This window comes from Aquirhabdus sp., assembly GCF_046462495.1.
Classification (GTDB): Bacteria; Pseudomonadota; Gammaproteobacteria; order Pseudomonadales; family Moraxellaceae; genus Aquirhabdus.
In genome coordinates this window covers 1-57,671 of the sequence record NZ_JBKGVE010000002.1, presented here as the reverse complement: position 1 = coordinate 57,671, position 57,671 = coordinate 1, and the positions used below count along the sequence as shown (strand labels likewise).

The 57,671-nt window shown below is 43.4% G+C and carries 54 protein-coding genes and 1 tRNA gene; 34 read left to right on the top strand and 21 right to left on the bottom strand.

Going from position 1 to position 57,671, the window contains the following annotated elements; all coding sequences use genetic code 11:
• Positions 1–15: 15 nt before the first annotated feature.
• Both ACLHG7_RS00455 and ACLHG7_RS00450 read right to left on the bottom strand, forming a co-directional pair.
• Positions 16–462: an acyl-CoA thioesterase gene (locus ACLHG7_RS00455; RefSeq protein WP_410209130.1), complete on the bottom strand. Its 447-nt coding sequence runs from the start codon at positions 460–462 to the stop codon at positions 16–18.
• Positions 459–1,649, bottom strand: a complete 1,191-nt coding sequence (locus ACLHG7_RS00450) for an iron-containing alcohol dehydrogenase (RefSeq protein WP_410209129.1) — start codon at positions 1,647–1,649, stop codon at positions 459–461. Before ACLHG7_RS00450 ends, ACLHG7_RS00455 begins: the two co-directional genes overlap by 4 nt.
• Before the next feature lie 249 nt (positions 1,650–1,898).
• Between ACLHG7_RS00450 and hpt the strand changes: the two genes are divergently transcribed.
• From hpt to ACLHG7_RS00420, 6 genes are all read left to right on the top strand, one after another.
• A complete protein-coding gene (gene hpt / locus ACLHG7_RS00445) occupies positions 1,899–2,543 on the top strand; it encodes a hypoxanthine phosphoribosyltransferase (protein ID WP_410209128.1) in 645 nt (214 codons plus the stop codon).
• 219 nt (positions 2,544–2,762) lie between these two features.
• The gene (locus tag ACLHG7_RS00440) at positions 2,763–3,263 is read left to right on the top strand and encodes a low molecular weight protein-tyrosine-phosphatase (RefSeq protein ID WP_410209127.1); all 501 of its coding nucleotides are present in this window, start codon (positions 2,763–2,765) and stop codon (positions 3,261–3,263) included.
• Positions 3,260–4,306, top strand: coding sequence for a UDP-N-acetylmuramate dehydrogenase (gene murB / locus ACLHG7_RS00435; protein WP_410209126.1), 1,047 nt, complete (start codon positions 3,260–3,262; stop codon positions 4,304–4,306). Before ACLHG7_RS00440 ends, murB begins: the two co-directional genes overlap by 4 nt.
• Complete coding sequence (locus ACLHG7_RS00430; protein ID WP_410209125.1) at positions 4,293–5,345, top strand: YdcF family protein; 1,053 nt, start codon at positions 4,293–4,295, stop codon at positions 5,343–5,345. Before murB ends, ACLHG7_RS00430 begins: the two co-directional genes overlap by 14 nt.
• 146 nt (positions 5,346–5,491) lie before the next feature.
• Positions 5,492–6,592 carry an alpha/beta hydrolase gene (locus ACLHG7_RS00425; RefSeq protein ID WP_410209124.1) on the top strand — a complete coding sequence of 367 codons (1,101 nt, stop codon included), beginning with the start codon at positions 5,492–5,494 and terminating at the stop codon, positions 6,590–6,592.
• Between the two features lie 69 nt (positions 6,593–6,661).
• The gene (locus tag ACLHG7_RS00420; protein WP_410209123.1) at positions 6,662–7,051 is read left to right on the top strand and encodes an acyl-CoA thioesterase; all 390 of its coding nucleotides are present in this window, start codon (positions 6,662–6,664) and stop codon (positions 7,049–7,051) included.
• A 75-nt stretch (positions 7,052–7,126) separates the two neighbouring features.
• On the opposite strand, the gene ACLHG7_RS00415 is transcribed toward ACLHG7_RS00420, so the two are convergent.
• The gene (locus ACLHG7_RS00415) at positions 7,127–8,833 is read right to left on the bottom strand and encodes a proline--tRNA ligase (RefSeq protein WP_410209122.1); all 1,707 of its coding nucleotides are present in this window, start codon (positions 8,831–8,833) and stop codon (positions 7,127–7,129) included.
• A 436-nt stretch (positions 8,834–9,269) separates the two neighbouring features.
• Between ACLHG7_RS00415 and ACLHG7_RS00410 the strand changes: the two genes are divergently transcribed.
• A complete protein-coding gene (locus ACLHG7_RS00410; protein WP_410209121.1) occupies positions 9,270–9,593 on the top strand; it encodes a hypothetical protein in 324 nt (107 codons plus the stop codon).
• Between the two features lie 22 nt (positions 9,594–9,615).
• Here the strand turns inward: ACLHG7_RS00410 and ACLHG7_RS00405 are convergent.
• From ACLHG7_RS00405 to alaS, 4 genes are all read right to left on the bottom strand, one after another.
• Positions 9,616–9,691 (bottom strand) — tRNA-Arg (locus ACLHG7_RS00405).
• A 223-nt stretch (positions 9,692–9,914) separates the two neighbouring features.
• The gene (csrA, locus tag ACLHG7_RS00400; protein WP_114898974.1) at positions 9,915–10,154 is read right to left on the bottom strand and encodes a carbon storage regulator CsrA; all 240 of its coding nucleotides are present in this window, start codon (positions 10,152–10,154) and stop codon (positions 9,915–9,917) included.
• A 230-nt stretch (positions 10,155–10,384) separates the two neighbouring features.
• Entirely contained in the window at positions 10,385–11,665 is a 1,281-nt protein-coding gene (locus tag ACLHG7_RS00395) for an aspartate kinase (protein ID WP_410209120.1), read from the bottom strand.
• Positions 11,666–11,768: 103 nt separating this feature from the next.
• Positions 11,769–14,432 (bottom strand): alanine--tRNA ligase, encoded by a 2,664-nt coding sequence (alaS, locus tag ACLHG7_RS00390; protein ID WP_410209119.1) that lies wholly within the window; start codon positions 14,430–14,432, stop codon positions 11,769–11,771.
• Positions 14,433–14,657: 225 nt separating this feature from the next.
• Here alaS and ACLHG7_RS00385 point away from each other — a divergent pair, with 225 nt between their 5' ends.
• On the top strand, positions 14,658–15,449 hold the full coding sequence (locus ACLHG7_RS00385; RefSeq protein ID WP_410209118.1) for a fatty acid desaturase CarF family protein: 792 nt from the start codon (positions 14,658–14,660) through the stop codon (positions 15,447–15,449).
• 60 nt (positions 15,450–15,509) lie between these two features.
• Here ACLHG7_RS00385 and ACLHG7_RS00380 read toward each other — a convergent pair whose 3' ends face one another.
• Positions 15,510–16,535, bottom strand: a complete 1,026-nt coding sequence (locus ACLHG7_RS00380) for a type II asparaginase (protein WP_410209343.1) — start codon at positions 16,533–16,535, stop codon at positions 15,510–15,512.
• Positions 16,536–16,818: 283 nt separating this feature from the next.
• Here ACLHG7_RS00380 and ACLHG7_RS00375 point away from each other — a divergent pair, with 283 nt between their 5' ends.
• The 6 genes from ACLHG7_RS00375 to ACLHG7_RS00350 all read left to right on the top strand — a co-directional run bounded on the left by ACLHG7_RS00375 (position 16,819) and on the right by ACLHG7_RS00350 (position 22,696).
• Complete coding sequence (locus tag ACLHG7_RS00375) at positions 16,819–17,064, top strand: hypothetical protein (RefSeq protein WP_410209117.1); 246 nt, start codon at positions 16,819–16,821, stop codon at positions 17,062–17,064.
• Between the two features lie 219 nt (positions 17,065–17,283).
• On the top strand, positions 17,284–18,303 hold the full coding sequence (gene prmB / locus ACLHG7_RS00370; protein ID WP_410209116.1) for a 50S ribosomal protein L3 N(5)-glutamine methyltransferase: 1,020 nt from the start codon (positions 17,284–17,286) through the stop codon (positions 18,301–18,303).
• A 77-nt stretch (positions 18,304–18,380) separates the two neighbouring features.
• On the top strand, positions 18,381–19,481 hold the full coding sequence (gene aroC, locus ACLHG7_RS00365; RefSeq protein WP_410209115.1) for a chorismate synthase: 1,101 nt from the start codon (positions 18,381–18,383) through the stop codon (positions 19,479–19,481).
• Positions 19,482–19,564: 83 nt separating this feature from the next.
• A complete protein-coding gene (locus ACLHG7_RS00360) occupies positions 19,565–20,770 on the top strand; it encodes an acyltransferase family protein (RefSeq protein ID WP_410209114.1) in 1,206 nt (401 codons plus the stop codon).
• Between the two features lie 43 nt (positions 20,771–20,813).
• Positions 20,814–21,977, top strand: coding sequence for an MFS transporter (locus ACLHG7_RS00355; protein ID WP_410209113.1), 1,164 nt, complete (start codon positions 20,814–20,816; stop codon positions 21,975–21,977).
• 125 nt (positions 21,978–22,102) lie between these two features.
• Complete coding sequence (locus ACLHG7_RS00350; protein ID WP_410209112.1) at positions 22,103–22,696, top strand: hypothetical protein; 594 nt, start codon at positions 22,103–22,105, stop codon at positions 22,694–22,696.
• Between the two features lie 32 nt (positions 22,697–22,728).
• On the opposite strand, the gene hemP is transcribed toward ACLHG7_RS00350, so the two are convergent.
• Positions 22,729–22,890, bottom strand: coding sequence for a hemin uptake protein HemP (hemP, locus tag ACLHG7_RS00345; protein ID WP_114898965.1), 162 nt, complete (start codon positions 22,888–22,890; stop codon positions 22,729–22,731).
• Positions 22,891–23,161: 271 nt separating this feature from the next.
• Positions 23,162–24,760, bottom strand: coding sequence for an acetyl-CoA C-acetyltransferase (locus ACLHG7_RS00340; RefSeq protein ID WP_410209111.1), 1,599 nt, complete (start codon positions 24,758–24,760; stop codon positions 23,162–23,164).
• Between the two features lie 524 nt (positions 24,761–25,284).
• On the opposite strand from ACLHG7_RS00340, the gene ACLHG7_RS00335 reads away from it, so the two are divergent.
• Together ACLHG7_RS00335 and ACLHG7_RS00330 are read left to right on the top strand one after the other, a co-directional pair.
• The gene (locus ACLHG7_RS00335) at positions 25,285–26,676 is read left to right on the top strand and encodes a 3-oxoacyl-ACP reductase (protein ID WP_410209110.1); all 1,392 of its coding nucleotides are present in this window, start codon (positions 25,285–25,287) and stop codon (positions 26,674–26,676) included.
• A gap of 183 nt (positions 26,677–26,859) precedes the next feature.
• A complete protein-coding gene (locus ACLHG7_RS00330; protein WP_410209109.1) occupies positions 26,860–27,720 on the top strand; it encodes a MaoC family dehydratase in 861 nt (286 codons plus the stop codon).
• Between the two features lie 81 nt (positions 27,721–27,801).
• On the opposite strand, the gene ACLHG7_RS00325 is transcribed toward ACLHG7_RS00330, so the two are convergent.
• Positions 27,802–28,284 (bottom strand): peptidylprolyl isomerase, encoded by a 483-nt coding sequence (locus tag ACLHG7_RS00325; RefSeq protein WP_410209108.1) that lies wholly within the window; start codon positions 28,282–28,284, stop codon positions 27,802–27,804.
• A gap of 214 nt (positions 28,285–28,498) precedes the next feature.
• Positions 28,499–30,034 (bottom strand): threonine ammonia-lyase, biosynthetic, encoded by a 1,536-nt coding sequence (gene ilvA, locus ACLHG7_RS00320; RefSeq protein WP_410209107.1) that lies wholly within the window; start codon positions 30,032–30,034, stop codon positions 28,499–28,501.
• A 100-nt stretch (positions 30,035–30,134) separates the two neighbouring features.
• Between ilvA and ACLHG7_RS00315 the strand changes: the two genes are divergently transcribed.
• Positions 30,135–30,728 (top strand): GNAT family N-acetyltransferase, encoded by a 594-nt coding sequence (locus ACLHG7_RS00315; RefSeq protein WP_410209106.1) that lies wholly within the window; start codon positions 30,135–30,137, stop codon positions 30,726–30,728.
• Between the two features lie 158 nt (positions 30,729–30,886).
• On the opposite strand, the gene ACLHG7_RS00310 is transcribed toward ACLHG7_RS00315, so the two are convergent.
• The 3 genes from ACLHG7_RS00310 to purM all read right to left on the bottom strand — a co-directional run bounded on the left by ACLHG7_RS00310 (position 30,887) and on the right by purM (position 34,477).
• Positions 30,887–32,602 (bottom strand): gamma-glutamyltransferase family protein, encoded by a 1,716-nt coding sequence (locus tag ACLHG7_RS00310; protein WP_410209105.1) that lies wholly within the window; start codon positions 32,600–32,602, stop codon positions 30,887–30,889.
• 142 nt (positions 32,603–32,744) lie between these two features.
• Positions 32,745–33,386 (bottom strand): phosphoribosylglycinamide formyltransferase, encoded by a 642-nt coding sequence (purN, locus tag ACLHG7_RS00305; RefSeq protein ID WP_410209104.1) that lies wholly within the window; start codon positions 33,384–33,386, stop codon positions 32,745–32,747.
• Positions 33,383–34,477, bottom strand: coding sequence for a phosphoribosylformylglycinamidine cyclo-ligase (purM, locus tag ACLHG7_RS00300; RefSeq protein WP_410209103.1), 1,095 nt, complete (start codon positions 34,475–34,477; stop codon positions 33,383–33,385). The genes purN and purM overlap by 4 nt, the downstream gene beginning before the upstream one ends.
• A 445-nt stretch (positions 34,478–34,922) precedes the next feature.
• On the opposite strand from purM, the gene ACLHG7_RS00295 reads away from it, so the two are divergent.
• The 12 genes from ACLHG7_RS00295 to ACLHG7_RS00240 all read left to right on the top strand — a co-directional run bounded on the left by ACLHG7_RS00295 (position 34,923) and on the right by ACLHG7_RS00240 (position 47,719).
• Positions 34,923–36,206, top strand: a complete 1,284-nt coding sequence (locus ACLHG7_RS00295) for an AI-2E family transporter (protein ID WP_410209102.1) — start codon at positions 34,923–34,925, stop codon at positions 36,204–36,206.
• Positions 36,207–36,926: a DnaA regulatory inactivator Hda gene (locus ACLHG7_RS00290; RefSeq protein ID WP_410209101.1), complete on the top strand. Its 720-nt coding sequence runs from the start codon at positions 36,207–36,209 to the stop codon at positions 36,924–36,926.
• Positions 36,927–37,143: 217 nt separating this feature from the next.
• Positions 37,144–39,009: a rhombotarget A gene (gene rbtA, locus ACLHG7_RS00285; RefSeq protein ID WP_410209100.1), complete on the top strand. Its 1,866-nt coding sequence runs from the start codon at positions 37,144–37,146 to the stop codon at positions 39,007–39,009.
• Positions 39,006–41,414: a CSLREA domain-containing protein gene (locus tag ACLHG7_RS00280; protein ID WP_410209099.1), complete on the top strand. Its 2,409-nt coding sequence runs from the start codon at positions 39,006–39,008 to the stop codon at positions 41,412–41,414. Before rbtA ends, ACLHG7_RS00280 begins: the two co-directional genes overlap by 4 nt.
• Before the next feature lie 106 nt (positions 41,415–41,520).
• Positions 41,521–42,156 carry a DUF2057 family protein gene (locus tag ACLHG7_RS00275; RefSeq protein WP_410209098.1) on the top strand — a complete coding sequence of 212 codons (636 nt, stop codon included), beginning with the start codon at positions 41,521–41,523 and terminating at the stop codon, positions 42,154–42,156.
• 237 nt (positions 42,157–42,393) lie between these two features.
• Positions 42,394–42,726: a YbaB/EbfC family nucleoid-associated protein gene (locus ACLHG7_RS00270; protein ID WP_114898949.1), complete on the top strand. Its 333-nt coding sequence runs from the start codon at positions 42,394–42,396 to the stop codon at positions 42,724–42,726.
• A 40-nt stretch (positions 42,727–42,766) separates the two neighbouring features.
• Positions 42,767–43,402: a recombination mediator RecR gene (gene recR, locus ACLHG7_RS00265; RefSeq protein WP_410209097.1), complete on the top strand. Its 636-nt coding sequence runs from the start codon at positions 42,767–42,769 to the stop codon at positions 43,400–43,402.
• A 126-nt stretch (positions 43,403–43,528) separates the two neighbouring features.
• Complete coding sequence (locus tag ACLHG7_RS00260) at positions 43,529–44,671, top strand: ribonuclease D (RefSeq protein ID WP_410209096.1); 1,143 nt, start codon at positions 43,529–43,531, stop codon at positions 44,669–44,671.
• A gap of 122 nt (positions 44,672–44,793) precedes the next feature.
• A complete protein-coding gene (locus tag ACLHG7_RS00255) occupies positions 44,794–45,114 on the top strand; it encodes a YcgL domain-containing protein (RefSeq protein ID WP_410209095.1) in 321 nt (106 codons plus the stop codon).
• Positions 45,115–45,142: 28 nt separating this feature from the next.
• The gene (locus ACLHG7_RS00250) at positions 45,143–45,481 is read left to right on the top strand and encodes a hypothetical protein (protein WP_410209094.1); all 339 of its coding nucleotides are present in this window, start codon (positions 45,143–45,145) and stop codon (positions 45,479–45,481) included.
• Positions 45,482–45,551: 70 nt separating this feature from the next.
• A complete protein-coding gene (locus ACLHG7_RS00245; protein ID WP_410209093.1) occupies positions 45,552–46,424 on the top strand; it encodes an AAA family ATPase in 873 nt (290 codons plus the stop codon).
• Positions 46,425–46,531: 107 nt separating this feature from the next.
• A complete protein-coding gene (locus ACLHG7_RS00240) occupies positions 46,532–47,719 on the top strand; it encodes a vWA domain-containing protein (protein ID WP_410209092.1) in 1,188 nt (395 codons plus the stop codon).
• A gap of 5 nt (positions 47,720–47,724) precedes the next feature.
• On the opposite strand, the gene ACLHG7_RS00235 is transcribed toward ACLHG7_RS00240, so the two are convergent.
• From ACLHG7_RS00235 to fabA, 6 genes are all read right to left on the bottom strand, one after another.
• Positions 47,725–48,072: a GFA family protein gene (locus ACLHG7_RS00235; RefSeq protein ID WP_410209091.1), complete on the bottom strand. Its 348-nt coding sequence runs from the start codon at positions 48,070–48,072 to the stop codon at positions 47,725–47,727.
• A gap of 104 nt (positions 48,073–48,176) precedes the next feature.
• A complete protein-coding gene (locus tag ACLHG7_RS00230; protein ID WP_410209090.1) occupies positions 48,177–49,058 on the bottom strand; it encodes a GyrI-like domain-containing protein in 882 nt (293 codons plus the stop codon).
• A gap of 99 nt (positions 49,059–49,157) precedes the next feature.
• On the bottom strand, positions 49,158–49,898 hold the full coding sequence (locus tag ACLHG7_RS00225; RefSeq protein ID WP_410209089.1) for a CPBP family intramembrane glutamic endopeptidase: 741 nt from the start codon (positions 49,896–49,898) through the stop codon (positions 49,158–49,160).
• Positions 49,899–49,911: 13 nt separating this feature from the next.
• Positions 49,912–50,343 carry a protoporphyrinogen oxidase HemJ gene (gene hemJ / locus ACLHG7_RS00220; RefSeq protein WP_410209088.1) on the bottom strand — a complete coding sequence of 144 codons (432 nt, stop codon included), beginning with the start codon at positions 50,341–50,343 and terminating at the stop codon, positions 49,912–49,914.
• A gap of 6 nt (positions 50,344–50,349) precedes the next feature.
• Complete coding sequence (gene fabB, locus ACLHG7_RS00215; RefSeq protein WP_410209087.1) at positions 50,350–51,576, bottom strand: beta-ketoacyl-ACP synthase I; 1,227 nt, start codon at positions 51,574–51,576, stop codon at positions 50,350–50,352.
• A 108-nt stretch (positions 51,577–51,684) separates the two neighbouring features.
• Entirely contained in the window at positions 51,685–52,197 is a 513-nt protein-coding gene (gene fabA / locus ACLHG7_RS00210; RefSeq protein ID WP_114898937.1) for a bifunctional 3-hydroxydecanoyl-ACP dehydratase/trans-2-decenoyl-ACP isomerase, read from the bottom strand.
• 405 nt (positions 52,198–52,602) lie between these two features.
• Here fabA and ACLHG7_RS00205 point away from each other — a divergent pair, with 405 nt between their 5' ends.
• The 5 genes from ACLHG7_RS00205 to ACLHG7_RS00185 form a co-directional block, all read left to right on the top strand.
• Positions 52,603–53,592 carry an EcsC family protein gene (locus ACLHG7_RS00205; protein WP_410209086.1) on the top strand — a complete coding sequence of 330 codons (990 nt, stop codon included), beginning with the start codon at positions 52,603–52,605 and terminating at the stop codon, positions 53,590–53,592.
• A 201-nt stretch (positions 53,593–53,793) separates the two neighbouring features.
• Complete coding sequence (gene rpsL, locus ACLHG7_RS00200) at positions 53,794–54,168, top strand: 30S ribosomal protein S12 (RefSeq protein ID WP_114898935.1); 375 nt, start codon at positions 53,794–53,796, stop codon at positions 54,166–54,168.
• Positions 54,169–54,367: 199 nt separating this feature from the next.
• On the top strand, positions 54,368–54,838 hold the full coding sequence (gene rpsG, locus ACLHG7_RS00195) for a 30S ribosomal protein S7 (RefSeq protein WP_114898934.1): 471 nt from the start codon (positions 54,368–54,370) through the stop codon (positions 54,836–54,838).
• Between the two features lie 377 nt (positions 54,839–55,215).
• Complete coding sequence (fusA, locus tag ACLHG7_RS00190; protein WP_410209085.1) at positions 55,216–57,354, top strand: elongation factor G; 2,139 nt, start codon at positions 55,216–55,218, stop codon at positions 57,352–57,354.
• A 176-nt stretch (positions 57,355–57,530) separates the two neighbouring features.
• The coding region (locus ACLHG7_RS00185) for a GTP-binding protein (protein WP_410209084.1) at positions 57,531–57,671 on the top strand (141 nt) is incomplete at its 3' end.

The following is a 57,671-nucleotide window of genomic DNA, read 5'->3' as shown; positions in this document are numbered from 1 at the left end:
CGGCATATCTTTAAATCACGCACTTTCCATTTTTAGAAGTAAAGCTAGCTTCTCACGTAAATCGGCTGGGATGGGCACAGGCTTACGCGACTCACGGTCAACAAAAACATGCACAAAGCGGCCTTGGGCTGTGGTTGCATCTGCACCTTCATGAAAGATGCCAATTTCATAATAAACTGATGAGTGTCCAAGATGTGCAACACGCAGGCCACCTTCCAGTCGATCTGGAAATGCCACAGGTGAAAAGTAGCTGCAGCCAGAGTCGACGACTAAACCAATGACATGACCGTGTTGGATATCAAGACCGCCAAGTTCAATCAGATAGCGATTAACAATGGTATCAAAGTAGCTGTAATACATGACATTATTGACGTGTCCATAGATATCATTATCTGCCCAGCGAGTCGGAATGTCGGTATACCAGATATAGTCTGCACGGATATGGGGAGTGGCACGGGTCATGAATAGGCTGCCTGATAGATCGCAAGGGCATCTGCTTCAACCAGCGGACGCGGATTATTGATGAGTAGTCTGGTTTGTTTCATGGCATCTGCAGCAAGTATGGGTAAGTGTTCAAGTGGAATTGTATGAATATCACCTTGAGCATCTTTAATTCGCATTTCACTTAAGTTCTTTGGCAATCCACTGTGTTTAATATGTTGTTCCAATCTTTGGATTAATTTCTCTGCAAGTTCATCGCTATTGCCAGTTACCGCAGGCTCAAGCGTGCGATAGAGCTCCGCATACAAATCTGTTGCATGTAACAAGTTGAATCTTAGCACAGGAATGAGGACTAATGCATTCGATAATCCATGCGGTATGTGATAGTGACCGCCTAATGGATAGGCTAATGCATGAACAGCAGCGACTGGTGAGTTTGCAAAAGCTTGTCCCGCCATCATTGCTCCCAGCAACATTTTTTCACGTGCATTGATGTCGTGACCATGATGAACTGCAGTTTGTAGATGTTGATCGAGGAGTTTCAACGCTTCACGCGCCAACATATCTGAATAGGGATTCTTTTTATGCTGACTGGTGAATGCTTCAATTGCATGAACCATGGCGTCTATACCCGTAGCAGCAGTTACCGCAGCAGGAAGGTCGAGTGTGAGCTCGGCATCAAGTATTGCTATATCCGCAAATAACGTGGGTGAAACCACCCCCATTTTTGTTGTTTCGCCTGTCGTCACAATTGCAACAGCAGTGACTTCTGATCCTGTGCCAGCTGTAGTCGGAATTTGAATGAGAGGGAGGCGTTGACCGTTGATGTTGTTAACACCATAAATATCAGATATATTTTGAGATTGTGCAGGGTTTGCAAGAAGCGCAATAAGTTTTGCAACATCCATTGAGCTACCACCGCCATAACCAATGACACCATCAATACCTTGCTTTTTAGCGGACTCCGTTGCATGGACAACGATATGTTCTGGAGGGTCAGCTTGGACATCGGCACAGATTGTGATCTTAAGGCCTGATTGCTCGAGACTTTTAAGCGCATCTAGATGTAGGTTAAATTTGATGATGCCGGGGTCAGTGACGAAAAGCACATGTTTCATGCCAAGCTCAAGACAGATCGCTCCCAGTGTATGCCTGCTACCTGCTGCACAAACGATCTTACGGACAGTATCGAAGCTAAATCCTTGCATTATATAATTCCTGCAACTGGTTATATTCAGAGTATTTTCTATTCATGACTGACTGAAAATTATTGGTCTAATGTGTTATTGATTTTACAATGAAATTTGATCACTTTTTGTTGTATATTCTCATCATCAACCTCTGCCCAAGTGATTTAATGATTTAAGCAGGGCTACTCCGTTCATCAAACCGAATCATGGTATGTAAAAATAAGAACAGTTTAAAGTTGGGCGGGTTGTCATGACAGGTTTAGCTGTTTGACTGATGGGTTCCAATCTAATAGTATTTCTTATTCTCCAAGCAAACCATTGCAAACTATGTCAAATCAATCCTCATCCTTGAACACATCTATCATTTCATCAGAGTTTACGAACCCTAATTTAGAAGTCTTATATACCGCCGAACAAATTAAGCAGCGTGTTGATCAACTGGGTCAACAAATTAGCCATGATTATGCTGGAAATAAGAATCTCGTATTAATTGGTATTTTAAAAGGTTCGTGTATCTTTATGGCAGACCTGATGAGAGCAGTTGACTTGGAGTTAATCATCGATTTCATGGCAGTATCCAGCTATAAAGATGGTACTGTGTCATCGGGTGATATTGAAATTCTTAAAGATTTAACCCATCCTATCCGTGGTAAAGATGTCATTATTTGTGAAGACATCGTTGATACTGGGTTGACGCTATTTCGTCTAACTGAAATTTTGGGTTCGCGCGGGGCTAATAGTATTCGTGTAGCCACCCTACTTGATAAGCCTGAAACGCGGAAAAAAGAAATCAAAATTGATTACTGCGGTTTTCAAGTCCCTAATAAATTTGTAGTGGGCTGTGGCTTAGATGCCGCAGGGCGTTATAGAAATCTCCCTTTCATTGGTGTGGTGAAGAACCCAAACGCATAAAATTATGTGCTTAATGAGTAGAATAACGATAAAGCACACAATTCAGGACAAGCCGAAGCAATATAGTCACCAAATTTAACGGGTCCTCGTTATAAGATGTATTGCGTTTATCTCGTCGTTGATGATCAAATCTTGCGAGTAAATTTTCTTATCGCTTGATGCTGTTATCCATTGTTTCAATTGCGTTCGTTTTAAACATTTTTGATAGGGTTGTAATGGATGACGGTCATTCCAAGTCGTGTGCTGTGTGTTTGTTTGGGAAATATCTGCCGTTCACCCACGGCCGAAGTGATTTTAAAAACGATAGCTGAACGGAGTGGGCTCCAATTAGCGGTGGATTCAGCGGGCACGAGTAATTATCACCCTAGTGTTGCACCTGACCGCCGTAGTCAACACCATGCTTTGCAACATGGTTATGATTTATCTGCATTGAAAGCTAGGCAAGTATGCGATCGGGATTTCATCGAGTTTGATTTGATTCTAGCCATGGATCATGCGAATTTGTCGGATCTTCAGAACTGGCTTTTACGGATTGCACCGCAAATCAATAAGGAACGCTCTATTGCAAAGTTAGCGCTGATGAGTGAGCATGATCCTGTGTATCCTTTGCAGTCAGTTCCTGATCCTTACTATGGTGAAGCATATGATTTTGAACGGGTAATTCATCAAATTGAAAGCAGTGCATCCGCTTGGGTCCGCCATTGGAAAAAACAAATATGATCCAACAGATACAGTTGAACGAGCACGCACCACTGGATCGTTTAAATACGTTGCGTTTACCCTGTAAGGCTCGTTTTGTCGCAGAAGTCTATAGTATCCGTGCTCTTTCTAATATTTTGCAATCCGTAACAGCTAAACGTTTACCACGTTTGATTCTGGGCGGTGGCAGTAATTTATTATTGCCAAATACATTGAATGCGTTGGTTATTCGTCCAATGCTTAAAGGAATTCGATTATTACGTACCGATGGTGACCGGGTCATTATTGAAGTTATGGCAGGCGAGCCATGGCATCAGTTGGTGATGGAAACGATTGCACAAGGTTGGTTTGGGCTTGAAAACTTAGCACTCATTCCAGGCACTGTAGGTGCGGCGCCAGTTCAAAATATTGGTGCATATGGTGTTGAGATCGTTGATCGATTGTATTCTGTTCAAGCGATGGATCGGAGTGGGCAGTTACATGATTTACGACCTGAAGAGTGTCAGTTTGCGTACCGAGATAGCTTGTTCAAGCAACAAGATGGTGAGTGGGTCATCGTTTCAGTACGTTTTGCACTCAGCAAGAAGCCTCAATTAGTGCTAGGGTATGGGGATGTCATTCAAGCTGCTGGCGAACACCCAACACCGTTGTCAGTTGCGAATGCAATTATTCATATCCGGAGTCAAAAACTTCCAGACCCCGCTAAGATCGCGAATGCAGGAAGTTTTTTTAAAAATCCATGCGTCTCAAAAAATCAATTCGAGTGTCTTAAAGCCGAATGGCCGCAAATTTCTGGTTATCCTCAGGCTGATGGGCAGGTTAAATTGGCCGCTGGCTGGCTTATTGATCAGGTGGGTTGGAAGGGACGGAGATTGGGTGGGATCACGGGTCGTGTAGGGATGTATGAAAAGCAAGCTCTGGTGCTTGTGAACTATGGTGGTGCCACATCTCAAGATGTATTGGCATTATCTGAGGCAGTACAGGCGGATGTTTGGTCGCGCTTTTCTGTCCGGCTTGAGCGTGAGCCGGTTGTACCTATCGGAGCATACGATGAGTCAGCCTGAAATTTCTAAACCTACAGAAGTTTCGTCAGTGCCCATTAAAAAACGGCATGGTCGATTATTTCTGCATGGATTTGGAAAAATGGTTGCATGGCTCATTGTACTGATAGTGATCCTGACTTTATTATCAACGACATCCTTCTTATCTGATTTTATTTTAAAAAATCTAAATAAAATTGATATTAAGGTCAATCCTATTGCTGCCGCAAGCCATCAAACCAGTGTTGCTACTTCAGATAATGCATCGGCCTCAGATGTAAATGAAACAAAAGATCAAGTTCAATCTAAAACACCGCAGGTCACATCAACGAAACAAAGCGCCAATCTTGCGAATTCTAAAGAGCAGTCTGCCGACAAAAAGCCTCAGTCTAAAGCAGATTTAGCTAAAGAGCTTAGTCACGCAAGAACATTAGATGAAAAACGTAAGATTCAGCAATTGGCTGATGAGTCGATACTTGAGAAGGGCTCAGATCATCCCGATGCAAAGGTTGATCTGATAAATTTGCCTCCTCAACCCGTTTTAGATGGTTCAAAAAGTACGGCCCAAGCAATCGTTGTGTTGGGCGGGGGGTTAACCCGTGATGATCAAGGCAATATCATTCCTAATATCTTTAGCCAACTCCGTTTATTGCAAGCCATCAGTCAGCATCGCGCAACCGAGTTGCCGATATTTCTAAGTGGTGTAGAAGCGCCTTACATGCAAGCGTGGCTTAAAAATAAGGGCGTCACAGCCCAATGGCTTGAGGCACGTAGCATGAATACCTGTGAAAATGCTCGATTTAGCGCATTGATGCTGCAAAAATTAGGGGGAGCCCCGCGTGTAGAGCTCGTCACTGATGAGTGGCATGTTCCCCGTGCACGTTGGCTGTTTGCCATGAATGGGATTGAAACTGTAGCGGTGCCTGCACCTTTGCCAGGTGATCCCACGCCATGGTGGCCTGATGCTAGGAACTTAACCCATACACGTCGGGCGCTTCATGAGCTTGTTGCATTTACCCGTGATCGTTGGTTTGGTGTTGTTGGGTGTCGAGAGGTGCCTTAGTGGATGTCGTACCGTACTTTCATGTATGCTAGGCTTGAAATGACGTGCAAAACTGGATGGATATCATGGCTGAGATCGCAAAATCAGTTAATCAAATAAATGAAGAAAAAGCTGCCTCCCTAAACCGCCCCACTACGAAAAATATCATGGATCGTTTACGTGGAACTGAATCTAAAACCAAGATTCAGAACATCAAGACCCCACGCATTAAATTATCAAAACTCAAAAAGACTAAAGCAAAGGTAGGAAGTACGGTTGTTTTGCCGGAAGCCTTTAGCGAGCGCAAATTACCTGCCCCAGACCGTATAAAAACCGCACGAGAATTACCACCATTATCGCTCGATATTAACGAAGTCTCGGATTCGCTACGTGGTTATCGTGCTTTATATGCATTAGACCAGCTTCTCGCTATTCATCATCAAGGTTATCTGCGTGCTGGTGATCATAGAATTCATGTTCAAATTTTTAAGCCGCTGGGCAAAGCAATCGGAACACTATGGTTACTGCATGGTTATTTAGAACATTCTGCACTTTATCAACCGATGATTGCAGAGTTGCTTTCGCTGAACTATGTCGTGCTGTTATTTGATCTTCCTGGACATGGACTGTCTTCTGGTGAGGAGACAGGGATTACTGATTTTTCAGTCTATCAATCCGTGTTAAAAGACATTCATCAATGGGTCACTGAGCAGGGCGATGATGAACTACCAAAACCTTGGTTAGGGGCTGGTCAGAGCACAGGCTGTGCGATTTGGATGGATCATGTCCTTAAGTCTTGTGCACGAAAGCAGCCTCCGATTATAGATCGGTTGTTGTTAATGTCCCCCTTAGTGCGTCCTGCAAAAAGTGCATGGTGGCATAATCCGGTTGGTTTATCGTTAATTCGCAAAGTGAAACGTAATATTCCACGTAGTTTTAGGCGCAATAACAGTAACCCAGAGTTTTTGCGTTTTGTACGGTTGCAGGATCCACTACAGCCTCGTGCAATGGCAATGAGCTGGATATTAGCATTGAGTCGCTGGATGCCGTATATGGAGCAGTTACCTGCCAGTCGTTTTCCTGTGTGGTTGGTTCAAGGTGCACGTGATCAGACTGTAGATTGGCGATATAATAATAAATATGTGCATCGGAAATTTCGGACTAAAGTGACGCTCTTAATTGAAGATGCCTCTCATCAACTCATTAATGAATGTGCGGAGATTCGTGCACCTTTGACTTCATTAATTCCCGTTTTTTTGAAAGGTTAGTTCAAGAAAGTAACATTTAGCATCGAATGGGTGCTGTTTTTGTTCGTTAATACTATATTAGGAATATTTATGTTTTATATGACGGTTCTGCCGCGCTTCTATGAAACAGATGCGTTTGGTCATATCAATAATACAGTGATTGCAGGGTGGTTTGAGGCGGCACGCGAGCCCATTTTTCGAATTTTTACCCCTGAGCTGGATATCAAGAAACTGACTTTGATTTTGGCTCGTATTGAAATTGATTTTGTTGCTCAAACACACTATGGGCAAGAGGTGATTTTAAAAACCGGGATTGAGCATGTGGGAAACTCCTCCTTTGTAGTCGTTCAAGAGGCGTGGCAAAGTAATCTGTTAGTCGCAAAAGGAAAGGCCGTACAGGTTTATTTTGATTTTGATACACAAAAATCTGATCGAATTCCTGATGTATATCGTCAGAAGTTAGAGGCTTTGATTTCTTAACGTTTAATTTATAAAGAGATAATGAGTTTTTAAAAATGCGAGGTCAGTGTTCACTAGCCCCGCATTTTTCACAAATTAACCTTGTAGCAAGGCGAATAACTCATCTTTCGTCAATTCACGGGCTTCGCTATCACGGCGTCCGCGGTATTCAAATGTACCAGCATCGAGCCCTCGCTCACCAATAACAATGCGATGCGGAATACCAACCAGCTCAAGATCTGCGAATTTGACGCCTGGACGTTCATTACGATCATCGAGTAGCACATCGAGCCCAAGAGCAGTAAGTTCAGCGTACAGTTCTTCACTGGCAGTAACTGCTCGAGGAGATTTTGCTGGATTCATAGCAACAATGGCTACAGTAAATGGCGCAATCGCTTGTGGCCATAAAATACCGCTATCATCGTAGTTTTGTTCTATTGCCGCAGCAACCACGCGTGTTACACCAATCCCATAGCAACCCATGGTAACGACCAAAGGCTTACCATCTTCACCTAAAACCTTGCAATTTAAGGCTTCAGAATACTTCTGTCCGAGTTGAAAAATATGACCGACTTCAATGCCGCGCTTAATCGTGAGCGTACCCTGACCATCAGGTGATGGATCGCCTTCGACGACATTACGAATATCAACAATACGCGTAATCTGCGCATCACGTTCCCAATTGACGCCTGTTGCATGCTGATTTGCCGTATTTGCACCCGTAACAAAATCTGCGAGCACGGCAGCTGCACGGTCAACAAAGAGTGGAACAGGTAAACCGTGTACACCGATATAACCAATCGTTAGCCCAAGTGCCGTAATTTCTTCATCACTTGCGAACGTTAGTGGAGAAGCAACCTCGTCAATTTTTTCGGCTTTAATGTCGTTGAGTGTGTGATCACCGCGTAGAGCCAAGGCAACGAAAGTATGCTTGCCCGTTTCATCTGCAATGCCATGGACGATGAGCGTTTTAACTGTTGTATCTTTAGACACATTTAAAAATTGGCTCACCTCATCGATGGTCTTTTGATTCGGCGTATCGACCAATATTAGTGCTTTGCTGGCTACTGGACGTTCACCAGTACTGATGGCCTCTGCTTTCTCGATGTTGGCTGCAAAGCTTGAGAGATTAGAAAAGACGATATCATCTTCACCACTATCAGCAAGGACATGAAACTCATGGGATGCAAAGCCACCAATAGAACCTGTATCGGCTTGGACTGCACGAAAGTTCAAACCTAATCTGGTAAAAATGCGGCTATAGGTGTCGTACATGACTTGATATGTTTCAGCCAAAGATTCACGTGTGGTATGGAACGAGTAGGCGTCTTTCATCAAAAATTCGCGAGAACGCATCACACCAAAGCGTGGACGAATTTCATCACGAAATTTGGTCTGAATTTGATAGAAATTAACAGGCAGTTGCTTATAGCTTTTTAGTGTTTCACGGGCAATATCCGTAATCACTTCCTCATGTGTAGGCCCAAGTACAAAAGGACGATCATGACGGTCTTTGAAACGTAAAAGCTCTGGGCCATAAGCTTGGTAGCGCCCAGATTCTTGCCATAGCTCAGCGGGTTGAGTAACGGGCATTTTCAACTCAAGTGCATGACTTGCGTTCATTTCCTCACGCACAATATTTTCTACTTTTTGCAATACACGTAAGCCGAGTGGCATCCACGTATATAAGCCAGACGCGAGTCTACGAATTAAGCCAGCACGGAGCATCAGTTGATGGCTAATGACTTCTGCATCACTTGGCGTATCGCGCAATGTGGAGAAAAAAAACTGACTGGCGCGCATAAAACAATCCTTCAAACCGATATCAATAGAGCATTTAAATTCAAGTGGCTATGTTAGGGGCAATCGAAAGCGAATAAAAGAGGATTTATGATTTTTAGGCAGTAAAGAAAATTCTTGAATGACTTAATGTGATAAAGATGAGTGAAGTTTAAAAATATTAGCAATAAAGTGTTAACTAGTTATCACTTTATTGCTAATATAGGTTTTAGCCGAATAAAGTTCTAATTCATTCAATCCATATTTTATTTATAGGACTGAGCGGTGTTGTCGCTTAGTGTGCAAACCAATCTTGGATCAAAAAAATATACGAGGGCTGGAAATTTATATATTTGATATTGAAGTGAAATAAGAAAGGGGAAGCTTAGTTTTTTAACTTTGAAAATTTAACAATTAATATTTCTATCGTGTACCTGCTCAGGAACAAAGTTTCTTTATCATGGATTTAATTTATAAAACATTCTCTTTTGTTCTAGGTGGAGAAACAGATTGTGTCATTATTTTTTATTCCCCTCACGATAAAAATTTTGAAGCCCGAATTTGTAAGACCGTAGAATTTCTAGTGAAAGGGTTGTACGGTGTTCGCGGATTCCCGAGCATAAACTGGTATGTAGCAGATGAAAGTCAAAAAGATTATGGATTAAAAGCAATCTCTCTGTTGCGTATGTCAGGTCGAAGTTTTCGTGTCGAATTTACAGGGTGGGCGAATGCGAGTGAAACCGAATATACGGAAATTCGTGCAAGAATCACTCATCAATCGTGACAGAAAATGAAGCAGGAAAAATTGGTACGCCCTGCGGGACTTGAACCCACGTCTTCCGCTTAGGAGGCAGGTGCTCTATCCAGTTGAGCTAAAGGCGTAGGGTGCGAATTAAATCATAAAATCATACGGTTTATACATTTTTTCTAATTTTAAGCCATAAAAAATTAAATACAATAAACAACTTTCGATAAAAAATAAGCCATGATGTTCATCAAAGCTTATTTTAAATTTGAGGAAAGGGTCTATCCAAAATAATACATGACGAGGATGAGCAATTTGATTTCATATCAATGCATATTTCATTCATTGATATGAAAAAGATCAACGATTAAATGGTTCATCATCAAATGAGGGTTGATAATCCTGCTCTAAATGCTGCAGGTGCTCATGCATCGCACGCTCATGTTGAATGCGTTGATAAATTTCTTCACGATGAACCGATACTTCTTTGGGTGCATTCACACCAATACGTACTTGATTACCCTTAACGCCTAATACGGTGACGCTGACTTCATCGCCAACCATTAACGTTTCGCCCACTCTACGAGTCAGAATCAGCATATTTACTCTCCTTGTTTCATTGTGTCAGCTTTGATGTGCATGCCATCAGTTGCAACTTTGCTGTATGCAGTATGGCGTAAAGCAATCCGCCTTAACAGACCCTAAGACCATTTTTATTAAAAAAATTGCAGTATAGTTCGCGTTTTAGCGTACTTTGTTACCGTAAGATACAATAAGTAGCATCCAGCAGTCTATTCCTAAGCTGCTGGATTTGAAGTTGTATCTTCTAATTACGCCTGAGCGCGACTTTCACCTGTTGCGCGGTCCAGTTCAAATGCGGTATGCAGTGCACGGACAGCCAGTTCCAAATATTTTTCATTGACCACGACAGAGATTTTAATTTCTGACGTTGAGATCATTTGGATGTTGATGCCTTCCGCACCTAATGTACGGAACATTTGACTAGCAACACCTGCGTGCGAACGCATACCAACGCCGACGATGGATACTTTAACAATCGTATCGTCGCCAGTGACTTCACGCGCGCCAACATCCCGACCAATTTGTTGCATCAGATCAAGAGTCTTCTTATAGTCAGAACGATTCACAGTAAACGTAAAGTCCGTTGTTCCGTCTGCAGCAACATTTTGTACGATCATATCAATTTCAATATTCGCATCACCCACAGGGGAGAGGATGCGTGAGGCAATACCAGGTTGATCTGGTACACCACGTACAATAAGTTTAGCTTCGTCACGGTTAAACGCGATACCAGAGATAATGGGTTGTTCCATAGTCGTTTCCGATTCAGTCGTAATTAATGTCCCGACGTTGCGTTTAAAGTCATCGTCGTATGCGCCATCGTTTTCATTGTCAAAACTTGAGAGAACACGAAGGGGCACTTGATATTTCCCTGCAAATTCAACAGAGCGAATTTGTAATACTTTTGAGCCCAAGCTCGCCATTTCAAGCATTTCTTCAAAAGTGATGCGATCCAGTTTCTTGGCTTTAGGGGCGACGCGAGGGTCAGTTGTATAGACCCCGTCTACATCGGTATAAATTTGGCATTCATCAGCTTTGAGTGCTGCTGCCATCGCAACGCCAGTCGTATCAGAGCCGCCGCGACCCAAGGTCGTGACATTGCCATCATCATCGATCCCTTGGAAGCCCGCAACGATAACCACTGAACCTGCATCAAGATCTTTGCGTACTGCAGATTCATCGATTGATTGAATGCGTGCTTTATTAAATGAACTATCAGTCCGGATAACGACTTGGCCACCCGTGTATGATTTTGCATTTAAGCCGATGCTTTTTAGAGACATGGCTAGCATTGCAATCGTAACTTGCTCACCTGTCGCAAGCATCTGATCAAGTTCACGTGGATCAGGTGTTTCGCTGATGGCTTTGGCAAGACCAATCAAGCGATTAGTTTCACCGCTCATAGCAGAAACGACGACAACAACCTGATGACCATGATCATGCCAGCGTTTGACACGACGTGAGACATTTAAAATGCGTTCAGGCGTACCCATTGAAGTGCCGCCGTATTTTTGGACGATAAGTGCCATGTGCTCCGTTATTCCTTTGTTCTTCAAAAATAGCCTAACTTATTTTAAAGTCATGCAATTGCTTAAAAATTGATAAACGTAAAACGATGAAACTGGGGTGCCATCAAGCCAATTTTGCTTCAATCCAAGCGGGCAAGTCTTGCATGACTTGGACAAATTCAGGAGTAAGCGGTGCACCGCCTTGAGCCAAATCGGGTTTTCCACCACCTTTACCACCCAACAATCCTGCTAGATGACTAATAATCTCACCAGCCTTGATTTTATGGGTATGCGAAGACGCAACAGAAGCAAGTAGACTGACTTTGTCACCATCCGTTGCGCCGAGTACGATGACACTTTCGGGTAAGCGTGATTTCACACTATCAAGCAGCGTACGGAGAGACTTACCATCAACTTGTTCAAGTGTAGAAACAAGAATTTTCACGTCCCCAACCCAGCGTGCAGCAGCGGCCAGTTCAACACTCTCAGCATTTGCTAGCTTTTGATTTAAGCGCTCAATCTGCTTTTCCAGATCACGATTACGATCAGCAAGCGCACTGACTTTCTCGAAGGTCTGACCACGGGTTGTTTTGGTTAAGCCAGCAATTTGTGACAGCTGACGCTCGCCAGTTTGCACAAAATTCAATGCATTTAAACCTGTCACCGCTTCGATACGACGAATACCTGCGGCGATACCCCCTTCACTGGTAATTTTTAATAAACCAATGTCTCCGGTGCGATCTACGTGGATGCCACCGCAAAGTTCAACAGAGAAATATTGATCATTGGCTTTATTGCCCATGGCCAATACGCGAACCTCATCGCCGTATTTTTCGCCAAAGAGCATCATTGCGCCTTTGGTCTTGGCTTCGGCCATACTCATTTCTTCAGTTTCAACGGCATAGTTACCAATGATTTCTTCAGCAACGAGACGTTCAACGGCAGCGATTTGTTCTGGCGTAACAGCCTGATCATTGGAGAAGTCGAAGCGCAGCAAGTCAGCACTGACCAACGAACCTTTCTGAGTTACATGCTCACCTAAAACGTGGCGCAACGCGGCGTGGAGGAGGTGAGTTGCTGAGTGATTACGTGAAATTGCTGCACGTAAGTCCTGTTTAACCTCAGCTTCAACAGTCTGGTTCGATTGGATTTTACCCATCGTAACCACGCCTTGATGCACAATCGCATTACCAGATTTTTTAGTATCCTGTACTTCAAAGATCCCATCCAAACCCGTTAATGTCCCCGTATCACCCACCTGACCGCCGGATTCTGCATAAAAAGGCGTTTGATTAAGGATGATGAAACCCTCATCACCTTCGCTGAGCGTATCAACGGGTTGATTGTCTTTATAAAGCGCAACGATTTGACCGGAGCCCGTGGTTGCGTTATAACCGTCGAATTGAGTCTGACTATCCACTTTAATAAAGCTATTGTAGTCAACAGTAAATTTTCCTGCTTCGCGTGCCCGACGACGCTGTTCGTTCATTGCGGCTTCAAAGCCTTCTTGATCGACAGTTAAGCCGCGTTCACGCGCAATATCTGCTGTCAAATCAACTGGGAAGCCATAGGTATCATAGAGTTTAAATGCAGTTTCGCCATCAATAACCATTCCTTTGAGGTTGGGCAATTCAGCTTCAAGCAGTTTTAGACCTTGTTCGAGTGTGCGAGCAAATTGTTCTTCTTCTTTGCGTAGAGCCGCTTCGATGATATCGCGACGAGAGATGAGTTCAGGATATGCTGCGCCCATCACATCAATTAAAGGTTGTACCATTTGATAGAAGAAAGCACCGGTTGCCCCGAGTTTGTTCCCATGACGAACCGCACGACGAATAATGCGACGAAGCACATAACCGCGGCCTTCATTGCTAGGAATTACACCATCGGCTATCAGAAAAGAACATGACCGTGCGTGATCTGCGACGACGCGTAAAGAGGGCTGCCCCGCATCTTCAATGCCAATAATCCTGCATGCGGATTGAATCAAATGCTGGAACAAATCAATTTCATAGTTGGCATGTACGTGTTGCATGACCGCACTGATACGCTCTAAACCCATACCCGTATCAACACTAGGGGCAGGTAGAGGTTGTAAGGTTCCATCTTTTTGGCGGTTAAACTGCATAAATACACAGTTCCAGATTTCAATAAAGCGATCGCCATCTTCTTCAGGTGTTCCGGGTAAACCGCCGGCGATATCAGCACCATGATCGTAGAAAATTTCTGTACAAGGACCACAAGGACCTGTATCGCCCATGGCCCAGAAGTTATCAGATGCATAAGCCGCACCCTTATTATCACCAATGCGAATGATCCGTGATGCATCTAAACCAATATCGTTTTGCCAAAATCCAAATGCTTCATCGTCAGTTGCATAGATGGTCACATAGAGACGATCTGCTGGAATGTTCATCCAGTTGGGACTGGTCAGAAATTCCCACGCAAAAGCAATCGCTTCTCTTTTGAAATAATCTCCGAAAGAAAAGTTTCCGAGCATTTCAAAGAAAGTATGGTGGCGAGCGGTGTAACCGACATTATCAAGGTCGTTGTGTTTTCCGCCAGCCCGGACGCATTTTTGACTGGAGGTCGCACGGACATAATCGCGAGGATCAAGACCCAAAAAGGTATCTTTAAACTGATTCATCCCAGCATTGGTAAATAACAAGGTTGGGTCGTTGGCAGGAATTAGGCTGCTGGATGGGACGCGTGTATGTCCTTTGCTTTCAAAAAAGCGTAAGAATGCCTCACGAATGTCAGCGGCAGTAGGGACTTGCGGCTTAACTGTCATGGGTGAGACTCCTTAAGTTTGATTGAGATTCTGGCTAAATGTAAAAAAGCGTGAAATTAAAAGCGGAATAGTATAGCCGATTTTTTGCTGTTGGCTTATGTTGAATGATTAAATTACTTGAACAGATTCATGTACAGATTAATCACAGTTTAAAGCGATATTGGGATTAAACTGATAGAGAACATCAATGATCTTATTTATAAAAAACTTTAAGTGGATTTGGTCATGCCTATCATCCAACAACTCATTCAGCCGAATGTTGAGCAACCTGCTCAACATTCGAACGATAAACAGTGGAGCCTCAAACAGGTTCAGTTTTCTGCCGCAATGCAACTTTACGAGTCCCGATCTATTTATAAAAATATTAATAAGTTGGTCGCGTGGTTGAATGTGTCACTACAAGTTGGATTGCTGGTTATTCTTTTGCAACTCGATTTGAACTTTTTATGGCATATAGTAGTACTCGTCGCCGCTTTTGTTTTGGCTGACTTCGTGAACGGATTCGTGCATCTCTACATGGATCATAATGATCATTACGCATCCCTTGTTGGGCCCTTTATTGCGTCTTTTCATCTGCATCATGATATCCCGCGCTATGAGGATAAGCCGATATGGCGGATTTATATTGATGAATCAGGCTCAAAAATCTGGCTATTAGTTTTCTTAATCATTTGGCTGAGTCTATTTTTATTAGGCATCTTGCCGACGGTGTTTTTTGGTTTAGGAGTTTATTTTGCGATATGGTCATCGATTGCCGAGATATCCCATTATTTGTGCCATAACAGCGACTCAAAATCGGTTCGTTTTTTTCAATCGTGCTGGATACTTTTGCCTAAAAAACATCATATGCGGCATCATCGTTTAGATAATGTGAATTATGCTTTTTTGAACGGTATGACAGATCCGTTGATTAACTGGATCGCGGCTTATTTTTATCATGGTTATCAAAAAACAACAGATCAGCATACCGCATTGTATATTAAAGCCAGACAAGCCAAAGGGCTGACTACGCGCTAGTGCAGTTATTCGAGTGTAATTGAGCCTATCCCTGAGATAGGCTCAATCATATAGTTTGGATCAATACTCCCAGAAAATTCTCTGTAACTCTTTAGTGTCACTGGTCTTAGTCAGTGCTAAAGAAGTGAGTAAGCGTGCTTTTTGGGGGTTGAAGTCGTGTGCAACTACCCAGTCATATTTGTCGTCAGGTTGTTCAGCATTGCGTAATACAAAACCATCAGGCACACGGGATGAACGTACAATCAATATCCCTTGGCTGCGTAATTTTTTAAGTGTATCAACCAAGTATCCTGCAACTGAGCCATTTCCAGTGCCTGCATGAATAATGGCTTTTGCGCCTGCATTGGCTGCTGCATGATAAGGCGCTGCGATCATTGAGTCGGAGCCATAAACAATTTGTACAAGGGGCAGTGCATCACCCTTGATGTCATCAATATTAAATTCAGACTGTCCAGTATGGCGTTTAACAGGCTGTCTAAACCAATAGCTTTTCCCTTCGACAACCATACCCAGTGCACCCCATTGACTTGCAAATGCATTGGTACGGATATTGATTCTTTTGCTGACATCGCGACCGGATTGGATCTCATCATTCATCGCAACTAAAACACCTTTTCCAGCAGATTCTTTATTCGCAGCGACAACGACAGCATCGTAAAGATTGAGGGCACCATCTGCAGATAAAGCGGTACTGGGTCGCATGGAGCCAACAACAACGATTGGTTTGTCTGTGTGCACGACAAGATTTAAGAAGAATGCTGTTTCTTCTAAAGTATCTGTACCATGTGTGACTACAATACCGTTGACATCATCACGTTTGACCAGAGCTGAGACTTGACGTGCAAGACTCAGAAGTTCTTTGTCAGTAAAGCTTTCAGAAGCCATTTGAAAGGCCTGTACACCTTCAATGTCTGCAATATCCTTCATTTGAGGCACGGCATTGATTAGGTCATCAACGGGAACTTTGGCGGCTTGATAGGTGGCGCTGTTGGTTGCCGATGCGCCAGCACCCGCAATTGTTCCCCCTGTAGCAACCAAGACTACATGTGGTTTTGCCCATGCGCTAAAGCTCGTTAAGCCGAGCATGAGTGTTAAGGGCAGTGCGCGAAGCCATGTTGGGTTGGTTGACTTAAAAATCATAAAGACTCCATCTTTAAAGGTGCGATAGTTCGTATGTGTATAGTCTGTTTCATTAACCATTTGGTTTATACAGTATGCAATATTAACGCCATTCATGATGTACTGCTGAAGATAAAATAAGCAGAACAATTAATACTGTTTTCCCTCGGGGAGGTGTTGCCTTTCTTCAGGGTTTCCTCTACAACTAAGAAGGTAGGTTATCGTTATTGAGATGATAAAAGGAGTTTCTATGTCTACTGAGCATTTTTCGATTACGAGCGAATCATATGTCATTTTGTGGAGTCCACATCGGAAGCAGTTTCATATTGAAACCGTAGATGATCGGCTTCGGCGCAACCGACGTATTTTTAAATTAGGTAAACCTGAAGGGGACTTTATCGCTTTGGACTATGCTAATAGTTATGCTGAAGCAGTGGAAAAGCAAAAGGGATTTGAAGTACAACGAACATCTAATCTTTCAGATCAAACGGGTTGAGTCTCTTATTCGACATCACTCACTGGTTACGCTATCTTTAATTTAGACCAAATAATCATATTGGAAATGAGTATTTGGTCTAAATCACATCAGGAAAATAGCCAAAAAACTGCCTTGTGAAAGCAATTCACGGTACAATCTTGCCCATCTTAATGCCGCCCAAATGCTTGGGTCACAAGTCTTAAATAAAAGTCTTGCGCAAAATCTGAGGAGAGTTGTGTGGAAACGCTAAATATTGAACGAGAAATCCTGGACGAAGCAGTCGAAAATTTGCATACCATTCGGGATTTCATTCGCTTTGGTGTAACCGCACTACGCGCATATGAGGTGCATTTAGGACAAGGCACTGAGGATTTTTTTGCTGAGAGTTCAGCACTTGTATTACAGACATTATCCTTAGATTGGTCGGCAGATGAGCAGATTCTCGATAGTCGCTTATTGCCGTCAGAGAAAAAGCAAATTGTTGATTTACTGGCGAAACGGATCAATGATCGTATTCCATTGGGCTATTTGCTGAACGTTTCTTATTTTTGTAATCAGCCATATTATGTAGATGAGCGTGTGTTAATTCCACGTTCACCGATTGCAGAGTTGATTCAAAATCGCTTTGCCCCAGTATTAACCGATGGTTTAGGGGGCGCTGTAGATGGCGTAAATCGTTTGCCTCCTGTAGTCGATGCAGCTTTTATTCCTGAACGAATTTTGGATCTCTGTACTGGTTCAGGCTGTATTGCAATCGCTTGTGCTTATGCGTTTGAGGATGCTCAAGTAGATGGCGCTGATTTATCTCGTGATGCGTTAGAAGTTGCTTCAATTAATGTTGAGCACCACAATAAAGATAATCAAGTCTCGCTGATTCAATCCAATCTTTTTGAAAAAATCCCTGCCCAGCAGCAATACGATCTCATTGTGTCTAATCCTCCTTATGTTGATGCTTCTGACATGGCTGATTTACCACAAGAGTTCTTACATGAGCCTGAAATGGCTCTGGCTGCAGGACGTGATGGATTGGATTTGGTGAAACATATTTTGGTCAAAGCTCCAGAGTATCTCTCTTCACGAGGCTTACTTGTTGTTGAAGTGGGTAATAGTGAGTGGGCACTACGTCAATTATTCCCTAAAGTACCATTCCACTGGCTGCATTTCACACAAGGCGGCACAGGTGTTTTTGCATTGACGGCAAGTGAGTGTCGCCAATACCACGCACAATTTATAGCGGCTTTGGCATTGTCTGAGTAATCATCGCAAGTTTTTTTAGTTTAGATGATGAACCGTAAAGTAATTGAATTTAAAAAATTAATGTAGCAGGTAGATGTATGGCTGGTAATACCATTGGACAGTTATTTCGAGTAACGACGTGCGGAGAGTCGCATGGTGTTGGCTTAATGGCCATCGTAGATGGCGTTCCACCAAACTTAAGCTTGACTGAAGCAGATTTACAGATTGACTTAGATCGTCGTAAGCCGGGTACATCAAGCTTTGCAACACAGCGCAAAGAAGAAGACTTGGTCAAGATTATTTCTGGTGTTTTTGAGGGTAAAACCACAGGAACGCCTATCGGCTTATATATCGCTAATACCGATCAAAAATCTAAAGATTACGGCAATATTGCCGAAACTTTTCGCCCGGGCCATGCTGACTATACCTACACCATGAAATATGGTTTTCGTGATTATCGCGGTGGAGGGCGCTCTAGCGCACGTGAAACAGCAATGCGCGTCGCGGCAGGTAGCATTGCAAAAAAATATCTTGCTGAGAAATTTGGCATCTTGATTCGAGGCCATGTGACTCAGATTGGTAACGAAGTTGCCAAGCAACTTGATTGGTCTATCGTTAATCAAAACCCCTTTTTCTGTGGTGATGCTGAGGCAATTCCTCGTTTTGAAGCATTAGTCACCGAACTTCGTCGTCAGGGCACCAGCTGTGGCGCACGTTTGGAGGTTATCGCAGAAAATGTACCTGTGGGTTGGGGTGAGCCTGTCTTTGATCGTCTAGATGCGGATATAGCTCATGCCATGATGAGCATCAATGCGGTAAAAGGTGTTGAAATTGGCGATGGATTTGCTGTCGCAGGCCAGTTTGGGCATGAAACCCGTGATGAGATGACTCCTGATGGCTTTACCGCAAACCATGCCGGTGGTGTATTAGGCGGTATTTCTAGCGGACAAAATATTCGTGTTTCTATTGCTTTAAAACCAACAGCAAGCATCACGACTGCTGGCCGTAGTGTAAATTTGGCTGGAGAGGCTATCGAAGTGGTCACCAAGGGTCGTCATGACCCATGTGTCGGTGTTCGTGCGACACCGATCGCAGAGGCGATGTTGGCAATAACTTTGATGGATCACTTCTTGCGTCATCGTGCACAAAATGCTGATGTGGTCCCGCCGATGGACGCGATTGCAAAAGGTGTTGATTAGCGCTTTCTGATTGGGGGGTGTTGTAATAGGCTATGGGGAAGCGGGTTACTAAAAATAATGAAATATAGTCAGACGGTTGTCCAATGAATGCGTTTAGCCCCATATTCGCATTTTTTCCAATACTCATTGCGTTATTGACAGCATCTACGCTGCTTAAACATTGCAACCTGCAATTGGGTCGTTCTAGTCGATTCTCATCTATTGATGGGCTTCGAGGTTATTTGGCGCTCTTCGTTTTTCTGCATCACAGCACGATTTGGTATTTATACTTGAAAGATGGGCGCTGGCAAGCTCCACCATCCCTGTTATATACCAATTTTGGACAGATAGGCGTTGCCTTATTTTTTGTTATTACGGGTTTTTTATTTTCGTTTAAATTGATTGATGCCATAAAGAAAAAGAAATCAATTGATTGGACGCAGTTGTTTGTTTCACGAGTGCTACGTTTAGTCCCGCTGTATTTTTTTGTGATGTTAGTTTTAGTGCTTATTATTTTGGTGTTGACAAATTTTAGCTTGATTACCAGCTTTTCTGTGTTTGTTAATCGTGTCATGTACTGGCTAGGGTTCACAATTTTTGGTCATCCGGATATTAATGGCGTACAGAGTACTTGGGTCATTATGGCGGGTGTAGCATGGTCGTTACCTTACGAGTGGTTTTATTATTTTTCCTTGCCACTCCTTGGTTTCTTGATTGGTATACGTGTTCCTGTGCTTTATGTGTTATTGAGTCTAGGCACTTTTTATTTATTCTATATCCTTCCATTTGAAATAGTTCATCTTTATTATTTCGGTGTGGGTATTGTTTCCGCTGTCTTTGTTGGCAATCGATACCTGACCATTTTAGCTAAACATAGGTTTGCAGATTATTTTTTAACGATGTTGCTTCTAAGCACTTTTTTCTTACTGGATAAACAGAATATTAATATTATATTGATAATTCTATTTATTTTCTTCCTAGCCATTACCAATGGAAATAGTTTATTTGGAATTCTGACTCATAAGCTATCTATTTTTCTGGGTGAAATGAGTTATAGCCTCTATTTATTGCACGGCATAATTTTCTTTATCGTATTTAAGTTCTTGCTGGGCTTTAGGTACGCATCTTCTTTTCCCCCAATCATGTATTGGGGGGTGGTTTCTATCTGTGCTTTAATTCTTGTTGTTTGTTCATTTGTCACTTATACATGGATAGAGGCGCCAGCAATGCAGCGAGTCAAGTATTTTTCAAACCTGCTTCGATCAAGGATCCCGCTAAAGGGCTATATGAAGCGCCTGAAACCACATTAAAAACCTTACAAATATAATTAAGAGCATGAAGGGACATACTCGTATGCGGCAAGCATCTCAGATTAATATCCCTATAAAAGCGCGTTTATCCGGCTTCTATTTTTTCTACTTTGCGGTGGTAGGCGCATTTATGCCTTACTGGAGTTTATATCTTGAAGGGCGGGGATTTAATAAGGAGCAGATCGGTTGGCTTGCGGCGATCACAGTCATCTCACGAATTATTGCACCCAGTGTGTGGGGATATTGTGCGGATCGCTCGGGACTCCGTATGCGGTGGGTACGCCTCGGTATTGTGGCTGAACTGATTGCATGGGTCGCGATTCTATTTATTCCTCATACGATGCTCTGGTTAATCCTTGTTCTATTTTTTTATAGTTTTTTTCAAAATGCGATTTTAGCGCAATACGAAGCAGTGACTTTATTTTATCTAGGAGAGCAGAGGGATCAATATGGAATCATTCGCTTATGGGGATCATTGGGTTTTATTGCAGCAGTAGTAGGTTTAGGGTGGTGGTTTAAATGGCATTTGATCACGACATTGCCAATCGTGATGATTATATTGGCCATTATTGCGGTTATCAATGCATGGATAATTGCAGAACCGCCTCAGACTGCGCCCAAGACAATGCGTCCTTCTTCGTTGATTCCAGCACTTAAAAAGCCCATTATTTGGGGCTTCTTTGTCATTCATTTTCTGCTGCTATTGTCGCATGCACCTTTTTATAGTTTTTATTCAAATTACTTAAAAGCTTATGGTTACAGCACTTCAACGATTGGGTTGCTGTGGTCCGTAGGAGTCTTTGCTGAAGTATTGATGTTTACCCAGAGTGCGAAGTTACTTGCATATTTAAATGGGCGAACTGCGATTGCAATCTGCTTAACGCTGACTGCTTTGCGCTGGACTTTAGTCGCTGCATTTCCAATATTTTTGTCCATCCAAGTGCTAGCTCAATCGATTCATGCTTTTAGTTTTGCTTTATTTCAATCGATTGCAATGCGATTAATTTTTAGTGAGTTTAAGGCGGATCAACAGGGGCGAGCACAGGCACTTTATAGTATGCTCTGGGGGCTGGGTGTTGCCATTGGCTCTATTTTGGCAGGGCAAGTTTGGGATCGATTTGGTGGACAATGGGTTTTTGCAATTGCATCTGCGATTGTGCTTTGTGGTCTGCTTGGAATTCGTAATATTCCGAAAAAAATGCTGTGATGACAAAACAATACACACATGTCACCAACAAAATCTACTTGACGCCGATAGGGTCTACACTGCACTCTTGATCTAAGAGAAATCGTATTCCATCCACCTGAAAATTTATTGCGATGCCACAAGATATGCGACCTTATTCATCTGTACAACCTCTTCTTGCTCAGTCCGTATTGTTTGGTCACTCTGTACAGGGACTTAAGCTTGGTTTTATGCATGCGCTATTGTTTAGTGGAGTATTATTCAGCTCTGCTGTTTATGCTGCAGACAAAGCACCAGTAGCAATGCCCACAACAACCAATCTAAATGATATGGCAGTTTCGCCAAAGCCCCAGCGTCCAACAGTGAAAAATAATATTGAGTTGGTTAGCCGTCCGCTCATTGCAGGTTTATGGGCAATGACCATTCCACAGGTTTCCTGTGTGGAATATTATAACTTCAGAGAAGATGGTCTCTTCGTGGTTAAAAGTGCTGAAGAGTGGAGTCTAGGTAAGTATGTTTATCAGCTTCCCGATGCCGAGGCAATGGCCACAACGCTGCCATTGTTAACCATGGCTATTCAGTATGATAGTAATGTTCCTGATTGTTCAGGCAACAACGTCGATCAAAGTGGTGAAGTACAGCGCCAATATGTAAAATGGGTGGATTCTGCGCACATCAAATTTTGTGCAACAGAAGATGGTCAACAATGTGAGCTTGGCCTACGCAAGATATTGCCTTGATGCATCTTGCGTGAGCTACGCCATGTTTTTTATTATTTAGTTAGAATTAGACGATTATTACGCGTAAGACGTAAGCGATATTCTTCTCCTTCATGCAGGATACGTATTTCGCGGCCTAGTGCAAAAAGGTTATTGGATTGTAATACAGGCAGCGCAGATTGGCTTGGACCTAAAAATCGAAACGGTGCGTTCATGATAGATATCCTGCAAAGTAGAGAGTACTGTTAAGAAGTGAAACTCACTTCGATTCAGTAATGATAATTATTATCATTTGATAAGACAAGAGGTTTTCTTGTAAATCTTAATATTCTTTTAAAAAGATGGTCTAAAAATAAAATTATATAAAACACTTGCATACTAAGATTAAGCGAAATCTAAATAAAAAAATCCCTGCATAGTGCAGGGATTTTTTATTATCGACGGGTTAAATATGTTGCTTCATCTCATTAAAGTCAAAATTTTATTTTATGGTTTTTCAACGATAGCAACTACGCCCTGACCACCAGCAGCACAGATTGAAATCAGTGCACGACCTTTACCATTTTGGTTCAGGATCTTAGCGGCAGTAGCAAGGATACGCCCACCAGTAGCCGCAAATGGGTGACCTGCAGCCAGTGATGAACCGTTCACATTTAATTTGCTACGGTCGATTGAGCCCAGTGGCTTGCTTAAACCTAAACGTTCTTTACAGAATGTTGGATCTTCCCAAGCTTTCAACGTTGCGAGTACTTGCGATGCAAATGCTTCATGGATTTCGTAGAAATCGAAGTCTTGCAGTGTGATTCCCGCACGAGCCAACATGCGCGGTACTGCGTAAGCAGGTGCCATGAGCAAGCCTTCTTTAGGGCCTTCTTTACCGATGAAATCAACAGCTGCAGTTTCGGAGAAGGTCAAATAAGCCAAAACTTCATGGCCATTTGCTTTTGCCCACTCTTCAGAAGCGAGCAATACAACAGACGCGCCATCGGTCAATGGTGTTGAATTACCAGCAGTCATTGTTGCGCTTTCGCCTTTACCGAATACTGGTTTAAGCGTTGCAAGTTTTTCAACTGTACTACCAGGACGCAAGTTGTTATCACGGGTAAGTGTGAGGAATGGAGTGATCAAATCATCAAAGAAACCACGGTCATATGCAGCAGCCATGTTTTTGTGACTTGCAGCAGTCAATTCATCTTGCGCTTCGCGGGTGATACCCCACTCAAGAGCAGTAATCGCAGCATGATCACCCATAGATAAGCCAGTACGTGGCTCACCATTTTTAGGAGCATCAAGCAGCTTTTTGAAATCTAATTTTTTCAGTGCTTTAACATAATCAGAATTCTTTTTAGCATTGTTTGCTTCAAGCATTGCTTTACGTAAGCCGTCACCGAAGGAAATTGGTGCATCAGAAGTCGTGTCAACACCACCAGCGATACCGACATCGATTTGACCCAATGCAATCTTGTTGGCAACGGTGAATGCAGATTGTAGGCCTGTGCCACATGCTTGTTGTAAATCAGTCGCTGGTGTTTGAGCAGAAAGAGTAGTGCTCAATACACATTCACGGGTCATGTTGAAATCACGGCTGTGCTTTAATACGGCACCAGCAACAACTTCACCTAAGCGTTTACCTTGAAGGTTGAAGCGTTCAATCAGACCATTCAGTGCAGCAGTCAGCATGTCGCTATTTGATGCGTTAAAATATGCACCGTTCGAACGCGCGAAAGGAATACGATTACCGCCTAAAATGGCGACGCGGCGAACAGCAGGGGTATTGCTCATAGCAGGTTCCTTGGGTTTTACAGAGCTAGTTTTCACTGCGCCAGCAGATGTTGTGCTCGCAGCAGTTGCAGCTTTTGGAGCTGCAGGTTTACGGGGTAAGGGTTTCTTTGGTGCGGTTGCAGAAGCTGCTTCAGTCGGCGTCGTGGCCGCGGCAGCTGCTTTCGGCGCTGCTGGTTTGCGAACTGCAGGCTTTGCTGGAGTTTTTGGGGCTGCAGTCGTTTCTTTGGTCACTGTTGTTGCGCTGTTTTCTGTTTGAGGCGCTGTCGCTTTCGTTGCGGCAGTCGTCTTAGGAGGTTGACTCATGGTTCACTCCGGTACATTTTAAAAAAGGATTGTAATATCTCAAAAAGTGACTAACTTTAACATAATCTCATCTAGATGAATTGGCTGGATTGCCAAACACTTCTTTCAAGATAGCAACTGTAGTGAGCGTATAGTTTTGCTAGCATTGCATGAGTAATCATCGTGCTGACGCAAAATAATAGTCTACTACCAACTGCATTGGTCAATTCTAGCGACTAATTTGTTGCAGTGGCGTTGTTTTGAACATGTTTTCAGCATTATTTTGGTGTTTTTTTGACAAAAAACGCTATTTTTATGTCTGATAAATTGCTTATTGACGCTAATTACAATACTGTTTCGCCTGTTGAAATTGCTTTCCTACAGCCATGCATGTGTTTTGCAGTTTTCCTGATGTGCTTAGACGTATTCATTCAGTGAGTTGTTTAACGCTCAATAAAATATTGTGGAATGTATGGCGTATGATGTGCTGACTTCATCCTTATTATTAACCCGCTTTTTATTTTACGCCTTGATCGAGAGCTGCTATGAGTGACCACTATCAATCTTTTGCAAATTCCGCATTGGGTCAAATCCTTGTTAAAAATCTTGGCTTACCATCACCATTGGTTTTAGATCGTTTTGATGCCTCTAAACCGTTGATCAATGGTGCGGTACTGTTTGGTGCGGCACCCGGCTCAACATTGTCAGGTGCAATCAGCGATACGCTTGCCAGCATTCATGCAGATACCTATGCCGGTAATAATGCAGAATTGCAACAAGCTGCAGCAAAATCAGGTTTGAATGTACGTGCCTTCAACAGCGGCGATAAAGAAGCCCGTTTTAAAGCGTTCATTTTCGATGCTTCAGGCATCAAGAGCTCTGATGAGCTTGTTGAACTATTTAATTTCTTTGGTCCAATCGCACGTCAATTGCTCCCATCAGGTCGAGTAGTTGTTGTTGGTCGCACTCCATCAGATACCGCAACTACCAAAGAAGCGACTGCACAGCGCGCGCTTGAAGGTTTTGTTAAATCAGTTGGTAAAGAATTCAAAAAAGGTGTAGCTGCACAGCTCGTTTATGTTGGAAAAGGTGCTGAAGCAAATCTTGAATCGACATTACGTTTCTTCTTGTCTGCAAAATCAGCGTATGTTTCAGGCCAGGTTGCCCGTGTGACTAAAGGCAAAGTCATTCAAGTTAACTGGGCGAAGCCTTTAACAGGCAAAACAGCACTGGTAACCGGTGCAAGCCGTGGTATCGGTGAAGCGATTGCACGTACGTTAGCACGTGATGGCGCACATGTAATCTGCCTAGACGTACCACAACAAGAAGCCGACCTACAGCGTGTGGCTGGTGAGATCGGTGGTAGTGTATTGACTGAAGATATCACTGCACCTGATGCTGGTGAGAAAATTGCTGCATTCGCACAAAACCGCGGTGGCTTAGATGTTCTTGTGCACAACGCTGGCGTAACACGTGACAAAATGCTGGCCAATATGAAAGATTCGCAATGGAATTTAGTGTTGAACATCAATCTATCAAGCGAAGAGCGCATCAATGACTACTTGCTTGAAAGTAAAGCATTCAATGATAACGCACGCATCATTTGTGTTTCATCAATCAGTGGTATCGCAGGTAACTTGGGTCAAACCAACTACGGCGCATCCAAAGCTGGTGTGATCGGTTTAGTGCAATCTGTTGCGCCAACCCTTAAAAGTGGGATTACGATCAATGCGGTAGCACCTGGTTTTATTGAAACAGCCATGACTGCAGCGATTCCTCTGCAGATCCGTGAAGCAGGCCGTCGCATGAACTCAATGGCGCAAGGTGGACAGCCTGTAGATGTGGCAGAAGCGATCGCTTGGTTCGCAAATCCTGCATCTGGCGGTTTGAATGGTAACGTTGTCCGTGTATGTGGTCAGAGCTTGCTCGGTGCATAATTGGTTATTTCCATAGACTTGATTGTTTTAAATAATTCAAGTCAATAACTATCGAGACGCCGTGCTTTTTTGAAAAAATGTGCGGCGTTTTTTTAGTTATATGAAGATGATCTATTATTCGATTATTTTGAAGATTTCTCAGTAGTTTTACTTTTAACATTCACATCATAAACGAGCATTATTATGCCAAATCGTACTTTTGAAAGCATTCCAAACCCGATCGGTTTATTCGCTAAAGTTGCGCTCAGTACAATTAAAAAGAATCCATATAAGACGCTGCCAGAAGCAGAATACACGGTCACGAAACTGAAGATTGATCGTGAACATTTGAATGCATATAACAAGATTTGTGGCTATCCAAATTTAGAAACCTTGCCACCGTTATATCTCGGCATTCGTGCAATGACCTTGCAATTAGCGCTCATGGTTAATGAGGCATTCCCATTCCCAATTCTCGGTATTGTGCATATCCGTAATACGGTAGAGCAATTCAAACCGGTCAGTGTGAATGACACGATTCAATTGTCTACACGTTTTGGCGAAATTACTCCGCATGAGAAGGGCAAGCTATTTACTTTTATTTCAACAGCTAAAGTAAACAACGAAGTAGTATGGGAAAGTGTTGCATACTATTTAGCACGCGGTAAATCGGATGTAGTCGTAGACAAGAGCAAGCCTAAAGAGGCGCGTCTGACCCAGAAGGCCGGTGATATCAATGTGGACTTTGATTTACCTGAAGACTTAGGTCGTCGTTATGCCAAAGTTAGTGGTGACTTCAACTTCATTCACATCCATAAATTTACAGCCCAAGCATTTGGCTTTAAACGTGCCATTGCTCATGGTATGTGGACTAAGGCTCGCTCAGTTGCGGCTTTGGGTGAGTTGCCACCTGCTTATTTCCTGGATGTACAGTTCAAGCTGCCAGTCTTCTTGCCAGGAAAAGTTCATTTGCATGCTCAGAAAAAAGCGAAAGTGACCACATTTGAATTGACTGATGCTAAAGATGGAAAACCGCATTTGGTTGGTACATTGACTGCACGCTAAGTACTGCTTATTCAGAGTAAAATATAAAAAAACCGCTGATATGATCAGCGGTTTTTTTTACGATGATTTTGCAATCATTGCTTAGTGGTGATGACCACCTGCACCGTGTGCATGACCATGTTCCAGTTCTTCTGCAGATGCCGCACGAATGCCGACAACTTCAACATCAAATGTCAGTGCTTGACCAGCCAAGGGATGGTTTGCATCAACGATAACGAGTTCTGGTGTAACGTCTTTTACGGTCACGACTTGAACGCCATCATCGGTTTGTGCTTGGAATTGCATACCAACTTGAATGTCATCTACGCCCTGAAACATGTTGCGTGGAACTTCTTGTACCAATTCTGCTTGGTAATCGCCATAGCCGAGTTCTGGCTCAACAGTTACTTTGAATTTGTCACCAACAGTCTTACCTGCCAGTTCGTTCTCTAAACCAGGAACGATGTTATGTGCGCCATGCAGGTAAACCAGTGGCTCGCCTTCTGACTTGTCGAGTACATCACCAGCGGCGTTTGTAAGTGTATAGTGAAACGTCACTACGGAGTCATTTTGAATGGTGGACATGCAAGTCAATCCAAGCTGAGAAATAGAAGCGCATATAATAACTGGTTTTGATTAAAATCTCTTTACTTGCCAATAAAAAAGCTACAGTTCTACTGAAAAAAGTCTAAAAGTGCGCATCTTAAGGATTAAATGTAGCCCTTTAACCCATTATTCTTTTTATAAAATGATGCCCTTCAGCAGAAGGGCATCATATATGTAGTTAATATAGTTTTAATCACTTCAAAAACAAGCGATACCCAACATTGTCAGTAATATCACTATACGGATAACCAATCGCGTCTAGGATCTGAGTCAGTTGCTCTGGTGTACGAGTACCAGTCTGCAAGCCGACCAATACACGTCCATCGGCAGCGCCATGATTGCGATAATGGAATAATGAAATATTCAGATCCTGCCCAAGTTTTTCCAAGAAGGAGAGGAAAGCATTGGGACGCTCTGGAAATTCAAATCGGAACAGGCGTTCATCAGACAATCCCGCATGACCGCCGATAAGATGACGGATATGCAGTTTTGCAATTTCATCATCAGACAAATCATCCACAGTATAGGATTTGTTGGTCAAAATATCGTTAATCTCTTGGCGTTCGACAACACCATTTTTAAGGCCGATACCCACAAAGACTTGGGCTAGGGCATTACCGTTATAACGATAGTTGAACTCTGTAATTGACCGACCCTGTAGGGTGCGACAGAACTCAAGGAATGCGCCAATCGTTTCTGGAATGCTTACGGCAAATATAGCCTCGCGGCCTTCACCGAGTTCAGTGCGCTCAGAGATATAACGCAAGCGATCAAAATTCATATTGGCGCCACAAACTATGGCCGCCATATTTTTGTTGGTAATTCCATGTTGCTCAATGAATTTCTTCATTCCGGCAACGGCCAAAGCTCCAGCGGGCTCAACAATGCTTCGGTTTTCCTCAAACACATCTTTGATTGCTGCACAGATTTCATCAGTGCTACATGTAACAACATCGGGTTCAACTACTGGACCTGAACCATCGGATTTAGGCAGTCGTACGACATCAAACGGGAGCTCTCCAATTTGAGCCACAGCCACGCCATCGGCAAATAAACCCACCAAAGGTAAGGTTCCGCGCTCACCTGTATCCAGTGCAAGTTTTAAACAAGCTGATTCATTAGACTCAACAGCAATGACTTTGACATGTGGAGCGACTTCACCTAGATAAGCTGCAATACCTGCGATAAGTCCGCCACCACCGACGGCCACAAATACATAGTCTAGATTGCGATATTGGCGAAGCATTTCCATCGCAATGGTGCCTTGACCTGCAATAACGAGTTCATCGTCGTATGGGGGGATGTAGACGCGATTATCCTGCTCAGCACGAAGAAGTGCATAGCGATAGGCAACGTCAAAGCTATCTCCATGCAGGATGACATTGCCACCTAAGCGTTTAACAGCGCTAACTTTAATGTCGGGTGTGGTCTGAGGCATGACGATCAATGTATCAATGCCAAGCTTTTGGCCTGAGAATGCGACACCCTGAGCATGATTTCCTGCAGATGCGGTAATGACACCGCGAGCGCGCTCAGCCGGACTGAGTTGACTAATTCGGTTGTAGGCACCGCGAAGCTTAAAAGAAAAAACTGGCTGCAGATCTTCGCGCTTCAGTAGAATATTATTATTGAAGCGAGCAGAAAGTCGTGGTGCAGCGTCGAGCGGTGATTCAATTGCAACGTCATATACGGTTGCTTGGAGGATGCGTCTTACCCAGTGTGCCAGCATGTCAAACCTGTTTCGAATTAAATCAGTCAATCGAGTATTGTAATCTGATTTTGCAGTAGATGTGCTAAGGTTAGTACGTTAAATTGCAAAGGATTTGGTAATGGTATTTGTTTCGGAAGTGACCCTTGAGGCAAATGGGATCAAGCTTATCCCTTTAGGTGTCGAGCATGAAAGTGCCCTGCGCGCAGCAGCGGCCGATGGTGAGTTATGGAATATCCGTGTGACTTCCGTGCCCGAACCAGACCAAACACTTGCTTATATAGAGTCAGCTTTAGCACAAAGACAAGAGGGCAAGCGATTTGCTTTTGTGGTAACTGATGTGTCGAGTGGTCAGGTATTAGGAACAACCAGTTATCATGATATTCTTCCAGAAATCCGACGTATTGAGATCGGATATACGTGGTATGCCAAATCTACTCAACGTACTCATGTGAATACCACATGTAAACTTCTGTTGATGACGCATGCTTTCGAAAATTTAAATTGCAATGTCATTGGTTGGCGTACTGATCAATATAATTACGCTTCACAGCGAGCAATTGAACGATTAGGTGCAAAACGTGATGGCGTGATTCGGGGACATGCACTGCGCCGAGATGGGACCATTCGCGATACAGTGATGTATAGCGTGACTCAAGGAGAGTGGCGGGAAGTGAAGGCGCACTTAGAGTATTTGTTAAAAAGGTATCGTTAAATAAGAATTCCTTTTTAAATGATTGTTTTCAGTAGAGCAACAAGAGCACGACGGGTAAAAAGCTCACTTCATTTGAGGTGAGCCATCTTGTGACTATTGTTGATTCTGCCGATTGAAAATGCGGACTTCAGAAACAATTAATTCCGATGAACATCTCACTAATGCACCTTCACTTCATCTTTCTGAGCCAATGCAATCCCTTCGCGTCTCGGATCTGCTCCAGCAACCCAACCCTCATTAGTCCGCCAGATAATTGCCAGACCACTGGTCATATCACCTTCTTTTACGATATGGCCTGCTTTTACCAATGATTGTTTAAAGGCATCATCAAAGCGACCTTGCTCCAGTTCCGTGCTATCACCACGGCGAAGAACATGTGGTGTATCCAGCGTTTGTTGCACCGTTTTCCCACCCAATAAATCTAGAGTGGCCTGCGCAACATAGCCGATGATCTGACTACCACCGGGTGAACCCAATACGCCCTGAACTTGAGTACCTTGAGCATTCAACAATAGAGTCGGCGCCATGCTGGAACGGGGTCGCTTACCGCCTTGTACACGATTCGCCACTGGAATGCCTTTATTGGTTGGCGCAAATGAAAAGTCAGTGAGTTCATTATTAAGGAAGAATCCCCCTTCTTTCACCCAAATATTGGAACCAAAAGCACTCTCAATAGACATGGTCATACTGGCTGCGCGACCTTTGGAATCTACAACGCTGATATGACTCGTATTCGGTGCATCAACGCCCTCCAAGGATGGTTGGCGGCTACCTAAGCCAGCGGTTACTTGATTCAGATGTTCTCCAGTAGCAAGCATTGATCGTTTTTGCAGATAATTAGCGTCTAATAACTGAGTGGAGGGAACCTTTTCAAAAGCTGGATCTGCAATGTATTCATCACGATCGGCAAAAGCGAGACGAGATGCATTGGTGAGGTAAGTGACTGCGGAAATCGGGTCTTTAGGCAGTTCTCCGTGCAGCAAACTGAGTATTTGAATAACGGTGATACCACCAGAAGATGACGGAGGAGCACTACAGACCTGGTATGTCGTAATTACTTTACATACAGCGTTACTTGTAACAATCTTATATTGATTAAAATCTTGGGGAGTAAGGTCGCTTCCTTGAGTGTTAGCAGCGGTAAGAATTGCTGTACGCAATTTACCTTGATAAAAATACTCAGGTCCTTTTTGGCTAATACCTTGTAAAGTTTGGGCATATGCAGGATTTTTATAGAGCGTTCCAACAGCAAGCGGTTGCTCGTTTGGATAAAAAACTGAGGCTGCATTGGATTGCCGTAGGCTAGGGTCAACGTTCAGTAGTAAATGAAGTCTATTGGTTACATGAAACCCATTTTGGGCAGCTAGGATCGCAGGCTTGAGTGTGGTTTGCCATTTTACTTGACCATACTGTTTAGAAATCTGTTGCATCAATCGAACCATGCCAGGGGTGCCGACAGAAAGTCCATTGGTTACAGCTTGGCGGAAAGGTAAGGGAGCGCCGTTGCTATCTAAAAAGCGATTTTCTTTAGCGGATCTTGGCGCTGTCTCTCGTCCATCAAGCGCGATGGTTTTATGCCCATCAAAATACACAAGATACCCACCGCCGCCGAGACCTGAAGATTGGGGCTCGACTAATCCCAGCATCCAAGCCGCAGCCATTGCACCATCTGCAGCACTGCCACCTTGATTGAGCACAGTCTGGCAGGCTTGTGTTGCAAGCGGGTGAGCTGTGACACATGCCCCCTTAGTCGTCGTGATGGATTGTGCCGATTTTAGGCCACTACTGGCTTCAGGTGGTGGAGCATCATTGCTGTAGGCTTGGCTGGTGTGGTAGACAAAAAATAAGGGAAGTACGAAAAGAAATTTTCTCATAGAGGTTAGTCTTAAGCACAGGGATTGCTTAAGATTAACTGAAGATGTATTGCGGATGCGAGTACTGACTTGTATAGAGACATTTCTACTACAAGTCAGTGATTGATTAAAAAGAGTGCGAACGGATGGTAATGACTAGAAGTTAAAGGCAGATTCGGATTGGATCTTGTAGCTCTTGACCATCCAGATAGACTTTATTGCCCAGTAAGGCAATACGTCCTGCAGCAATCCAGGCCACGACTAAGGGATAGAGATGATGCTCAAGCTCTTGTACTTCTTGTGTTAAAGTCTCGAGAGTATCATTTGGCGCCACATGAGTTATAGCCTGAGCAATGATTGCACCAGCATCAAGCTCAGCAGTGACAAAGTGTATGGAACATCCATGCATTTTGTCACCCGTGGCAAGCACTCGAGCATGCGTATGCAACCCACGATAGGCTGGAAGCAGTGATGGGTGAATGTTAATCATTTGCCCACTGAAGCGATTAACAAATGCAGGGGTGAGAACCCGCATAAAACCAGCCAGCACAATAAGTCCCACCTGCCACTCTTGTAGAACACGACTCATCTCCGCCTCAAAGGCGGCGCGATCAGGATACTTCCGATGATCAATCACTTGCGTCGGAATATTAGCTAAACGTGCACGCTCTAGCGCATAAGCATGCGGTACATTGCTAATCACGCCAACAATTTCTGCCCGAATTCGCCCCGTTTGACAGGAATCAATCAGGGCCTGCAGATTACTGCCATTACCAGAAACGAGTACAACAATTCTGTTGGTCAAATGAGGTTCACTCGAATTTGATCACTAGCATCAACAGTAGATGCGGCATCAGCTTCAATGTGCCCCATGACCCAAGCTTTTTCACCAGCAGCAGTCAGTTGATCAAGGGTGGTTTGCACATCGGCTTCAGCAACCACAACAATCATCCCAACACCGCAATTGAATGTGCGATACATTTCGTAAGTATCGACGTTGCCTTTGGCTTGTAACCAGCTAAATAAAGCCGGCCATTCCCAAGACTTGGTATCAACGACCGCACGTGTACCATTCGGTAATACGCGAGGGAGGTTACCTGGCAGACCACCACCAGTGATATGTGCCATCGCATGAATATCGACGTTTTTTGCCAGTTGTAATAGATTTTTAACATAGATACGGGTAGGGGTCATGACGACATCTGCAAGGGGTTTCCCTCCAACTGGCTCGTCTAATGCGGCACCACTAAATTCGATAATCTTACGAATTAATGAATAACCGTTTGAATGTGCACCACTTGAGGCTAAACCAATCAGCACATCGCCCGCTTTAACTTTTTTGCCATCGATGATGTTGTCGTGCTCGACTACGCCAACTGAAAATCCAGCCAAGTCGTAATCTTCACCTTCGTACATGCCAGGCATTTCGGCAGTTTCTCCGCCAACAAGTGCACAGCCAGCTTGCAGGCATCCTTCACCAATTCCGGTCACGACATTAGCGGCGACATCGACATTCAAATGACCCGTCGCATAATAGTCTAAGAAGAAAAGAGGTTCAGCACCACATACGAGAAGATCGTTAACGCACATCGCGACTAAGTCGATACCAATGGTGTCGTGACGATTTAATTGTAATGCAAGGCGGAGTTTTGTGCCCACGCCGTCAGTGCCTGAAACGAGTACAGGCTCATTGTAGCCTTTAGGGATGCGACACAACGCTCCAAAACCGCCCAAACCACCCATGACTTCTGGACGCATGGTCCGCTTTGCAACGGATTTGATGCGATCGACCAGATGGTCGCCTGCTTCAATATCGACCCCCGCATCTTTGTAGCTCAGTGAGGTAGAGCCTGTTGTTGATGTATCTTGAGGTAAAATAGGGGTTGATGTTGTCATAGCAAGCTCTCCACATAAGCCCGCAGATTATACTGTGAATGTGAGTCAGATTACGTCATTAGGATGAGTTTTTTGCATATAACTGCTTGAACTTTGTTCAATGCACAATCTCTCGTCATTTAATCCTACTGTTTTGGTGATTCAGAGAGAGGTTAAAAGCCTTATATTATTTATGCGGAATTGCTCATTTCTAGCGTATTGCGATTGATTCAATATCAAAAAACCATGGTAAAGTTGACGATATTTTCTTAAAAACTTCTTTTTTTTTATCATATTATTATAAAATTTCAAAAATTTACGCAGAATTTTAATCACGCAATGGTAAAGTCCATTTATCTTGCATAAGTGGTTTTGGTCGCTAAGGAGTTCACCCTCAAAGTGATTTGCTGTAAAAATCAGCCTGCAAAAATATAGACAACTATGCTCAACAATAGAGGAATTAACGATGGATTTATTTGTGCGGCGTGGCTTATCGCTCGTTAGTATTGTTGGGCTATTTTATATTTTAGGGTTGTTAATCGCACAGCTATTCCCTATTCTGATGCCGTTTCTGGCGGCCATAGTTATTGCCTATTTATTCAACCCTTTAGTCGAACTGCTGACGCGCTGGGTTCATATTCCAAGGTGGCTTGCGATTGCTTTGGTTTTTTTGACAATTACGATTACCGCTGTAGTCGTACTTTGGTTTTTAGTCCCTTTAGTTTGGGAGCAGGTTTTATACGCAAGGGCTAATATTCCAAATGCAATTCAATGGCTTAATTTTACACTTCGTCCATGGATACAACATACCTTTCATATTGAAACGAGTCGTATCAATTTGAATGTTGTCACAACATGGATGACGAATTATCTACAAACGCATTATAGTTTTGATGATACCCAACAGATGCTGACTCGAATTGCACAGTCGGGCATGAGCATTATTAGCGTACTCAGCCTCATTGTCCTTGTTCCTATTGTGACGTTTTATCTTTTGCTGGACTGGAAAGCAATGTTAGAGCGATTGCATCGCTTAATCCCACGCCGTATTGAACCTCGAACTGTTCAAATTTTACATGAGTGCGATCAGGTTCTGGGATCCTTTGTCAAAGGTCAGTTGCTAGTCATGATCTTGTTGGGGATTGTTTATGCCGTGGGCCTACAATTGATCGGAATTTCTGTTGGCTTGATCATTGGTATTGTTGCAGGTCTTTTAAGTATTATTCCGTATATGGGTTTCGCGGTTGGTATTTTCTCTGCGGCAATTGCCTGTTTATTTCAGTACGGCTTTGCATGGCAAAATCTGGCATTGGTCGGCATTGTATTCATGGTCGGGCAAGTGATAGAGGGCTATATTTTACAGCCTTTTCTACTGGGTGATCGAATTGGGCTTTCCCCAGTCGCTGTTATTTTTGCGGTACTTGCGGGTGCTCAGTTGGGTGGTGTCATTGGGATGTTGATTGCATTGCCAGTGGCGGCACTACTTGTGGTCTTAATGCGTCATTTGCATGAATTTTATGAAACGACGGAGTTTTATTCAGCATCTTATCCAATAACACTTGCAGATAGTTTTACCGAACCCTCTACAGTGCGCTATGATTTACCTACTGAAACTAACGATGCTCCTAACTTGAACTCTGATCAACAATCACCGCAAAACACGACCGTAAATCTGACAAAAACGACTGCGAGTAGCCAAACTGATGATCCGACAACACGTCAGTCGACTTCTTCACCGCGGAAAGATTAAATGCGTCAGTTGAATCTTGCAATAGATGTACGTTCCGATGCGCGGATTAGTGATTTTGCAGGGCCAGGGTGGGCGAGTGTAATCGATGCTACGCGTCAACTCCACGCTGGTTTACTTTCTAGATGCTTTATTCACGGCGTGGCTGACACAGGTAAAACTCACTTGCTTTCAGCCATTTGCGAGTCCTACTTAGATGTGGGGCGTACAGCAATCCAGGTGTCACTGATCGAACTGGTCCATGCGCCAACTGAAGTGTTACAAGCACTTGAGTCATTCGATTTGGTTGCACTTGATGATTTAGATGCTGTAGTCGGTATGCCTCACTGGGAAGAAGCCATCTATCATTTGATTAATCGCAGTGAGCAACGCCAGTTGGTTTTTGTTGCACGCAGCCCCGCTACGCATTTACCAATTGGCTTACCGGACTTACAGTCACGTCTGGCGCAGGCAGCAAGTTTTGGGTTGCCAGTCGGGGATAATGTCGATGATCGTCGAGCATTGTTGTTTGCAGTACTTAAGCGTAATGGCTGGCAGTTTGATCCGGCAATTACAGAACATTTAATTGAGCATGGCTCACATCGCCCGGGTCTAATGCTCAAAACACTTGCAAAATTTAAACCTCTTTTTCAAGCCCAGAGACGAAAACCAAGTTTGGCGTTAATTCGTCAGACGATGGCGATGATTGATCAAGACTTGATTGACCAAAATGGCGAAGTGTAGTGCGAACATGCTACGTCTATCGGGTTGTATAGGCGTTACGGCGAAGTTTACCGAAAAACACTTGTTAGACATGATGTGCTATGTAGTAAGATGAGCCGGATTGTAGCAAGGTTGGCTTTCTGTATCGAATGCTGATAAAAAATAATACTGTTATATAGAGTATTGTTGTTGAGGTGACTGCGTGAAGCAGGAATGAGTATCACAAGAAAAGTGTTATATGGATACACAAAATACGCAAATCTGGAGTGCGCGTTTTATGATTAAACGTTTAATAAGTATCGGTTTACTATGCTTTGCTTTCGAAGCGCACGCTAGTATCAATGTCACAACGACAGTCGATGAAAACAATACCAACACCAGTGCCTGTTCGCTTAGAGAAGCGATCACAATGACCAACAGCGCTGATCCAAGTAAAGGGATTGGTGGATGTACAAATTCTGACACAACGTCTGTCATCATTTTGACTGCAAAGAATACCTATACCTTAAACGATGCATTAATCATCAGTAAGCCAGTAACGCTACAGAGCACGATGACTGGAGATGTTAATAATTCAGCGGGTACAAGCAACCCAGTTATTCAAGCGGTTGGAAACCATCGTATTTTATGTATTAAAAATACTCCTAGTACCGTGGGATGTGATACTGACACCCCCGTATCCGCATCGACAACACCAATCACTATTGCTATCAGTGATGTGGACTTAAAAGGGTGTGGCAATACTAATATTTGCGATACCAAAGGCGGTATCATCTACAATCAAGCGAAGCTCACACTGCAAAACTCACGCTTATACAATGGTGGTGCGACTTTAGGCGGGGCAATTTACAACGAGAACGTGGGTACGGTATCTGCGACGACCGTTGAGTTGCATGATAATACTGCTCAGCAAGGCGCTGCTTTTTATAGTGTGTCACCGAGTTTTGCCATCGCACAATCATTGATCCGTGCCAATACCACGAATCCAAGTTCTGGCTTTGCGCTCTATACAGAAATTTCAGATCCAAAGTCGGGCAATAACGCCGCATCAGTATCAAGCTCTACAATTTATAATAACAACGCCAATGCGGCCAATGTGGTTTCAGGCTTAGGACTTTACAACGTCACGATTGTGAATAATCAAGGCGGTATTACCTTAAATGCGGCAGCATACAGTGCTGTAGTCAATAGTATTATTGGTGGTAACCGTGGAGGAGCAGATTGTACTTTTGTAGCAGGTGATATAACGCCGATTACCTATACGCTCTATACCAACACCTGTGATGCTAATGGGACAATTGGTAATGCAGTTGATGGCAATGGAAAACCGACAGGCAAAAAAGATCCTGGGGATACCAGTAAGAAGCTGTCTAATCAGGGCGACGAAACTTTGATGGCACCTGGCGCTGAAGGCTCTGTTTGTTCCTTACCGCCAAATCCAGGCTTGTTATGTGCATTTAGAACGCCAACAGGTCAGTTTAATGGATTTTTACTACCGCGTTTATTATTGTCCTATAAGTCACTGGCTGATTCACCCATCGTAAATAAAGGCAGCTCTAACTGCAGTGGCATGGATCAACGCGGGCAAACACGGAGCCTGTGTGACATTGGGGCGATTGAACTGGTCATTCCTGCAGGTAATGCGCAAACCAATGGTCAGGATATTGTCTATGGTCAAACAGCAACAATGGATCTCAGTACAGTATTGGGAGATGGTCAATTAATCCCCTATGGCTTGTGCGCTAGTTTGTATCCGAATTCCATACCTGCGACCGGCCAGTGGCTAGACGGCTGCGTGCGCTACAGTGTATTACCTGCAAAAGGTAATGTCAGCTTCTCAGCGAAAGACAGTAATGAAATCTATCAACCAACGAGTGACTATCATGGTTATGATAAGTTCACGTTTGATATCACAACGACAACCAGCTACTTCTCAGAGGCTGCAAATAATAAAATTATCACCTTAACAACGACGATCGTCCAATCGCCACCAGCAGGACTGGAAAGTAAAACGGTTGGCGGTGGTGGCAGTTTAGGTGTGTTTGGTGTATTTGCTTTGATGGGGCTTGCAATGCGCCGTCGTCTGACAGGAGGTCAGCTATGATTCGTCGTATATCATTACCATTAATGGGGTTATTGTTGAGTTTGGCTTGTGGAGCTGCGCAGGCAGCGACGATTGTTGTGAATACAACCAGCGATGAAAATGGTGAAAATCCAAACGCATGTTCACTTCGAGAAGCAATCAAGGCCAGTACACTGAAACAAGCTTACGGCGGCTGTACTGCAGGTCAGTTGTACTATACGGATACGATTCAACTGGCTGCAAATGCTACCTATACTCTGACACAGGGAGAACTTGTGATTGCCAGTGATATGAACATCAATGGCGATCCCGCTACAGATCCTTATTCACTAGACCCGATCTCAGGTCTTTCACCGAAGCGTTTACCAGTGACGACCACGATTGTCGCTGCAAATGGTCAACGGATATTTAACTCCTTAGTCAGTGCAAGCCCGATTAATTTAAACAATCTCAATCTTAAAGGCGGCACCGCTGATCTGGGTGGCGCCATATTGGCTGGCGGCACAGTAGGTTTGTATCGCGTTAACATTAGCGGTGCAAATGCAACTTCACAGGGTGGTGCAATTTATTTATCCGGTGTTCAAGCCACTGTAACGGCAACATCCTCTTCATTTACTGGAAATAATGCACCGCAAGGGGCTGTTTTTAGCATGAGTTGTATGGATAACCTCGGTTATGCGGTCCGTACAGTAACATTGAATCAGGTGAGTATTACAGGCAATGGATCGAGCAGTAGTGCCAATACTATGGATTTCTGTGGTCAGCCAACGATTGCAATTTCGGCATCCACTATTTCTCAAAATACAGCGTCAAATACCAGTGTAGATGCTTCATTGCAGCCGGCAGTGCTTCGTATGATTGGTGGTCAAAATACTCGACTTTCTCCTGCAAGTACTATGAATTTGGTCAGTAATACGATTACTGAGAATCATACTCCAGTCACTCTTGCATATAATTATCCCGGTGGTTTGTCATTGACCAACAACTTCCTGGCATATAACGATGCATTAGATTGCCAATATGTGGGATTACCAGATCCAACAACAACTTCATCTGCGACATATAACCTGTTAACAGGTAGTTCTACAACCGGAACAACGAATAGCTGCCAGCTCTACCGCGCAGCTGCGACAACGACCAGCAATACTGAGACCAATCTTTATCCAAGTGGCACCCAATCACGGACCAGCTTTTTATATCCACTTGGTCTCTATGGCGGTTCTGACTTATCGGGATATTTACCGATTCCAGTTAATAATCCTCTGATCATGCATGCTGGCGCGCTTGTTGCAAACTGTGGCAGTACAGATCAACGTGGCTTAAAGCGCGGAAGTGGTACTCGATTAAATCAGTCGTTAAGCTCCCAAAATATTAAATGTGATGTAGGCGCCTTAGAGTATTCAATTTTAACGGTTAACGACGATCAAAATGGTGCGAATACTTCTTATAACGTTGTCATCAGTCAAACGGTGAATACGACAGGTTTAACCCAAGCTCAAATCGATAAAGCCAACGCTCAAATTAAATCTTACCTAGATGCTTATAAGGCAAGCTATCGTTATCGTGAAGTTGTTATGGATGTCGTCGCTAATGACAGCGGCCAAGAGACATTAAATGGCAATACGAGTACTTTGGGATTGTTGAACGATCCTGATATATACACGATCACGCCATTTAGCACTGATCCTAATATCTTGTGTACGTGGGAGCCGACCATGAAACAGCTCATTGCGAGTCGTATCGATGGCACGACGACACCTGGTGGTAGTAAAGACGAATGCCAATATACAGCGACCAACAAACTGACTGGAGCTACACCCGCTGAGCCAGCTACAGTTAGCTTTACTGTTTCAAATATTGCACCGATCGCTAAGGATGATAAATATACTTTAACGTTTGGTACCAAAAGTATCCCGTTAGATATTCTGGCAAATGATAGCGATGATGGTGATGGCCCGTTTGAAAAGAGTCCAAACGCTAAAGCTGGTAAACCATGGTGGTATCTGCTTAAGACCGTGATTGATCCATCCAAGCCAGCAACGGATGGTAGTAACGGAAGTATTAATAATATTAAATACACGCCGCTTAATATCCGGATTGTGACACAGCCAACTCAAGGAACCATCGTGCCTGAGTTTCAAGGTCCATGTCCCGATAACAACGTCAATACTGCTCAAACGACGTGTTACGGTGGAACCATGACCTATGTAAATAACAATCTATTTTCCCCGTTTAATGATAGCTTCACATATCAAGTGTTAGATTCCGATCTTACAGCATCAAATACAGCTTTGGTGACCATCACCAATACCGCAACGACTACGGATGTCACGAAGTCTGGCGGTGGTAGTATTGGATTCGGTGCAATATTCGGTATGCTGTCATTAGTCTTGATGCGTCGCCGCTTATTGGCACATGGAGATTAAAAGACAAGGACTATTGTTGTAATTTATTGCGCGTACTTGGGGGATATAACCAGAGCTGATAGTATGGTTATATCCCCCTTCGTTCTTTGGACTTTTAGGTATATATATGTTGTTTCTAAATCGATTATCCCCTCGTTTTTCATCTAAACAACTCACACATCATGTGCTTGCGCTATGTCTAGGTACAGTTGGAGTAGTTTCTACGCCGTTAGTGTGGGCTGACGCTGAGGTTTCTGTACCTGAAAATGTTATTGTTCTAGGGATTGATGGTCAGGAAACAGGCAATACTGGTTTCTTTGGTACCAAACATACAAGTTATCGTCTGCCAGCAGGTGAGCATACGATTACCGCGCGCTATGATCGTTTGTTTCCACTGGGTGAAGACCATGACGTTGTTCGCTCAAAAGGAGTGACGATTCGTACCGTTTTGGCTGACCAGCAAGTATACACATTAGGTTGGCAACCCGAACCCGATACACATGAAGAAGCATTGGCATTTGTAAAACAGCCGACACTCATTATTAAAGCCTCAAATGGTCAAGTCGTTGCATCCCAGAAGGGTTTGAAGATGCAAAGTACATCTGTGATTGCAAGTGTAATGCAGGGTGTCAATAATTTAACGACAGGTTCAACCACACCTGCTGGAACGACGTTAGATCGTTTACAAACATTGTGGGATCAGGCGACGACTGAACAGCGCAAGCAGTTTAAAACGTGGATTGATCAGCAAGCCAATAAATAGATTACTTTTAATCTTTCTAAAAAAGACTTCCTATAGTGGAAGTCTTTTTTATTGGTCTCGTCAGAAGATTGGTATTTGTATATGCTTAAATTGACGTATTGGAAAGTTTTTTTACCTTGTCTGGCGGTTTATGATCATCGTACAGATAAGAACAGATATAATCGTCACATTCTCATATGATTGTTTGAAATACATGAGGCCAGCGCCTTTTTTGATTAGCTTTGAGTGGAGAGATGAATGAACATTAACATGCTGATGCAGCAAGCACAGAAAATGCAAAAAGATATGGAAGCAAAGGTCAAGAAGACCAAAGAAGAATTAGCCAAAACCGAAGTCCAAGCGGAGTCGGGTGGTGGTCTGGTAAAAGTCACCATGACAGCACGGTTTGTGGTTAAGCGAATCCAAATCGATCCAGAATTACTCAAAGATGATGCAGACATGATCGAAGATTTGATTGCGGCGGCAATCAATGATGCCGTTCGCCAAGCTGAGGCTATTTCAGAGGCAAAATTGAATGCGACAACGGCAGGCACTGGTCTACCACCAGGTCTGGGTGGCATGTTCGGTTAATTTAGATATTGGTCATTGAAGAGTAGTTTAAGACGCACATATGTTTAGTCCAAAGTTTGATGAACTGGTTCAGCGTTTACGCATACTACCCGGTGTTGGGCCTAAATCTGCCCAGCGGATCGCCTTGCAATTACTGGCAAGAAATCGCACAGGCGCACAGGCATTAGCACATGCCTTAAATGACGCAGTGCTCCATATTCAACATTGTACCGTTTGTCGATCTTTGGCTGAATCTGATATCTGTGATATTTGTGCATCTACTCAGCGTGATCAAACATTATTATGTGTTGTGGAGTCTGCTGCGGATGTTGCAGCGATTGAACATAGTGGTGGTTTTCGAGGACGTTATTTCGTTTTGGGTGGGCATTTATCACCTTTGGACGGCATTGGTCCAGATGAGATTGGCATTCCCCTATTAATGTCGCGCCTAAAAGCTGAACCTATTGAAGAGTTGATCCTTGCAACGAACGCAACGGTTGAAGGGCAGGCCACTGCACATTACTTGCAAGCTGCTTGGCAATCCTTAAGTCAACTTGAGTCAACTTCTGTAAGTGGACGGAAAATACCACTTAAAATTACACGTATTGCTCAAGGTGTGCCGCAAGGTGGAGAGCTAGAATATGTCGATAGTCATACTTTAAGCCAAGCATTGCAATATCGCTTAACGGTGCGTTAATAGATTATTTTTTAAAGTATTTTGTTTTAAATAATTGTATTATAATGTTTTAATCTAGTTGGACCTAATGCTATTTAAGTGTCCGAATTTGGTTTTTGTTGTCTGTAGTCATTTTGGGTAGGCGCTATGTTTGAATATTTGACTGAACAAAGTCAGTTGGGTGAGCTATATACTCAAATGGCACATACTGATACGTATGCGCTTGATACAGAGTTTATTAAAACGAATACGCTATGGCCTTACCTGGGTCTATTGCAAATCAATGTGAATGAGAAAATCTATTTGCTTGATGGGCAGAGTTTGGATCTCACCGATCTTTGGCTATTGGTTTTTAATGCACGTCAGAACATTTTTCATGCTTGCGGTGAGGATTTAGATCTCATTCATCATTATGCAAATCAGAAACCTTTGGATAATATTTTTGATACTCAAGTCGGATTATCATTTCTCGGTTTTGGTTTACAGTTAGGGTATCAGCAAGCATTACAGCAAATTTTGGGTATCCATGTCGATAAAGGAGAAACCCGTTCAGATTGGTTGGCTAGGCCGTTGCGTCCTGAACAACTGCAATATGCTGCAAATGACGTCATTCATTTATCAGCATTAGCCAAACAGATCCAATCTGATTTAAGTCAGCGGGGATTGCTTGATGCAGCGATTGAAGACTGTGTGAACTATGCCCGTGAGGTGGCAACCGATACCGAACTGTCGCAGATCTATCTGGATGTTGCTACCTTTAGGCACAATCGCCGACAGTTGGTCCAGTTACAACAACTTTGTGTATGGCGAGAGCAAATAGCCCGTGCGACTAATCAGCCCCGTAGCTTTATTCTAAAAAATAGTACTTTGTTAGATTTGGTTGATCAACAACCTACCAGTATGTTTCAGTTTGGCAAAATTAAAGACATGAAGCCGAATGTGATTCGTGAGCATGGCAAAACTATTTTAGATTTGATTCGATTCCTGCCTGATGAGTCGCTTTGGCCTATGCGAATTCATCGCGCTTATCGTCACAAAGACACGGATCTTATCGACCAAATCAATGCTTTCACTGCACAGATCAGTGTTGAGACTCAAGTCCCTGTAGATGTGCTTTTACGAAAAAAATGGCTATCGACCCTATTTAGTCATATTGCCAAGAATGGGAGTGAGGCTGACTTACCCAATCATTTGCTGGGATGGCGTTATGAGGTATTAACACGTCCAATTTTAGAGTTACTTCATCAACAAAAAGAAATTATTGCTGTTGAAATGGCACCAATTGAATGATGGTCATAGGCGTCTAAACCCATATTGCGTTTTAAAACGATTTCTAAACTGAACAGTCAACCGCGAAGTTGCATTGTTAGTGTATTCTTAGCCTTTAATTTCAAGATAGATCCATAACTGCCATGCATTGTGATATTTATAGAGCCAGTACGCGCGAAGGAATGTATTTGTACATTGCCGTTGATCCAACCAAAGCTTTGATTGAGCCACGTGTTGAACCGAAAGAGGATCCATTCGCTCAAGTATCTGATTCGTTGAAACGTGCATTTGGACGTCCCACCTTTGTGATGCGACTACATTTAACACCTGAACGTAAGCTCGCACGTGTTCCTGTTCTGGATGTTATCGAATCATTGACGCGTCAGGGCTATTATTTGCAGCTTCCTCCTGAAGGTTTAATTTCTCCCAATGCGGTAGAGCCTGAAGGTCTACGCGGCGCGTAATATTGTTTTTAAAGCTTGGGGCTTAGGTATGAATAGTAATGCAGAATATTGGTTAGCTGTCACCGTTTACTTGGTCGGTAGCGTATTAGCTCTGTGGTTATGGCATAAAGTTGTTAGGCCATTACCTCGTCCGATCGCGGGCATGAGCTGGATGATACTATTTGCTTTACTGCTGTCACCTACCGTGACAGAAGGGACAAATGGCCAAATTGCACCTGCCATTATTGGTCTTATTTTTGGTGTAATCAGTAAAAGCCGAGAGCTGATTCTATCGAGTTTATTGCCAATGTTATTAGTTTTGGGCCTAGGATTTCTGATTGGCTTCTTAATTCAGCGTTTGCGTAGTATGCGCCCAGAGATGAATTGAACGACACGGTAATTGATAAATCTGGCCTGTCGAATTGTTTTAACATATTGAGTAAGTACGGAATATTTCTATGACACAGTTAAGTCAGTTTCATGATGCGCAAAATCAATCTTTTGAAAGTACATCAAGCTATATCGCGACTGAAGCTTTAAAGCAGGCAGTAAATGCTGCACGCATGCTACAAAAGCCATTATTGATCAAGGGTGAGCCGGGTACAGGTAAGACACTACTAGCAGAACAAGTCTCAACAAGTCTCGGGATGAACCTTATCACTTGGAATATCAAGTCCACGACTAAAGCACAACAAGGCTTGTATGAGTATGACGCAGTGTCCCGTCTACGTGATAGTCAACTGGGTGATGATAAAGTCTACGACATTAAGAACTACATTAAGCCCGGTAAGCTGTGGGAAGCCTTCACAGCACCAGAACGGGTTGTTTTGTTGATTGATGAAATTGATAAAGCGGATATCGAATTTCCAAATGACCTCTTGCATGAACTGGATCGCATGTCATTTTATGTCTATGAAACGGGCGAAACCATCCATGCGATTAATCGTCCTGTAGTCATCATTACCTCAAATAATGAAAAAGAATTACCGGATGCATTCTTACGTCGTTGTTTCTTTCATTATATTGATTTTCCAGATGAAAAAACCATGCGTCAAATTATTGATGTGCACTTTCCTGAAATTCGTGAAACGCTAGTCAGTGAAGCATTACAAATTTTCTTTAAATTGCGCCAAGTTGCTGGCTTGAAAAAGCCGCCTTCTACAAGTGAATTGATTGATTGGTTGACGCTGTTGATGGCTGATGATTTACCAGAAGAAGTTTTGCGAAATCGCGATCCGAAAACCGCGATTCCACCGCTGCATGGTGCATTGATTAAAAATGAACAAGATGTGCGTTTGCTTGAACGATTGGCATTTATGACTCGTCGTTAAATGTAGCGCCGCCCTTCTTTTTACAGGGGCGGCAAGTCATGCGACATTACAGTTTTATTATCAATAAGTTTCCCCTTTGACAAAGGGAGTTTCAAGGATTCATCTCCATGTTTGTCAATTTATTCTTTACCCTAAAAAAATATGGCGTTCCAGTCAGTACAACTGAATTACTGGACTTGAATGCAGCCTTACAAGCTGGAGTTGTATTTGCTGACCGTGAAGAACTCTATCGTTTGATTCGTCTGTGCATGGTGAAAGACGAGCGTCATTTTGACAAGTTTGACCGAGCGATGAAGGCTTATTTTGACGGCATTGATTCCTACGACATTGAAAGTGTGCTTGGCAATTTAGCTAATATTCCTAAAGAGTGGTTGAACCTAGAGCTTCTAGAAAAAAATCTGACCCCTGAACAGCGTGCAGAACTTGAAAAAGCGGGCTCTTTAGAAGAGCTCATGAAAAAGCTCGAAGAACGATTGCGTGAACAACATAAGAAGCATCAGGGCGGCAATAAAATGATTGGCACGGGTGGCACTTCGCCATTTGGCGCATTCGGAGACCATCCTGAAGGTGTACGCATTGGTGGTCCATCTCGTAAAAAATCAGCGGTTAAAGTCTGGGAGCAGCGCCAATACCAGAATCTTGACGATCAGCAAATTTTAGGCACTCGGCAGATGCAGATCGCGCTACGTCGCTTGCGGCGTTTTGCACGTCAAGGTGCGGCAGAGGAGTTGGATATTCGGGGAACCATCGATTCAACCGCACGCCAGGGCATGCTTGATATTCAGCTCATTCCTGAACGCCGTAATCGGGTCAAAGTGCTCATGCTCTTTGATATCGGGGGGTCTATGGATGCCTATATTGAGCAGTGCGAAAAGTTATTTAGTGCGGCTAAATCGGAATTTAAAACCCTCGAATTTTTTTACTTTCATAATTGTTTATATGATTATGTTTGGAAAGACAATGTACGTCGATCAACAAGTCGTATGGAGACTTGGGAGTTGTTACGAACGTATGGCAAGGATTACCGCGTAATTTTTGTGGGTGATGCGAGTATGGCACCCTATGAGCTAATGAGCGAAGGCGGATCGGTTGAGTATACCAATAGTGAAGCCGGCATTACTTGGCTTCAGCGAGTACGTCAGCATTTCAGCAAAACTGCGTGGCTAAATCCTGAAGACGATAGCTATTGGCATTACACGCAAACCGTCGCTGCAATTAAGCAAATATTTGAAGATAAAATGTATCCGATGACCTTAAAAGGGATTGAGGATATGACTCGCTTTTTAGCGCGTTGATTCCCCTAATGCGATCGTCCATCGTAGTGTTGAACTGGAATAGAGTCTAAGTCAATCTCTTCGAGGCAGCGAATATTAATCGCTGCCATCGCTTTTCCTTTCGGATCACTCCCTTCACCAAAAGGATGAATCCCACATACTGCGCAAAATTGATGTTTGATCACATGCTTATTAAAGAGATATGTGCTGATGTCTTGTTCTGGTGTTAGTAATTTTAGCTGCTCTCTCGGTACAAACCATAATAAAGAGCCCTTTCGAGCGCATATAGAGCAATTACAAGCGATAACGCCTTTAATTTCGCCTTCTACCTCAAAGGCGACTTTGCCGCAATGGCAGCTTCCCGTGTACTTCATCTCAAATCCCCTTTAGAAAGTTTACGGCAATATCGAAGACTCTACAGCACAAAAGTGAATATGTGAAGTGTTCGCTTTAGTCTGGATGTTATTGACGAAAGTCATTACTTCAAAGGTAAAAATATATCGATAACCGCTTCAGTTTCAGGCACATCAGGGAAAAATTTGATGCGTTGCAAAAAGATAGGAAAGTCTCTTAATTCCTCTCCACTGCTGGGTAACCAGATTGCGTATAGATTATGAATCGTTTGTCTTAATAAATCATCTGAGCCTATATGACGTAATACAGCACATCGTCCGCTAGGGATTGTTTTGCTGACTATGCCTGTGGGATCATCCTTAATGAGCATATTTGTTTCGACACCGATATCTATGCGATAGAGTGCCGCCTCAATTTCAGGATCTTCGTACAGAATATTGAACGTTTTACTGAGGCTAGGTGCTAACTGATGTTGTTTCCGCCACGCAATGAAACGTCTTATCGATTGGCCAAGTAACTGCGGATCGCCATGATGTTCAAGAACAGCGATTTGAGTTTCAGGAAAATTAATAATTTGAACCTGTAGAGTTTGTTCTAGGGTTGTCATGCACATAATTCTGATGTCGTCTAAAGATTTGAAGGTGGCGTGCCAATCTTTCCAATGGGGTTGTTTTCGAAACTCAGTAGGGGATTGTCCCAATGTTTTCTTAAAAGCACGGGAGAATGATTCCGGCCCCTCATAGCTACTTTCCAATGCGATATTAATCACTGGATTTTGGATGCGAAATGCGAGTTGGTACGATGCTCTTTTTAGCCTTGTCAACTGAATATATTTATAGACACTGATTCCAAATAGCTCTGAAAATTGTCGATGAAAGTGAAATTTTGAAAAAAACGCAACCTGACTCAGTAAATCTACCGTCAAGTCGTTATCTACGTGGTTATCGATGTAGTCGAGTACTCTTTGGAATCGAAAAAGATAGTTTTCTTCAGAGGTTGGAATCATTCAAAAATCCTCATTGGTGAAAACGAGATTACCAAGACGAGGTAATGAATACTTGATAGAAGTTGCTTTATGAAAGGCTAAGATGGTGTGACAGTAGAGCTACCCACATACCCAATGCGACAATACATTTGCAAGATTATGGATAATAACCGCAATCCAAATCGAACCTGTGCGCTCTTTAATCCATAATAACAATGCGCCCATGATACCTGTTATGACGCTAACCAAGGTGCTGAGTAGGAACGGAGCTCCTGAGTTTGCGACCTCTATACCGTGGGCTAAACCAAAAATAATCACAATTGGGATAGCCCCCCAGCCGATAGCGATCCCTGCTATTTTCCATGGTTTACCAAAGGCAGCAGTAAGTGTCGTAAGCAAGATTCCGCGAAAAAGAAGTTCTTCGTCAATACCTGGTAATGTTGCTTCAAAAAGGATTGTTTCAACGGATGGTTTAGCACATTGGTGGGAGATGATCAGTGGAATCAGTGCGCTACAGGTGACAAAGAAAAACAATGTGAATATCGATACAAGAAGGGTTGAACTCCATTCTGGAGGATGGGGCCATTGCCAAAGTCCCACGTTGTTTTTAATGTGCTGAGGTAGTGCAAAATAGATGAGGCATAGTGTGCCGATAGACGTAATTTTGCCTAGCCAATTCCATTCCAGCTTTAAAAACAATACAGATAATGTAGGCGTATGAAAGAGTACGATGAAATAGATCAACAATATGGTAAAGGCCAATAAAGATAAAAGCCAAGTTCTTAAGCTTCTCCATTGACCACTCATGCATATAGCAAGAACGAGAGTTAGTCCAAAAGCAAGACTCACGAATTGAGTCATATTAAGGCATTCATTAAAAAGAAGGTTTAACCACAACGAGAATAACAATAGCAATCAATGCGAAGACGGGTAACTCGTTGAACCAGCGAAAATAGACATGTGACTTAATCAGAGGGTTACCAATTAACGCCTTTCTGAAATGGCCACAAGCAAAGTGATAACCCGTCAAAAGTAAAACTAAAGTGAGTTTGGCATGCATCCAATGCTGGCTAAGGTAGTAATCACGCCCCAGCCATAACATCCATAGACCAAGCCCCCATGTCGCGATCATCGCGGGGGTCATGATGCCACGATAAAGTTTGCGTTCCATCACCTCAAAACGCTTGATGCTGATTTCATCGGTACTTTGGGCATGGTAAACAAAGAGGCGAGGCAAATAAAACATCGCCGCAAACCAGCAAACGACTGCGACGATGTGAAAGGCTTTAATCCACAATAACAACACGAAGGTTTATTCCTCGTAGCGTTTTAAGATGAGGCTGGCATTTGTACCACCAAAACCAAAGCTATTGGATAAAATAGCATTCAGTTTTGCCGGGCGTGCGGTTTGCACAATATCAATGCCTTCGGCTTCGGGAATTAACTCAGTAATATTGATGGAAGGTGCAATAAAATCATTTTCCATCATCAGTAGACAATAGATGGCTTCTTGCACACCCGCAGCACCGAGACTGTGGCCGCTCATCGATTTGGTTGAGCTGATCGGTGGTGCTTTATCGCCAAATACTTCACGAATGGCTCTGAGTTCTGCACCATCACCTGCAGGTGTTGATGTGCCATGCGTATTTAAATAATCAATCTGTGTAACATCGTGCTGGGCGGCCATATCCAGGGCCATTTGCATACAACGCACGGCACCTTCGCCACTTGGAGCAACCATATCGAGGCCATCTGACGTCGCGCCATAGCCAACAATTTCAGCGAGAATCTTGGCGCCGCGTGCTTTTGCATGATCTAGCGCTTCAACAACAACTACACCGCCACCACCAGCACTGACGAACCCGTCATGATCAACAGAGTAGGGACGTGAGGCCTTCTCAGGTGTATCGTTGTACTTGGTGCTCATGGCACCCATAGCATCAAACAAAATAGATTGCGACCAATGTTCTTCCTCACCACCACCTGCAAACACAATATCTTGCTTGCCCAGTTGAATGAGCTCCATCGCATGACCGATACAGTGTGCTGAAGTTGCACAGGCTGAACAGATCGCGTAGTTGACACCTTTTAATTTGAGTCCGGTCGCAATAGCGGCAGAAACAGTGCTGGTCATCGTACGAGGAACATTGTATGGGCCCACTTTACGTAGCCCACCTTCACGAACGTTATCTGCTGCAGCAACGATAGAGGCTGTAGATGATCCTCCCGATCCTGCAAGTACACCACATCGAGGATTTCCTGCAACATCTTCAAGTGTGAGTCCGGCGTCTTCAACGGCGGATAGTGCGGACAGGAAGCCAAACGTTGAGGCTTCTGCTAAAAAACGTTTTAATTTTCGTTCAATGATTGAATCATCGTATTCGGGTTTGCCACTAACATGACATTTCATTCCGATATCAACATAGCTTTGGTTGAAGCGAATGCCTGATTTTCCTGTACGTAGCGAATCAGTGACCGTTGCACGATCATTGCCAAGACACGATACTATTCCCATTCCAGTAATCACTACACGACGCATGTATATTCCCCAAACTATGCATTATATCTAAAACAAGTAGCCCACATGAGTGCGACATTTTGCTTTTACTTCGACATCTGCCAACGAAAAAATATCTATTAAAACCGTTCAAAAATCAGTATTAACAAATACACCACAGCGTAAATCTTTAGCAGTATAGATCAGTTTATCATCGACATACATTTCACCATCTGCGATGGCTAAGCATAAACTGCGCTCAATAACCCGCTTCATGTGTAAATGATAGCGTACCTTGTGATGCTTCGGCAGTACTTGACCTGTGAACTTGACTTCACCCACACCTAAAGCACGTCCACGACCTAAGTTGCCACGCCAGCCCAAGTAAAAACCTAAAAGTTGCCACATTGCATCAAGACCTAAACAACCCGGCATCACTGGATCGGTGGGAAAGTGGCATTGAAAAAACCATAGTTCAGGGTTAATGTCGAGCTCGGCAATCAGCTCGCCTTTATCATATGATCCACCAATATCAGCGATATGAGTTATGCGATCTAACATCAGCATAGGTGGCATAGGAAGCCGTGCGTTAGTAACTCCAAACAACTTTCCTTCTGCGCAGTCGATCAGGTCTGCTTTATCATACGAGGCGCGGCGCATCATTGCTCCATGAGTGGTGAAACATCATTCTTTTGTCAGTGATATTTTTAATCTATCATTAACTTTCAAGTATGGCATGAAAAGATGAACATCATGTTAAGGACGTTCGTATCTATTTATGCTGCAATAAAATATATGTTCTAGCTCAAATAAATCTAATTATGACAGTATTTATAGCACATTTATGGCTTGGAAATAGTGGCTAGAAATGCCTGAAAGTGACCCCTCAGTTTGGTAGATGTTTTGTAACGACATGATTTATTGGCAGCATTATGGCATTTCTAAATCATGTAAAGTTTGTTTAATCAAGCTGTATAGCGCACGTTAATTAAAAACCTAAGTCATATATTTTGGGTACAATACGAGTTCAACAACTAAAAATGATCAAGCTAGAGAGGGAATATTTTTATGGATAAAGCATGGTATTCCAATACATTGAAAGATCGCATCACGAATCAAGCCAAAAAAGTTGCTGAAAGCGGTGACCGTCTTTTAAATCAGCTTTCTGAAAGTCAACGTCGTCAGCGCTTTAATGGTGAGCTGCCTCCGATAGAAGTGGATGCACGGGACGTCTTTAAACAACAATTGCCTACGCTCACAAAGCAGCTAGTAGGCTCGCGCTTTAATGGCATTGCTAAATATATTGCTCCGTTGATTCCTATTGATTCACTGGAGTCTTTTGCAGATCAAGTGTTTGAACAAGCCGCTACTTTTACGAGTCATACCAGCGGTGTACAGCGCATTGCAAAGCGTGCAGGTGTCGATGATATCTTTGAGCTGCGGACTGGTGATGTCGCACGGTGTGATGCACTGGTTCAATCCGTACTCGAAGAAAATCGCATCGTTGCTTTAGCAGAAGGCGGAGTGACGGGTGCTACAGGGGTAATCGGCGCCATGATTGATTTACCTTTAGCATTATTACTGTCTCTAAGAACTGTTTATCAAATCGCCCATTGTTATGGATTTGATATGCAAGGTGAGCAAGGTCGCACTCTAGCTTATGAAGCGTTAAAGCAGTCCGATCTTGAACTTTTAGCGGATAAACAGGGTGTACTCTTAGCTTTGGCGGGCATGCGGACTATTTTAGAGTCTGGTGATCTACGTGGTGTTGAGAAACTTGTAGGTGGTGGTCCTGAGATTGAGGCAGCCGGTGGGTTCATTGGTGAGTTTACTAAAAATCTCAATCTGCGTGTACCTGCACGCTGGTTATCAAGAACGATGCCTGTTGTAACAGGCGCGGCAGGTGCAACTTATAATGCACGTTTGGTTGCGAGTGTGGCATTGAGTGCGCAAAATACATTCCGAGCTGCGCGGACGAGCGGAGAGAAGTCAGCACGAGTACAACGCATCGCAGCAAGTTTGGCGGAGGATCGTGCTGAAAATAATGATCTGGATTGATCGTAAAATGACATCCTATGGCGTATCAGTTATTGATGCGCCTGTTTTCGATTTTCTAAAAATAATTCATACAAATAAAGATTCAGTTTTTACAACAAAGCGCTTCACTTTCTTGACCATTTCCTTTCGTTGATTTAGAATATGTAGCCCTCAAAAAGGGGTATGTCCTTTTTGAGGTTTTTTATTCACGGGAGAGTTTGAGTGGCAACCACTAACCAATTGATTCGCAAGGGTCGTAGCAGTTTGACTGAAAAGTCTAAAGTGCCGGCACTTAAAGCGTGTCCACAACGTCGCGGCGTTTGTACACGTGTTTATACCACTACACCAAAAAAACCTAACTCAGCAATGCGTAAAGTTTGCCGTGTACGTTTGACTTCAGGCTTTGAAGTATCAAGCTATATCGGTGGTGAAGGTCACAACCTGCAAGAGCATAGTGTTGTATTGATCCGTGGTGGTCGTGTTAAAGACTTACCAGGTGTGCGTTATCACACCGTACGCGGCTCACTTGACTGTGCTGGCGTAAAAGGTCGTATGCAATCACGCTCAAAATATGGCGCAAAACGTCCTAAGAAATAAGCTATAGGCTGATTAATCAGCAATAGTTCTGTAATGAAGCACTGTTTTTACGAATTTGATTTTTGATGTAAATGCTTTTTGAGTGTTTTTTAAAAGTTGAAGGTTGTGACAGAGCATGTAGTAAGGCCAGCGAACCGCGCAGCAAGACACCATGCGCAATCTGCTGGGTATCCCTGAAGTGTCATAAAAGGTTTGTATCATGCCAAGACGTCGTTCCGTCGTTGCCCGTCAAATTCTGCCTGATCCTAAATTCGGCAGCCAGACAGTGGCAAAATTCATCAACCATGTAATGGAAGATGGTAAAAAATCAGTAGCAGAAGGTATCGTTTACGGTGCATTGCTGCGTATTAACGAAAAAGCAAAGACCGATCCGGTTGAATTTTTTGAGAATACCCTTGAAAAAGTTCGCCCAATGGTCGAAGTAAAAGCACGCCGTGTTGGTGGTGCAACTTACCAAGTACCTATGGAAGTACGTCCCTCCCGTCGTACAGCCCTAGCAATGCGCTGGTTGGTTGAAGCTGCTGTTAAGCGTTCAGAAAAAACCATGGCTCTGCGCCTTGCAGGCGAGCTGTTGGATGCTGCTGAAGGCAAAGGTACTGCTATGAAGAAACGCGACGACGTGCATCGCATGGCGGAAGCGAACAAGGCTTTCTCGCACTATCGTTTCTAACGGGTGCGTTGCTTTTAAGGTTTGCATTTTAAAGAACCGCCGCTTTTCAAGTAAACGTTGCTCTCCGCAGCGTTTATTTTTTAAGTGGATTAAACAGGTTGTTGAAAAAAAATCGGTCATTTAGGACTGTTAATTTTTCAAATAGCCCCCAATTAACTTCCATTGGTTTAGAGGCCAAAGCAGGAGAGTATGATGCGTGTAGCTTGCTTACGTTTTGTCATAAACGTTGCACTGTTAGCCAGTGGGAGATTTGCGGGTATTCAGCGTGCCTAAACTAATCTAAAGATTAGTTTTGCTGCAGATCACTGCAGCCTGTTTATACTTTTTTGTACAATCGAATCAAATTGAATCATTAAGAAAGCACTTAGGAACACATCATGGCACGCGTAACCCCCCTAGAACACTACCGCAATATCGGTATTTCCGCGCACATTGACGCGGGTAAAACAACCACGACTGAACGTGTGTTGTATTACACAGGCGTAAGCCACAAGATTGGTGAAGTGCACGAAGGTGCAGCAACCATGGACTGGATGGAACAAGAGCAAGAACGTGGTATTACCATTACTTCTGCAGCAACAACTTGTTTCTGGTCTGGTATGGCAAACAACTTTGCTAAACACCGCATCAACATCATCGATACACCAGGACACGTTGACTTCACGATCGAAGTTGAACGTTCAATGCGTGTGTTGGATGGCGCATGTATGGTGTATTGCGCAGTTGGCGGCGTACAGCCACAGTCTGAAACTGTTTGGCGTCAAGCGAACAAATATAAAGTTCCACGTATTGCGTTCGTAAATAAAATGGACCGTACTGGTGCGAACTTCTTCCGTGCTGTTGAACAAATGAAAACACGTTTAGGTGCGAATCCAGTACCTATCGCTATTCCAATTGGCGCAGAAGACACCTTTGAAGGTATCGTTGACTTAGTCAAGATGAAAGCGATCATCTGGGATGAAGCATCACAAGGAATGAAGTTCGAATACGGTGAAATCCCAGCGAACTTGGTTGATGTTGCTAATGAATGGCGCGAAAAAATGATCGAATCAGCCGCTGAAGCGTCTGAAGATCTGATGAATGAATACTTGGAAAACGGTGATTTGACCGAAGACCAAATTCACGAAGCACTGCGTATTCGTACCATCAACTGTGAAATCCAGCCAATGCTTTGTGGTTCTGCATTTAAGAATAAAGGTGTTCAAGCGATGCTTGACGCAGTTATTCGTTATTTGCCAGCACCAGGCGACGTTGAAGCCATCAAAGGTATCCTTGATGACAAAGACGAAACCATTGGCGAACGTAAAGCGTCTGATGATGAGCCATTTGCAGCACTTGCGTTCAAAATCATGAACGATAAGTTTGTAGGTTCTTTGACCTTTATTCGCGTTTACTCTGGTGTTCTAAAAGCAGGTTCTGCAGTTTGGAACCCTGTAAAAATGAAGAAAGAGCGTGTTGGCCGTATCGTATTGATGCATGCTAATGACCGCGAAGATGTTGAAGAAATCCGCGCAGGTGATATTGCTGCGGTTGCGGGCTTAAAAGACGTAACCACTGGTGATACTTTGTGTGATGAAGACCACATCATTACGCTTGAGCGTATGGTGTTCCCAGAGCCAGTTATTTCTCTTGCTGTTGAGCCTAAAACTAAGGCCGACCAAGAAAAAATGGGTATTGCTTTGGGTCGCTTGGCAAAAGAAGATCCATCATTCCGTGTATGGACTGATGAAGAATCAAGCCAAACCATCATCGCAGGTATGGGTGAGCTTCACTTAGAAATTCTCGTTGACCGTATGAAACGTGAATTTGGTGTTGAAGCGAACATCGGTAAACCACAGGTTGCTTATCGTGAAACGATCCGCAAAACCGTAGAACAAGAAGGCAAGTTCGTTCGTCAAACTGGTGGTCGTGGTAAATTTGGTCACGTTTACCTACGTATTGAGCCGCTTGACACTGAAATCGCAAACTATGAGTATGCGGTTGAAGTTGTTGGTGGTACTGTGCCGAAAGAATTCTTTGGTGCGGTTGATAAAGGTATTCAAGAACGCATGAAGAACGGTATTCTTGCGGGCTATCCAGTTGTTGGTATCAAGGCTGTATTGTTCGACGGTTCATACCATGATGTCGACTCCGACGAATTGTCGTTTAAAATGGCTGGTTCGATGGCGTTCCGTCAAGGCTTCATGAAAGCGGATCCAGTACTTCTTGAGCCAATCATGAAAGTTGAAGTTGAAACCCCAGAAGATTACATGGGTGACATCATGGGTGACTTAAACCGTCGCCGCGGTGTGATTCAAGGTATGGATGATCTTCCTGGTGGAACTAAACAAATTCGTGTGGAAGTTCCACTGTCGGAAATGTTTGGTTATGCAACGTCAATGCGCTCTATGTCGCAAGGTCGTGCAACATACTCAATGGAGTTTGTTAAGTACTCTGAAACTCCACGCAACGTAGCTGATGGTATCATCGCGAAATTTGCGTCGGGCGGTAAGAAGGGTGCAGAAGACGAAGAGTAAGTTGGATTGTGATGTGGCTTTCTAGTGTTTGATAGCATGTTTCTATTGAAATGTTAGAAAGCCGCGTTACACTACGGCATGCTCTGACTCACGTCAGCTTAACCTGATTATTTATCTAATAGTTAAATTGCTTAACGAATCATTTTTGATGAGTTAATGAAAAAAGGAAGAATATTATGGCCAAGGCCAAGTTTGAACGTAACAAGCCGCACGTTAACGTCGGCACCATCGGTCACGTTGACCATGGTAAAACCACACTGACTGCTGCAATCAGCTTGAACTGTGCAAAAGCTTACGGCGGTGACGTCAAAGCATTG

Coding starts and splice junctions, on each gene's coding strand:
- ACLHG7_RS00430 (WP_410209125.1), top strand. CDS start 4,293: ATGAGTCAGCCTGAAATTTCTAAACCTACAGAAGTTTCGTCAGTGCCC.
- purM (WP_410209103.1), bottom strand. CDS start 34,477: ATGACAACATCAACCCCTATTTTACCTCAAGATACATCAACAACAGGC.
- fabA (WP_114898937.1), bottom strand. CDS start 52,197: ATGATGCGCCGCGCCTCGTATGATAAAGCAGACCTGATCGACTGCGCA.
- aroC (WP_410209115.1), top strand. CDS start 18,381: ATGGCTGGTAATACCATTGGACAGTTATTTCGAGTAACGACGTGCGGA.
- ACLHG7_RS00335 (WP_410209110.1), top strand. CDS start 25,285: ATGAGTGACCACTATCAATCTTTTGCAAATTCCGCATTGGGTCAAATC.
- ACLHG7_RS00440 (WP_410209127.1), top strand. CDS start 2,763: ATGACGGTCATTCCAAGTCGTGTGCTGTGTGTTTGTTTGGGAAATATC.
- rbtA (WP_410209100.1), top strand. CDS start 37,144: ATGGATACACAAAATACGCAAATCTGGAGTGCGCGTTTTATGATTAAA.
- hemP (WP_114898965.1), bottom strand. CDS start 22,890: ATGAACGCACCGTTTCGATTTTTAGGTCCAAGCCAATCTGCGCTGCCT.
- ACLHG7_RS00355 (WP_410209113.1), top strand. CDS start 20,814: ATGCGGCAAGCATCTCAGATTAATATCCCTATAAAAGCGCGTTTATCC.
- ACLHG7_RS00245 (WP_410209093.1), top strand. CDS start 45,552: ATGACACAGTTAAGTCAGTTTCATGATGCGCAAAATCAATCTTTTGAA.
- recR (WP_410209097.1), top strand. CDS start 42,767: ATGTTTAGTCCAAAGTTTGATGAACTGGTTCAGCGTTTACGCATACTA.
- ACLHG7_RS00270 (WP_114898949.1), top strand. CDS start 42,394: ATGAACATTAACATGCTGATGCAGCAAGCACAGAAAATGCAAAAAGAT.
- ACLHG7_RS00290 (WP_410209101.1), top strand. CDS start 36,207: ATGCGTCAGTTGAATCTTGCAATAGATGTACGTTCCGATGCGCGGATT.
- ACLHG7_RS00325 (WP_410209108.1), bottom strand. CDS start 28,284: ATGTCCACCATTCAAAATGACTCCGTAGTGACGTTTCACTATACACTT.
- ACLHG7_RS00375 (WP_410209117.1), top strand. CDS start 16,819: ATGTCTACTGAGCATTTTTCGATTACGAGCGAATCATATGTCATTTTG.
- ACLHG7_RS00205 (WP_410209086.1), top strand. CDS start 52,603: ATGGATAAAGCATGGTATTCCAATACATTGAAAGATCGCATCACGAAT.
- ACLHG7_RS00425 (WP_410209124.1), top strand. CDS start 5,492: ATGGATCGTTTACGTGGAACTGAATCTAAAACCAAGATTCAGAACATC.
- ACLHG7_RS00340 (WP_410209111.1), bottom strand. CDS start 24,760: ATGAGTCAACCTCCTAAGACGACTGCCGCAACGAAAGCGACAGCGCCT.
- ACLHG7_RS00310 (WP_410209105.1), bottom strand. CDS start 32,602: ATGAGAAAATTTCTTTTCGTACTTCCCTTATTTTTTGTCTACCACACC.
- ACLHG7_RS00350 (WP_410209112.1), top strand. CDS start 22,103: ATGCGACCTTATTCATCTGTACAACCTCTTCTTGCTCAGTCCGTATTG.
- ACLHG7_RS00330 (WP_410209109.1), top strand. CDS start 26,860: ATGCCAAATCGTACTTTTGAAAGCATTCCAAACCCGATCGGTTTATTC.
- ACLHG7_RS00255 (WP_410209095.1), top strand. CDS start 44,794: ATGCATTGTGATATTTATAGAGCCAGTACGCGCGAAGGAATGTATTTG.
- ACLHG7_RS00250 (WP_410209094.1), top strand. CDS start 45,143: ATGAATAGTAATGCAGAATATTGGTTAGCTGTCACCGTTTACTTGGTC.
- fusA (WP_410209085.1), top strand. CDS start 55,216: ATGGCACGCGTAACCCCCCTAGAACACTACCGCAATATCGGTATTTCC.
- ACLHG7_RS00235 (WP_410209091.1), bottom strand. CDS start 48,072: ATGAAGTACACGGGAAGCTGCCATTGCGGCAAAGTCGCCTTTGAGGTA.
- ACLHG7_RS00420 (WP_410209123.1), top strand. CDS start 6,662: ATGTTTTATATGACGGTTCTGCCGCGCTTCTATGAAACAGATGCGTTT.
- ACLHG7_RS00225 (WP_410209089.1), bottom strand. CDS start 49,898: ATGACTCAATTCGTGAGTCTTGCTTTTGGACTAACTCTCGTTCTTGCT.
- ACLHG7_RS00455 (WP_410209130.1), bottom strand. CDS start 462: ATGACCCGTGCCACTCCCCATATCCGTGCAGACTATATCTGGTATACC.
- ACLHG7_RS00410 (WP_410209121.1), top strand. CDS start 9,270: ATGGATTTAATTTATAAAACATTCTCTTTTGTTCTAGGTGGAGAAACA.
- ACLHG7_RS00295 (WP_410209102.1), top strand. CDS start 34,923: ATGGATTTATTTGTGCGGCGTGGCTTATCGCTCGTTAGTATTGTTGGG.
- fabB (WP_410209087.1), bottom strand. CDS start 51,576: ATGCGTCGTGTAGTGATTACTGGAATGGGAATAGTATCGTGTCTTGGC.
- ACLHG7_RS00230 (WP_410209090.1), bottom strand. CDS start 49,058: ATGATTCCAACCTCTGAAGAAAACTATCTTTTTCGATTCCAAAGAGTA.
- ACLHG7_RS00385 (WP_410209118.1), top strand. CDS start 14,658: ATGCCTATCATCCAACAACTCATTCAGCCGAATGTTGAGCAACCTGCT.
- ACLHG7_RS00395 (WP_410209120.1), bottom strand. CDS start 11,665: ATGGCACTTATCGTCCAAAAATACGGCGGCACTTCAATGGGTACGCCT.
- ilvA (WP_410209107.1), bottom strand. CDS start 30,034: ATGCTGGCACACTGGGTAAGACGCATCCTCCAAGCAACCGTATATGAC.
- ACLHG7_RS00275 (WP_410209098.1), top strand. CDS start 41,521: ATGTTGTTTCTAAATCGATTATCCCCTCGTTTTTCATCTAAACAACTC.
- rpsG (WP_114898934.1), top strand. CDS start 54,368: ATGCCAAGACGTCGTTCCGTCGTTGCCCGTCAAATTCTGCCTGATCCT.
- ACLHG7_RS00360 (WP_410209114.1), top strand. CDS start 19,565: ATGAATGCGTTTAGCCCCATATTCGCATTTTTTCCAATACTCATTGCG.
- csrA (WP_114898974.1), bottom strand. CDS start 10,154: ATGCTGATTCTGACTCGTAGAGTGGGCGAAACGTTAATGGTTGGCGAT.
- ACLHG7_RS00415 (WP_410209122.1), bottom strand. CDS start 8,833: ATGCGCGCCAGTCAGTTTTTTTTCTCCACATTGCGCGATACGCCAAGT.
- ACLHG7_RS00450 (WP_410209129.1), bottom strand. CDS start 1,649: ATGCAAGGATTTAGCTTCGATACTGTCCGTAAGATCGTTTGTGCAGCA.
- ACLHG7_RS00315 (WP_410209106.1), top strand. CDS start 30,135: ATGGTATTTGTTTCGGAAGTGACCCTTGAGGCAAATGGGATCAAGCTT.
- ACLHG7_RS00380 (WP_410209343.1), bottom strand. CDS start 16,535: ATGCTCGGCTTAACGAGCTTTAGCGCATGGGCAAAACCACATGTAGTC.
- ACLHG7_RS00240 (WP_410209092.1), top strand. CDS start 46,532: ATGTTTGTCAATTTATTCTTTACCCTAAAAAAATATGGCGTTCCAGTC.
- ACLHG7_RS00260 (WP_410209096.1), top strand. CDS start 43,529: ATGTTTGAATATTTGACTGAACAAAGTCAGTTGGGTGAGCTATATACT.
- ACLHG7_RS00280 (WP_410209099.1), top strand. CDS start 39,006: ATGATTCGTCGTATATCATTACCATTAATGGGGTTATTGTTGAGTTTG.
- alaS (WP_410209119.1), bottom strand. CDS start 14,432: ATGACAGTTAAGCCGCAAGTCCCTACTGCCGCTGACATTCGTGAGGCA.
- murB (WP_410209126.1), top strand. CDS start 3,260: ATGATCCAACAGATACAGTTGAACGAGCACGCACCACTGGATCGTTTA.